Origin of the sequence: Streptomyces sp. NPDC101151, from assembly GCF_044768335.1 — a bacterium.
GTDB lineage: Bacteria > Actinomycetota > Actinomycetes > Streptomycetales > Streptomycetaceae > Streptomyces.
This window is the reverse complement of sequence record NZ_JBIWPP010000044.1, coordinates 1-56,528: the sequence shown is the minus strand read 5'-3', so window position 1 is coordinate 56,528 and position 56,528 is coordinate 1. Positions and strand designations below refer to the sequence as shown.

The 56,528-nt window shown below is 71.9% G+C and carries 50 protein-coding genes (1 of these 50 running past the window's edge); 14 read left to right on the top strand and 36 right to left on the bottom strand.

Annotated elements, in window-relative coordinates:
• On the bottom strand, window positions 1-447 hold the 5' portion of the coding sequence (locus tag ACIRU3_RS41430) for a hypothetical protein (protein ID WP_404068338.1). It extends 966 nt beyond the left edge of the window; only the first 447 of its 1,413 coding nucleotides appear in the window; the start codon lies at window positions 445-447; the stop codon falls past the left edge of the window.
• 721 nt (window positions 448-1,168) lie between these two features.
• The gene (locus ACIRU3_RS41425; protein WP_404068334.1) at window positions 1,169-2,986 is read right to left on the bottom strand and encodes an APC family permease; all 1,818 of its coding nucleotides are present in this window, start codon (window positions 2,984-2,986) and stop codon (window positions 1,169-1,171) included.
• A gap of 276 nt (window positions 2,987-3,262) precedes the next feature.
• Between ACIRU3_RS41425 and ACIRU3_RS41420 the strand changes: the two genes are divergently transcribed.
• A complete protein-coding gene (locus ACIRU3_RS41420; protein ID WP_404068331.1) occupies window positions 3,263-4,075 on the top strand; it encodes a hypothetical protein in 813 nt (270 codons plus the stop codon).
• A gap of 18 nt (window positions 4,076-4,093) precedes the next feature.
• Here the strand turns inward: ACIRU3_RS41420 and ACIRU3_RS41415 are convergent, their stop codons facing one another.
• Together ACIRU3_RS41415 and ACIRU3_RS41410 are read right to left on the bottom strand one after the other, a co-directional pair.
• Window positions 4,094-4,846: a TIGR03943 family putative permease subunit gene (locus ACIRU3_RS41415; RefSeq protein ID WP_404068328.1), complete on the bottom strand. Its 753-nt coding sequence runs from the start codon at window positions 4,844-4,846 to the stop codon at window positions 4,094-4,096.
• Window positions 4,843-5,883 (bottom strand): permease, encoded by a 1,041-nt coding sequence (locus tag ACIRU3_RS41410; protein ID WP_404068325.1) that lies wholly within the window; start codon window positions 5,881-5,883, stop codon window positions 4,843-4,845. The genes ACIRU3_RS41415 and ACIRU3_RS41410 overlap by 4 nt, the downstream gene beginning before the upstream one ends.
• Before the next feature lie 163 nt (window positions 5,884-6,046).
• On the opposite strand from ACIRU3_RS41410, the gene ACIRU3_RS41405 reads away from it, so the two are divergent.
• Complete coding sequence (locus ACIRU3_RS41405) at window positions 6,047-7,894, top strand: NAD-binding protein (RefSeq protein ID WP_404068348.1); 1,848 nt, start codon at window positions 6,047-6,049, stop codon at window positions 7,892-7,894.
• 58 nt (window positions 7,895-7,952) lie between these two features.
• On the opposite strand, the gene ACIRU3_RS41400 is transcribed toward ACIRU3_RS41405, so the two are convergent.
• Window positions 7,953-9,761 carry a S9 family peptidase gene (locus ACIRU3_RS41400; RefSeq protein WP_404068322.1) on the bottom strand — a complete coding sequence of 603 codons (1,809 nt, stop codon included), beginning with the start codon at window positions 9,759-9,761 and terminating at the stop codon, window positions 7,953-7,955.
• 189 nt (window positions 9,762-9,950) lie between these two features.
• On the opposite strand from ACIRU3_RS41400, the gene ACIRU3_RS41395 reads away from it, so the two are divergent.
• The gene (locus ACIRU3_RS41395; protein ID WP_404068319.1) at window positions 9,951-10,742 is read left to right on the top strand and encodes an SURF1 family protein; all 792 of its coding nucleotides are present in this window, start codon (window positions 9,951-9,953) and stop codon (window positions 10,740-10,742) included.
• A 13-nt stretch (window positions 10,743-10,755) separates the two neighbouring features.
• On the opposite strand, the gene ACIRU3_RS41390 is transcribed toward ACIRU3_RS41395, so the two are convergent.
• The 8 genes from ACIRU3_RS41390 to ACIRU3_RS41355 all read right to left on the bottom strand — a co-directional run bounded on the left by ACIRU3_RS41390 (window position 10,756) and on the right by ACIRU3_RS41355 (window position 17,995).
• Window positions 10,756-11,832 carry a hypothetical protein gene (locus tag ACIRU3_RS41390; protein ID WP_404068316.1) on the bottom strand — a complete coding sequence of 359 codons (1,077 nt, stop codon included), beginning with the start codon at window positions 11,830-11,832 and terminating at the stop codon, window positions 10,756-10,758.
• 128 nt (window positions 11,833-11,960) lie between these two features.
• Complete coding sequence (locus ACIRU3_RS41385) at window positions 11,961-12,653, bottom strand: SigE family RNA polymerase sigma factor (protein ID WP_404068314.1); 693 nt, start codon at window positions 12,651-12,653, stop codon at window positions 11,961-11,963.
• A 323-nt stretch (window positions 12,654-12,976) separates the two neighbouring features.
• On the bottom strand, window positions 12,977-14,056 hold the full coding sequence (locus ACIRU3_RS41380; protein ID WP_404068311.1) for an aspartate-semialdehyde dehydrogenase: 1,080 nt from the start codon (window positions 14,054-14,056) through the stop codon (window positions 12,977-12,979).
• Window positions 14,056-15,333: an aspartate kinase gene (locus ACIRU3_RS41375; RefSeq protein WP_404068308.1), complete on the bottom strand. Its 1,278-nt coding sequence runs from the start codon at window positions 15,331-15,333 to the stop codon at window positions 14,056-14,058. The genes ACIRU3_RS41380 and ACIRU3_RS41375 overlap by 1 nt, the downstream gene beginning before the upstream one ends.
• 197 nt (window positions 15,334-15,530) lie before the next feature.
• On the bottom strand, window positions 15,531-16,082 hold the full coding sequence (locus ACIRU3_RS41370; protein ID WP_404068304.1) for a hypothetical protein: 552 nt from the start codon (window positions 16,080-16,082) through the stop codon (window positions 15,531-15,533).
• A 202-nt stretch (window positions 16,083-16,284) separates the two neighbouring features.
• Window positions 16,285-16,947 carry a DUF5063 domain-containing protein gene (locus ACIRU3_RS41365; protein WP_404068301.1) on the bottom strand — a complete coding sequence of 221 codons (663 nt, stop codon included), beginning with the start codon at window positions 16,945-16,947 and terminating at the stop codon, window positions 16,285-16,287.
• Entirely contained in the window at window positions 16,940-17,539 is a 600-nt protein-coding gene (recR, locus tag ACIRU3_RS41360; protein ID WP_404068299.1) for a recombination mediator RecR, read from the bottom strand. Before recR ends, ACIRU3_RS41365 begins: the two co-directional genes overlap by 8 nt.
• 111 nt (window positions 17,540-17,650) lie before the next feature.
• Complete coding sequence (locus ACIRU3_RS41355) at window positions 17,651-17,995, bottom strand: YbaB/EbfC family nucleoid-associated protein (RefSeq protein ID WP_404068296.1); 345 nt, start codon at window positions 17,993-17,995, stop codon at window positions 17,651-17,653.
• A gap of 299 nt (window positions 17,996-18,294) precedes the next feature.
• On the opposite strand from ACIRU3_RS41355, the gene ACIRU3_RS41350 reads away from it, so the two are divergent.
• On the top strand, window positions 18,295-19,044 hold the full coding sequence (locus ACIRU3_RS41350; RefSeq protein ID WP_404068294.1) for an SLATT domain-containing protein: 750 nt from the start codon (window positions 18,295-18,297) through the stop codon (window positions 19,042-19,044).
• 219 nt (window positions 19,045-19,263) lie between these two features.
• Here the strand turns inward: ACIRU3_RS41350 and ACIRU3_RS41345 are convergent, their stop codons facing one another.
• Together ACIRU3_RS41345 and ACIRU3_RS41340 are read right to left on the bottom strand one after the other, a co-directional pair.
• Window positions 19,264-20,793, bottom strand: a complete 1,530-nt coding sequence (locus tag ACIRU3_RS41345; protein WP_404068291.1) for a substrate-binding domain-containing protein — start codon at window positions 20,791-20,793, stop codon at window positions 19,264-19,266.
• Between the two features lie 129 nt (window positions 20,794-20,922).
• Complete coding sequence (locus ACIRU3_RS41340; protein WP_404068289.1) at window positions 20,923-22,905, bottom strand: serine/threonine-protein kinase; 1,983 nt, start codon at window positions 22,903-22,905, stop codon at window positions 20,923-20,925.
• A 208-nt stretch (window positions 22,906-23,113) separates the two neighbouring features.
• Here ACIRU3_RS41340 and ACIRU3_RS41335 point away from each other — a divergent pair, with 208 nt between their 5' ends.
• From ACIRU3_RS41335 to ACIRU3_RS41315, 5 genes are all read left to right on the top strand, one after another.
• Entirely contained in the window at window positions 23,114-24,469 is a 1,356-nt protein-coding gene (locus ACIRU3_RS41335; RefSeq protein WP_404068286.1) for an aspartate aminotransferase family protein, read from the top strand.
• Between the two features lie 111 nt (window positions 24,470-24,580).
• Entirely contained in the window at window positions 24,581-25,273 is a 693-nt protein-coding gene (locus tag ACIRU3_RS41330) for a GntR family transcriptional regulator (protein ID WP_404068284.1), read from the top strand.
• 110 nt (window positions 25,274-25,383) lie between these two features.
• A complete protein-coding gene (locus ACIRU3_RS41325; RefSeq protein ID WP_404068281.1) occupies window positions 25,384-28,080 on the top strand; it encodes a glycosyltransferase in 2,697 nt (898 codons plus the stop codon).
• A 78-nt stretch (window positions 28,081-28,158) separates the two neighbouring features.
• Window positions 28,159-28,809, top strand: a complete 651-nt coding sequence (locus ACIRU3_RS41320; RefSeq protein ID WP_404068278.1) for a hypothetical protein — start codon at window positions 28,159-28,161, stop codon at window positions 28,807-28,809.
• A 103-nt stretch (window positions 28,810-28,912) separates the two neighbouring features.
• Entirely contained in the window at window positions 28,913-29,314 is a 402-nt protein-coding gene (locus ACIRU3_RS41315) for a DUF3592 domain-containing protein (RefSeq protein WP_404068275.1), read from the top strand.
• 97 nt (window positions 29,315-29,411) lie between these two features.
• Here ACIRU3_RS41315 and ACIRU3_RS41310 read toward each other — a convergent pair whose 3' ends face one another.
• The 5 genes from ACIRU3_RS41310 to ACIRU3_RS41290 form a co-directional block, all read right to left on the bottom strand.
• The gene (locus ACIRU3_RS41310) at window positions 29,412-31,235 is read right to left on the bottom strand and encodes a bifunctional metallophosphatase/5'-nucleotidase (protein ID WP_404068272.1); all 1,824 of its coding nucleotides are present in this window, start codon (window positions 31,233-31,235) and stop codon (window positions 29,412-29,414) included.
• A gap of 130 nt (window positions 31,236-31,365) precedes the next feature.
• Entirely contained in the window at window positions 31,366-31,818 is a 453-nt protein-coding gene (locus ACIRU3_RS41305; protein ID WP_404068269.1) for a DUF6114 domain-containing protein, read from the bottom strand.
• Complete coding sequence (locus tag ACIRU3_RS41300; protein WP_404068266.1) at window positions 31,809-32,450, bottom strand: DUF6230 family protein; 642 nt, start codon at window positions 32,448-32,450, stop codon at window positions 31,809-31,811. Before ACIRU3_RS41300 ends, ACIRU3_RS41305 begins: the two co-directional genes overlap by 10 nt.
• Before the next feature lie 171 nt (window positions 32,451-32,621).
• Window positions 32,622-32,834 (bottom strand): hypothetical protein, encoded by a 213-nt coding sequence (locus tag ACIRU3_RS41295; protein ID WP_404068264.1) that lies wholly within the window; start codon window positions 32,832-32,834, stop codon window positions 32,622-32,624.
• Between the two features lie 105 nt (window positions 32,835-32,939).
• The gene (locus ACIRU3_RS41290) at window positions 32,940-34,223 is read right to left on the bottom strand and encodes an adenylosuccinate synthase (protein ID WP_404068261.1); all 1,284 of its coding nucleotides are present in this window, start codon (window positions 34,221-34,223) and stop codon (window positions 32,940-32,942) included.
• Between the two features lie 197 nt (window positions 34,224-34,420).
• Here ACIRU3_RS41290 and ACIRU3_RS41285 point away from each other — a divergent pair, with 197 nt between their 5' ends.
• Together ACIRU3_RS41285 and ACIRU3_RS41280 are read left to right on the top strand one after the other, a co-directional pair.
• Window positions 34,421-35,272, top strand: coding sequence for a diacylglycerol kinase (locus tag ACIRU3_RS41285; RefSeq protein ID WP_404068258.1), 852 nt, complete (start codon window positions 34,421-34,423; stop codon window positions 35,270-35,272).
• 135 nt (window positions 35,273-35,407) lie between these two features.
• On the top strand, window positions 35,408-36,919 hold the full coding sequence (locus ACIRU3_RS41280) for an APC family permease (protein WP_404068256.1): 1,512 nt from the start codon (window positions 35,408-35,410) through the stop codon (window positions 36,917-36,919).
• 55 nt (window positions 36,920-36,974) lie between these two features.
• On the opposite strand, the gene ACIRU3_RS41275 is transcribed toward ACIRU3_RS41280, so the two are convergent.
• On the bottom strand, window positions 36,975-37,466 hold the full coding sequence (locus ACIRU3_RS41275) for a GbsR/MarR family transcriptional regulator (protein ID WP_404068253.1): 492 nt from the start codon (window positions 37,464-37,466) through the stop codon (window positions 36,975-36,977).
• A 74-nt stretch (window positions 37,467-37,540) separates the two neighbouring features.
• On the opposite strand from ACIRU3_RS41275, the gene ACIRU3_RS41270 reads away from it, so the two are divergent.
• Together ACIRU3_RS41270 and ACIRU3_RS41265 are read left to right on the top strand one after the other, a co-directional pair.
• Complete coding sequence (locus ACIRU3_RS41270) at window positions 37,541-38,443, top strand: ATP-binding cassette domain-containing protein (RefSeq protein ID WP_404068250.1); 903 nt, start codon at window positions 37,541-37,543, stop codon at window positions 38,441-38,443.
• Complete coding sequence (locus ACIRU3_RS41265) at window positions 38,440-40,071, top strand: ABC transporter permease (protein ID WP_404068248.1); 1,632 nt, start codon at window positions 38,440-38,442, stop codon at window positions 40,069-40,071. Before ACIRU3_RS41270 ends, ACIRU3_RS41265 begins: the two co-directional genes overlap by 4 nt.
• Before the next feature lie 92 nt (window positions 40,072-40,163).
• Here the strand turns inward: ACIRU3_RS41265 and ACIRU3_RS41260 are convergent, their stop codons facing one another.
• From ACIRU3_RS41260 to ACIRU3_RS41190, 15 genes are all read right to left on the bottom strand, one after another.
• On the bottom strand, window positions 40,164-41,384 hold the full coding sequence (locus ACIRU3_RS41260; protein WP_404068245.1) for a cytochrome P450: 1,221 nt from the start codon (window positions 41,382-41,384) through the stop codon (window positions 40,164-40,166).
• Between the two features lie 19 nt (window positions 41,385-41,403).
• Window positions 41,404-42,069, bottom strand: a complete 666-nt coding sequence (locus tag ACIRU3_RS41255) for a response regulator (RefSeq protein ID WP_404068243.1) — start codon at window positions 42,067-42,069, stop codon at window positions 41,404-41,406.
• Window positions 42,066-43,418 carry a sensor histidine kinase gene (locus ACIRU3_RS41250; protein ID WP_404068240.1) on the bottom strand — a complete coding sequence of 451 codons (1,353 nt, stop codon included), beginning with the start codon at window positions 43,416-43,418 and terminating at the stop codon, window positions 42,066-42,068. Before ACIRU3_RS41250 ends, ACIRU3_RS41255 begins: the two co-directional genes overlap by 4 nt.
• Before the next feature lie 114 nt (window positions 43,419-43,532).
• Complete coding sequence (locus ACIRU3_RS41245; RefSeq protein ID WP_404068237.1) at window positions 43,533-44,213, bottom strand: response regulator; 681 nt, start codon at window positions 44,211-44,213, stop codon at window positions 43,533-43,535.
• Window positions 44,210-45,730, bottom strand: a complete 1,521-nt coding sequence (locus ACIRU3_RS41240; protein WP_404068234.1) for a sensor histidine kinase — start codon at window positions 45,728-45,730, stop codon at window positions 44,210-44,212. Before ACIRU3_RS41240 ends, ACIRU3_RS41245 begins: the two co-directional genes overlap by 4 nt.
• Window positions 45,731-45,740: 10 nt before the next feature.
• Window positions 45,741-46,955, bottom strand: a complete 1,215-nt coding sequence (locus ACIRU3_RS41235; protein WP_404068231.1) for an acyltransferase — start codon at window positions 46,953-46,955, stop codon at window positions 45,741-45,743.
• Window positions 46,948-48,048 carry an alpha/beta hydrolase gene (locus tag ACIRU3_RS41230; protein WP_404068229.1) on the bottom strand — a complete coding sequence of 367 codons (1,101 nt, stop codon included), beginning with the start codon at window positions 48,046-48,048 and terminating at the stop codon, window positions 46,948-46,950. The genes ACIRU3_RS41235 and ACIRU3_RS41230 overlap by 8 nt, the downstream gene beginning before the upstream one ends.
• A 137-nt stretch (window positions 48,049-48,185) precedes the next feature.
• On the bottom strand, window positions 48,186-49,091 hold the full coding sequence (locus ACIRU3_RS41225; RefSeq protein ID WP_404068227.1) for an alpha/beta hydrolase: 906 nt from the start codon (window positions 49,089-49,091) through the stop codon (window positions 48,186-48,188).
• Between the two features lie 237 nt (window positions 49,092-49,328).
• On the bottom strand, window positions 49,329-50,513 hold the full coding sequence (gene kynU / locus ACIRU3_RS41220) for a kynureninase (RefSeq protein WP_404068224.1): 1,185 nt from the start codon (window positions 50,511-50,513) through the stop codon (window positions 49,329-49,331).
• A complete protein-coding gene (locus ACIRU3_RS41215; protein WP_404068221.1) occupies window positions 50,506-51,354 on the bottom strand; it encodes a tryptophan 2,3-dioxygenase family protein in 849 nt (282 codons plus the stop codon). The genes kynU and ACIRU3_RS41215 overlap by 8 nt, the downstream gene beginning before the upstream one ends.
• A 148-nt stretch (window positions 51,355-51,502) precedes the next feature.
• The gene (locus ACIRU3_RS41210) at window positions 51,503-51,916 is read right to left on the bottom strand and encodes a DUF3151 domain-containing protein (protein WP_404068218.1); all 414 of its coding nucleotides are present in this window, start codon (window positions 51,914-51,916) and stop codon (window positions 51,503-51,505) included.
• A gap of 12 nt (window positions 51,917-51,928) precedes the next feature.
• The gene (locus tag ACIRU3_RS41205; RefSeq protein WP_404068215.1) at window positions 51,929-53,401 is read right to left on the bottom strand and encodes an MFS transporter; all 1,473 of its coding nucleotides are present in this window, start codon (window positions 53,399-53,401) and stop codon (window positions 51,929-51,931) included.
• A gap of 68 nt (window positions 53,402-53,469) precedes the next feature.
• Window positions 53,470-54,492: a class II fructose-bisphosphate aldolase gene (gene fbaA / locus ACIRU3_RS41200; protein ID WP_404068213.1), complete on the bottom strand. Its 1,023-nt coding sequence runs from the start codon at window positions 54,490-54,492 to the stop codon at window positions 53,470-53,472.
• 145 nt (window positions 54,493-54,637) lie between these two features.
• The gene (pyrE, locus tag ACIRU3_RS41195) at window positions 54,638-55,186 is read right to left on the bottom strand and encodes an orotate phosphoribosyltransferase (RefSeq protein WP_404068211.1); all 549 of its coding nucleotides are present in this window, start codon (window positions 55,184-55,186) and stop codon (window positions 54,638-54,640) included.
• Between the two features lie 10 nt (window positions 55,187-55,196).
• On the bottom strand, window positions 55,197-56,003 hold the full coding sequence (locus tag ACIRU3_RS41190) for an aldose 1-epimerase (protein WP_404068208.1): 807 nt from the start codon (window positions 56,001-56,003) through the stop codon (window positions 55,197-55,199).
• 63 nt (window positions 56,004-56,066) lie between these two features.
• Between ACIRU3_RS41190 and ACIRU3_RS41185 the strand changes: the two genes are divergently transcribed.
• Window positions 56,067-56,435, top strand: a complete 369-nt coding sequence (locus tag ACIRU3_RS41185) for a YciI family protein (RefSeq protein ID WP_404068205.1) — start codon at window positions 56,067-56,069, stop codon at window positions 56,433-56,435.
• The last annotated feature ends 93 nt before the right edge of the window (window positions 56,436-56,528 follow it).

Here is a 56,528-nt window from a genome sequence, read left to right as displayed (position 1 = left end):
CTCCAGGGCGCGTCCGATCAGCTCCTGGTACTCGGCGAAGTCGTCGGTCAGGCTCTCCACGGTCTTCTCGTCGGACCGGTCCCCCTGGGCCGCGACGGCGAGCGTCCGAAGGTCGTGCCCGATCTCCCGCCGGGCGTCGCCGTAGAAGCCGACGGCCTTCTCGTACGGTGTCCGCAGCCGCCCTTTGCCCGCATCACCGTTGGACAGCAGGATGTTGGCGGCCTGCGCGTCCATGTCGTTCAGGGCGAGGTTGAGGTCGGCGGCGCTGGTGGTGCGCGGTGCGTCCCGTCCGGCCACGCTGTCCCAGGTGCCGTTCGCGGCCGGCCCGGCGACGGTCAGCAGGGCGGCGACGGCGGTGGCGAGCAGGAGCGTGGCCGCGCGCAGAAGACGCAGCCGTGCGGGCACGGTGGCCCGAAAACGGCGGCGCCGAGCGGCCCGCGCGGCCACGGCCTGTCCCCGAGAGCGCGGCTCCGGACTCGGCTCGCCCGTCCGCGAACCCCCGCGTCTCCGCGGTCCGGAACTGCCCTCAGGCGGGTCGGCCCTCCCCTGCCGTGGCGATGCGCCCCCTTCGGTCCGAGGACCCTGCGCTGTTCCGGCCGTGAGAGTCACGGTCCCTCCAACGTCACGCCACGGACGGTCGCCCGTCCCCCGTTGCCGATCAGTCTGCGACCCGATCGAGCCACCGACGGTCGGCATTGACGCGTCCCTGATGGTTGCTCAGCTCGGTTTGACGGCATCTTGACGGCGGCTGCGAGGGCGCCGAACGGGTGCCGCAAATACCGCACGCATACGGCCGGTTGATGCCGCGGGCGGCGTTGGATTCGCTGTCGGCCGTCACTGGGGCCGCGGGCGTCAGCGGCCCCACCCGACCGGTGGAGTCCTCACTCCGCAGTGGCGCGAAGGCGGTCAGGTGCGTGTCCCGGGACAGGCACCCGCGCACGACGTCCTCTTCGTCCCGACGCCGACGTCGGTGCGCCCCCGTGCGGTGCCGGGGCCCCGGCACCGCACGGGCCCACGGCCACAGTCCCTGTCCGCCCTCAAGGCACGAGGGTGTCCATGCTTCCCGCTGCCCCCGAGAAGACTCCGGCTTCCGTCTGGTCCGCGAGTATGTGCACCACGCGGTCGGCGGCCCGGTGGCGAGCCGTCGCCTCAGCGCGTAGCGGGAGGCTCAGACCCGCAGCCGGTAGGGGAGCATGCAGACCACCACGTCGGTGCGGGCCCGCAGTACGGTCGCCAGCAGCAGGCCCCGCTGGTTCTGCAGGATCTCGTAGCGGCGGTGGCGGGGTTCGACCTCGGGGATCAGCACAGCGACCTGCCGTCCGTCCCGGGCCGCGTGCTGCACGTACTCGACCATCGGCTGGGCGAGTGAGCGGTGCGGGCTGTCGATGATGTCGAGACGTACTCCCGGGTTCCAGCGTGCCCACGTCTCCTGCAGGGCGCGGGTCTTGGCCGGGTCGTTGTGGACGGCGACGGCGACCACCTCGTCGCCCAGCGCGAGGGCGGCGCCGAGGGCGTGCCGGGCGAGCTTGCTGACGTCTCCGAGCGGGACGATCACCAGGCTGCCGGGGCGGGGATCGGGCGGGTCGGGGACCCGGCCGAGACCGAGTTCCTCACCGACGGCCGTGTAGTAGCGCTCGATCCGGGAGAACAGCAGCATCAGCAGCGGTACGGCGATGACGACCACCCAGGCGCCCTCCAGGAACTTGGTGAACAGCAGGATGAGCCCGGCCAGGCTGGTGAGCGCCGCCCCGGTGCCGTTGACGAGCGCACGGCGCTTCCAGCCCCGGGGCCGCTGGGTGGCCCAGTGCCGTACGAGGCCGAGCTGGCTGAGGGTGAAGCCGATGAACACGCCGATCGCGAACAGCGGGATCAGCCGGTGGGTGTCGGCGTCGGACGCGATGAGCAGCAGCGCGGCCAGCAGGGCCAGCGCCACCACTCCGTACCGGTAGACGGGCCGTTCGGCGCGCAGCCCGAACAGGTGGGGCAACCGGTGGTCGCGGGCCAGCAGGCTCATCAGCACCGGCAGCCCGCCGAAGCTGGTGTTCGCCGCGAGCAGCAGAACCAGGGTGACGATCAGGTTGGTGGCGTAGTACGCCCAGCCGTCGCCGTAGGCACCCGCGGTGAGCTGGGCCAGGACGGTGACGCCTTCGCGCGGGGCGACGTGGTGGCGCCGGATCAGCACGGCGAGCCCGATCAGCATCAGACCCAGCAGTGCGCCCAGCATGAACTCGGTCCGCTGGGCGCGCCTGACCCTCGGGGTGCGGAAGGTGGGCACCGCGTTGGCGATGGCCTCCACGCCGGTCAGCGCCGAACAGCCGGACGAGAACGCCTTGAGGACGAGCAGCAGGCCCAGGGTCTCGTGCGCCTGGACGGGCTGCGCGGTGCCCACCACGGCCGCCGGATGGGAGCGGAGGAGGCCGAGGGCGATGACACCGAGGACGGCCATGACGAACAGCACGGTGGGGAGCATCAGCACCCGGGCGCTCTCGGCCACACCGCGCAGGTTCACGGCCGTCAGCAGCGCGAGGCCGACCAGACACACCAGCAGCTTGTCCCGGGCCAGGCCGGGGAAGGCGGAGGCCAGGGCGTCGGCCCCGGCGGTGAGGCTGACGGCGACCGTCAGGACGTAGTCGACGACCAGGCTGGCCGCGGCGAGCAGGCTGGAGGTCGCGCCAAGATCCTTCTTGGCCACCGCGTAGGCGCCTCCGCCGTCCGGGTGTACGGCGATGACCTGGGCGTACGACACCACGAGCGCCGCGAGCAGGAAGGTGATCGCCAGCGTGATCGGCAGGGTGGCGGTCAGCGCCCCGGTGCCGGCCGCGACCAGCGCCAGCACGATGGCCTCGGGGCCGTACGCCACCGAGCTGAGCGCGTCGAGCGACAGCGCGGACAGGCCCTCCAGGCTGGTGAGACGGTGCTTCTCCCCCTCGCCCGGGCGCAGCGGGACCCGCGGTTTCACCTCACGACGTGCCAGGCCATACGCCATCGGGACCTCACCCACGGACGGCAGGACGGTCCGGACCAGTCTCCACGCGAGACGGTCGCAGGGCGCCCCGGGATCGGCCGTCCGCGTGTGTCCCCTGTGTCCTGAGGGACACGAGTCACCCCATGAATCCGCTGAGAATGTGTGCAGGAGTGCCACATGGGCCGCACACAGTCTTCCGAAAGGCTCGTTAGCGTTGCTGGCCGCTCTCCCCCACGTGCGGACGTGGCCAGGCCCCCGGCCGAGGTCGCAGGCGCCGTCGACTCAGGAAGACCACACATGGACTACTGCTCCTCGTGCCGTCGGCGTCTGAACGGCGCCCTGGTGTGTCCCGGGTGCGGCGCCTACGCTCCGGACATCGCTCCCCCCACCCTCATACCGGCGGCCGGTACTCCGGCACAGGCGGCCGCGGCACCCGCGCCCTGGTACGACGACGGTCTCCTGGACGACCCGGCGCCGGCCCACCTGGACGAGACCGCGTCCGGCGACGCGGAGGCCGCGCCCGCAGCTCCGCAGGGACGGGCGGCCCGACGCCGCCAGCTGGCCCGCTGGAAGAAGAACAAGCGCCGCGCCGCGGTCGCGTCCGCCGTCGCGCTCGTCGGCGGCGGGCTCACCCTGGCCGCGATGGAGGGGCAGTCCCCCGACCGGGCCCAGGCGGCCTCGGCCCCGGACAACCGGACCATGGGCGCCACGGACGGTCAGACCGACCCGGGTACCCCTCCGGCCTCGGCACCGGCCCGCCACCACCGGTCCCCGCGCACCGCGGCCCCGGCCCACGCCCAGCGGCCCGCGGCCGGCACCCCCCACGGCCAGAACGCCGCCACCGCCCCGCGGACCACCCTGCCGAACACCCACCCGGACGCCGCGGCCGCTCCTGTACCCGCGCAGACGCCGGCCGCGCACCAGCAGACCGCCGCCCCCGCTGCCGGTGGCACCGGCACGGTGGTCCAGCAGCCGTCCGCCCCGGCCGCCACCCCCACCCCCACGCCTTCGGCCGGCGGCGGAACGGGCTCGGGCACGCCCGCGACGAGCCCCTCCCCGGCAGCGACCTCGCCGTCCCAGATCTGCGTGCTCGTGCTCTGTCTCGGCTGACCGGGCGAGGCGGTCGCCTCAGTTGTTCCAGGTCTCGTCGTACGGGTCGTGCGGCGTCGGGACCGGCTTCGCGGCTGTGACCTTCAGGTAAGGGATCGGGCCGTTGTTGACGGGGTCGTGGGTCAGCCCGGGGCGGTAGGTGCCCGTGACCTCCAGCCAGGCGTCCGGTTGCAGGACCGGGGGCAGCTTGCCGGCCAGGGCGATCTTCACCGGCTGGGCGTCCGCCGCACAGCAGTTGAGGGCCATGCGCACCAGGTAGGGCGCGCCTGAGTGGTCCAGGGCCAGGAAGCCGGTGACGCGGACGGGGCGGCCGTGCAGGGAACGGCCGTGGTCGTAGGCCGCGCGGGAGGCGTAGTCGACCACACTGAGCGGCACCGGGTCCCCGGCGGGCAACGTGCCGTAGCCGTACGGCTGTTGCAGTGCGGTGCCGGTGCGCAGGGCGCTGTAGGAGCCCAGGGCCGGCGGGGCGACGAGGATGAGGGAGAGCAGGGGGAGGACCAGGAGCCAGGAGATACGTGGCTCCGGGTGTGCGTGGCCGGCGTGCGCGTGGCCGGGGTCCACGGAGTCGGCGGCGTCGGCCTTGGCCGCCCTGGCGCGCTTGCGCTCGTACCACGCCGTTGCCAGCGCCGCCGCGATCAGGACCGCTCCCGAGGCCAGCAACAGCGGCTGCAGGCCCGCCTTGACGTAGCGCAGATAGAGATCCGTGGCGCCCGCGTGCAGCAGGGCCGCTCCCAGCAGGAACATGACCGCCGCCTGGGCCTGCCGGTTCACAGCAACACCGTCCCGGTCACTACGGCACCCGTGATGGCCAGCGCGAACGTGGCGGGGGCGAAGCGCAGCGCGAACGTACGGCCGAAGGTGCCGGCCTGCATCGCGAAGAGCTTGAGGTCGATCATCGGGCCCACCACCAGGAACACCAGCTTGGCCGTCAGCGAGAACTGGGTGAGGGAGGCCGCGACGAACGCGTCCGCCTCCGAGCAGATGGACAGCAGTACGGCGAGCACGGCGAGGGCGAGGACGGACACCAGGGGGTTGTCGGCCGCCGTGCGCAGCCAGGTCGCCGGGGCCACCGCCTTCAGCGTGGCCGCGGCCATCGCGCCCAGCACCAGGAAGCCGCCCGCGTGCATGGTGTCGTGCCTGACCGAGTTCCAGAACGCCTCGGCCCTGGTCGCGCCCTCGTGCGCGCCGTGGGCCGGCGGGCGCAGCCAGTCCGTGCGGCCCAGGCGCTGCCACAGCCAGCCCATCGCGCAGGCCACGAGGAGGCTGGCGAGGAACCGGGCCAGGACCATCTCCGGGTTGCGGGGGAAGGCGACGGCCGTGGCGGTCAGCACGATCGGGTTGATAGCGGGGGCGGAGAGCAGGAAGGCCAGAGCCGCCGCCGGGGTCACCCCCCTGCGCACCAGCGCGCCGGCCACCGGGACCGAGGCGCACTCGCAGCCCGGCAGTACCGCGCCCGCCAACCCGGCCACCGGTACGGCCAGGGCGGGCCGGCTCGGGAGGGCACGGGCGAAGAAGGAGGGGGGCACGAAGACCGCGATCGCCGCCGACAGCAGGACCCCGAGGACGAGGAACGGCAGCGCCTGGACCGTCACGGCCACGAACACCGTCATCCAACTCTGCATCAGCGGCGTGCCGAGGGCCCCGCGGATCGGGGACTGGGCGAGCACCGCCAGCAGCAGGGTCATGGTGAGGATCAGAGGGGAGCTGAGCTTCCGGCCCTCGTGACCCTCCCGGCCCGGCGGTTCGCCGGGCGGAGGCGTCAAGTCCCGCTCGGTGGCGCCGGACGGGGCGTCTTCGGTGATGGCCACGGGTGGGTACCTCCGGCTAGTGCTCCCTCTCCCTCCCCATCAGTACGCGACCGCGGGTACAGCTGTTCACCACGTCGCTGGAACCACCTGTCTTCTTGGGGCAGTCTTTTCCCTTGTGGCGAGCGTTCCGAATCAAGGTGGGCCAGGCGCCCCGGTGGCGCACATGGTGGTGTGCGGTGACGACGGGCTCGCGCACCGGCTGGCCGCCGAGTTGCGCGGAGTCCACGGCGAGCAGGTCACCCTCGTGGTACCGCCCAATGAGCGCACGGCACGGCCCCCGGTGGTCGGGCGGGCCCGCGCCGCCTCGGCCGCGCTGCTCGACCGGGTGGTCAACGCCGCCGTCGGACTGGGCGGAGGCAACGGCGGCAACGGCACCGCCGCGCACGGCGGTACCGGCGGCACCGCCCACCGTCCCGACGGCGAACGGGTGTTGGAGGCCGCCGACCTCACGGAGGCCGTGCTCGCCGAGGCCGGCGTGGAGCGGGCCGCCGCGCTGGCGCTCGTCCATGACGACGACGAGACCAACATCCGCGCCGCCCTGACCGCCCGTCGGCTCAACCCGCGCCTGAGGCTCGTCCTGCGCCTGTACAACCGGAGGCTGGGTCAGCACATCGAGGAACTCCTGGACCAGACCGCCGCGTTGGCCTCCGGCGAGCGGGCGGACGGCGGTCCGGAGGCGTCGACGACCGTGCTGTCCGACGCCGACACCGCGGCGCCCGCGCTGGCCGCCTCCGCCGTCGCCGGCACCACCAAGGTCGTACAGACCGACAGTCTGCTGCTGCGGGCCGTGGAACGAGTGCCGTCCGGGGACGGCCGGGTCGCCGGTCCGGGCCTGTGCACTCTGGCCCTGCTCTCGGCCACCGGCCCGGATCCCTCCGGGGCGGACGGGCCCGAGGGCAGCGGGGAACAGGGGCCCCGGCTGCTGCCGGACGACGAGGAGGTGCGACAGGCCGCCGGGCGGGCCGCCGTGGTGCTGGAGCAGGTGTCCTCCTCCGGTGGGCCGGCGTCGGCCGCGGCCGGGCGGGGGGTAGGGGTCGTACCGCCGCTCACCTCCCTCTTCTCGCGGCGGCTGCGCTGGTCGCTGGCCGGGATCGTGGGGTGTGTGGTCGCGCTCGCCGTCGCACTGTGGGTGGTCACCGGGATCCATCCGCTCGGGGCCTTCTATCTGACGCTGCTGGACCTGTTCGCGATCGACGATCCGGCGCTCGGGGCGCCTCTGGGGCGGCAGATCCTCCAACTCCTGTCCGGACTGGTCGGGTTGCTGTTGCTGCCGGTGCTGCTGGCGGCGGTGCTGGAGGCGCTGGGCACCTTCCGGAGCGCCTCCGCGCTGCGGAAGCCGCCGCGCGGGCTCGGCGGACATGTGGTGCTGCTCGGGCTGGGGAAGATCGGCACGAGGGTGCTGACCCGGCTGCGGGAGCTGCACATTCCCGTGGTCTGCGTGGAGTCCGACCCGGAGGCACGGGGGCTGGCCACCGCGCGGCGGCTGCGGGTGCCGGTGGTGCTGGGGGATGTCACGCAGGAGGGGGTGCTGGAGGCGGCGAAGATCCACCGGGCGCATGCGCTGCTCGCGGTGACCAGCGCGGACACCACGAATCTGGAGGCGGTGCTGTACGCGCGGTCGGTGCGGCCGGATCTGCGGGTGGTGCTGCGGCTGTACGACGACGACTTCGCCACCGCGGTGTACCGGACGCTGCGGGCCGCTCACCCGCAGGCCTCCACACGGAGCCGGAGCGTGTCGCACCTCGCCGCCCCGGCGTTCGCGGGGGCGATGCTGGGGCGGCAGGTGCTGGGGGCGATCCCCGTGGAGCGGCGGGTGCTGCTGTTCGCCGCGGTCGAGGTGGCCGGGCATCCGGAGCTGGAGGGGCGGAGCGTGGGAGAGGCCTTTCGGGCCGGGGCCTGGCGGGTGCTCGCGGTGGAGGGGCGTGCCGAGGTGCCCGGTGACTATGTGCTGCGCAAGGGGGACCGGGTCGTGGTTGCCGCCACTCGCCGAGGCCTGGCCGAGCTGGGCTGACCCGTCCGGGGGGCTCCGCCCCCCGGACCTCCGTGTCGCACCCGGCCGAGCCGGCGCCTCACACCCCGCCCAGGTGCCGCTCCGCGAACTCCATCTCCAGTCTCACCTGCTTGATCCGCTCGTCCACGACCAGTGAGCCGTGGCCGGCGTCGTAGCGGTACACCTCGTGGGACGCGCCCCGGGCCTCCAGGCGCTTGACGTAGTTGTCGATCTGGCGGATCGGGCAGCGGGGGTCGTTGACACCCGCCGAGATGTACACCGGGGCTTTGACCTGGTCGACGTAGGTCAGCGGGGAGGACGCCTCGAAGCGTTCCGGGACCTCCTCCGGGGTGCCGCCCAGGAGGGTGCGGTCCATGGCCTTCAGGGACTCCATCTCGTCGTGGTACGCGGTGACGTAGTCCGCGACCGGCACGACCGCGACGCCCACCGCCCAGGCCTCCGGCTGGGTGCCGACGCCGAGGAGGGTGAGGTAGCCGCCCCAGGAGCCGCCGGTGAGGACCAGGCGCTCGGGATCGGCGAGGCCGGAGGAGACCGCCCAGTCGCGGACCGCGGCCACGTCCTCCAGCTCGATCAGGCCGACCCGGTGCTTCAGGGCGTCCGTCCAGGCGCGGCCGTACCCGGTGGAGCCGCGGTAGTTGATGCGGATCACCGCGTAGCCGTGGTCCACCCAGGCGGCCGGGCCCGCGGCGAAGGAGTCGCTGTCGTGCCAGGTCGGGCCGCCGTGCAGGTCGAAGACCACCGGAAGCGGGCCGGTGGCGCCGGCGGGCTTCTGGATCAGGGCGTGGACAGGGCCGCCGGGGCCGTCCACCCACACGTCCTCGACCGGCACGGACGGCGGACACTTCATGCCGGGCGGGTCCAGGACCACCTCGCCCGTCGTGGAGCGGACCGCCGGCGGCTCGGCCGCGGAGGACCAGAGGTACTCCACGCTGCCGTCGGGGCGGGCCGTCGCTCCGGAGACCGTGCCGGGCGGGGTGGGGATGCGGGTCAGCTCGTGCCCGGCCAGGTCGTAGCGGAACAGTTCGCTGCGGGCCTTGTGGCTGTGGGCGACGAGCAGGGCGCTGCCGTCGGGGAACCACTCGGCGCTGACGTCACCCGGCAGGTCGAGGGCCAGGTCCGTCTCCTCGCCCGTCGCCACGTCCCACACCAGGGGCTCCCAGCGGCCGCGGCGCTGGTGGCCGATGAGCAGGCGGGTGTCGCCGTCGACGGGCGCGAACCCGAGGACCTCCAGACCCAGCTCCTCGGTGCCGCCCTTGGTGTCGTCCAGCTCGGCGACCGCCGTGCCGTCCGGGCGCAGCACGCGCAGAGCCCCGTGCATGGCGTCGCCGTGCTCGGTGTGCTCGATCGCGATCAGGGAGCCGTCGTAGGAGAGGTCGCCGACGCCCGCCGACTCGCGGTGCCGGTAGATCTCGACCGGGTCCTCGCCCTGGCGCGCGAGGTGGATGGTGCTGCCCTCGTCGTCCGTCGAGCGGCCGACCACCGCCATGCGGCCGTCGCGGGCCAGGCCCAGGCCGGCCGGGTAGGAGGGTTCGAGGCCGGGCACGGCGGTCTCGTCCGCACCGCCGCCGAAGGGCTGGCGGCGCCAGACGCCGAACTCGTCGCCGTCCTTGTCGTCGAACCACCAGATCCACGCGCCGTCCGGGGAGACCACACCGTCCGTCGTGCCGTTCGGCCGGTCCGTCGCCTGCCGCTGCTCGCCCGTCGCCCGGTCCCAGGCGTACAGCTCGTACGTGCCCGTCGCGTTCGATACGAACAGGGAGCGGTCCGGCGCGTCCTCCGCCCAGTCGGGCAGCGAGACGCGCGGCGCCCGAAAACGCTTCTCCCAGTCCGGCATGTCCGGTGTGTCCGGCGTCCTGCTGTCACTCATGGCCCCAGTCATGCGCCCATACTGCCTGGTCCCACCCACAATTCGCTGGCCGGTGCACCCAGCCTGTGGACAACTTCCCGATCACGACCACCGAGTCCGCACACACGTGCGTGAAACAGCGGAGCCGATCTCGCCCCCGGACCGGCACCCGGCAACCGGGACCCGGCACCGGCGCCGTACCGTGGGGGCGTGTACCGGTTTCTGCTGACACCCCGCTGGTGGGGCATCAACGTCTTCGTGCTGCTCGCCATCCCGTTCTGCGTCTTCATGGGGACGTGGCAGCTGAGCCGGTTCGAGGGGCGGGTGCAGGACCACCGCGCTGCGACCGAGCAGGCCGCCTCCGACCGGCACGAGACAGCCCGGCCGCTGGCCGGGATGCTGCCCGTCGACAAGAACACCTCGGGCCGCCGGGTCACCGCCGGCGGACGCTACAGCACGCAGCTCCTCGTACCGGACCGGGAACTGGACGGCAGGCGCGGCTTCTACGTGCTGACGCTGCTGCGCACCGACTCCGGCAGGGCCCTGCCCGTGGTGCGGGGCTGGCTGCCCGGCAACGCGGACCCGGCCAAGGTGCCCGCAGCACCGGCCGGCGAGGTCACGGTCACGGGCGCACTGCAGGCCTCCGAGACCCCGGGGGACAACGGGGTCAGCGCGGAGGGCGGGCTGCCGACCGGGCAGACGGCGGCGATCAGCTCGGCCTCGCTGGTGAACCTGGTGCCGTACAAGCTGTACGACGCCTGGGTCACCCTCGACAAGGCCGACGCGGGGATGACGGCCGTGCCCGCGACCGCGCCGGCCGGCAGCGGTCTCGACCTGAAGGCCTTCCAGAACCTCGGCTACACCGGGGAGTGGTTCGTCTTCGCGGGCTTCGTGGTCTTCATGTGGTTCCGGCTGCTGCGCCGCGAGGTGGAGTTCCAGCGGGACGCGGCGCTCGGTCTGGTGCCGGAGCAGGAGAACGCCTCCACCCCGACCACCGTCTGATCCGGTCGGAGGGCTACGCCCCCGCAAGCACTCCGGTGTAGTACACCGTCCCCGCGCAGGCGTTCGGGACCGTCGCCGACACCGCGGGCGAGCCCCCCTCGGCGGAGTGGGTGACCAGGACGCTGCCGTCGGCCGTCCCGCCGTCCTCGGTGACGAGCTGGGTGGTGGTGCCCGACGAGGTGCCGGTGTCCGTTCCCCCGTTCGCGCTCGCGTCCTGGGTCGGCGTCGGGTCCGGCGACGGGTCGGTGCCGCCGTCCGAGCCGCCGGTGGGGGTGCCGCCCCCGGTGGGAGGACAGGTCTCGGAGGGAACGAAGGCGAACTTCTCCTCGTAGGCCGCACCCGGCTGCAGGGTCAGCGCCACGACCTCCAGGGAGGGGTCGGGCAGGGCGGCCGCCGCGTCTCCGGACACATGCCGGGCGCCGAGGACCTTGGCGGGATCCGCGGCCCCCTGGGCCGCGACGACGACCGTGCCCGCGCCGCCGACGGTGCAGCTGGCGGTGGAGGTGTTGGTGACGCGGAAGGTGCCGTAGACGACACCCGCGATGTCGGGCGCGTCGACGGTCTGCGTGGCGGAGCCCAGCTGGGCCGCCGTGCACACCGGGGCGCCCGCGGCCACGGTGGCGGACGGGTCGGCGCCGCCGGACGAGCCGGTGCCGTTGCCCTCGGTCTTGCCGTGCTCACCGCCTTTGCTGCTGTCCTTGCCGTGCCCGGGGGTCTTGCCCTGGGAGCCGCCGACGCTGCTGGAGCCGCCGTCCGGGCCCTTCCCCTGGGTGGCGCCGCCCTGTGCCTGGGACGTCTGCCCGGCCATGGCGGTGTTGGGGTCGGTGCCGCCGGAGTTCGAGACGTGGATGAGGGCCGGGACCGCGGTGCCGATGAACAGGGCGGCGGCCGCCATGCCGACGGCGGCCTGGCGCTTGCGCGCCCGCCGTGCCGGCACCGCGCGGCGCAGACGGTCCAGCGTGCCGGTGCGCGGTTCGATGTCGTCGACCGCCGAGTGCAGTATCCGGCGCAGGGCCAGCTCGTCCGTGTCGAGCCCGTCGAGGCCCGGGCCGAGCCCCTCGGGGCCCTTTTCATCGGGGCCGTGGTTCACAGTTCCGTTCCCAGCGTGCGATTGCGTGTGCTCTTGCTCGTGCTGATGTGTCGGTTCGTGCCAGGCGTAGGGCTCATGGCGTTCATGGGAGTGGCGTTCATGGGAATCGCCCCCTTCGGCTTGCTCGCTCATGCCGATGCCTCCATGGCCACCCGCAGCGCGGCGATGCCCCGAGAGCCGTACGCCTTCACCGAGCCCAGCGAGACACCGAGCGTCTCGGCGACCTGGGCCTCGGTCATGTCGGCGAAGTAGCGCAGGACCAGGACCTCGCGCTGGCGGCGCTGCAGGCCCTTCATCGCCTTGATGAGGTCGCGCCGCTCCAGCTGGTCGTAGGCACCCTCCTCCGCGCTCGCCATGTCGGGCATGGGCTTGGAGAGGAGCTTCAGGCCGAGGATGCGGCGGCGCAGGGCGGAGCGGGACAGGTTGACGACCGTCTGCCGCAGGTAGGCGAGGGTCTTCTCGGGGTCACGGACGCGCTTGCGGGCCGAGTGGACCCGGATGAAGGCCTCCTGGACGACGTCCTCGCAGGAGGCGGTGTCGTCGAGGAGGAGCGCGGCGAGACCGAGGAGCGAACGGTAGTGCGCCCGGTAGGTCTCGGTGAGGTGGTCGACGGTCGTGCCGACGACAGCGGCGGCCGTATCGTCCGCGGTGGCCGCGATGTCTTCGGAGCCGTCACGCTGGCTGGGTATGCGGGCGGGCCGCGCTGCGGGCATGGGCGCGATCACCGGCATGCCGCCGGGCATGCGGGGCCGGAGCGCCGCACGGGGCGGGCGGAGCGCCGCGGTGCCGCGGGCCGCACTGAGTTCGAGTACCTCTGCCACGCCTGTTGGACACGTCTACCCCCGCCAGGGTTGTACGTGCCGGGCGTCACATGTGCGACAACCGACGGTGCCTCAAGTGCCGTCATGCGTCCCGCTCTTCCCCTATATCCCATTTTGAACAGGCGTCCCCACGCCCCGATCGCGGCGTCCCCACGCCAGGATCCCCACGTCCCACGCCCCGCAAGGGTGACCGCAAAGACGCTCCCCGCCCCCCGCGTGGTTGCGGGGGGCGGGGAGCAAAATCCTCTGCTGCCGAGGTTCAAGGTTCAAGTGGTTTGGACCATGGTTCCGGCCACATTTCTTGCATGGATTCTACAAACGTCCTACACGCGGGAGCCGGGGTCTCCCCTCATCTCAGCCGCCACCAGCTCCGCGATCTGCGCGGTGTTGAGCGCGGCGCCCTTGCGCAGGTTGTCTCCGCAGACGAAGAGTTCCAGCGCGGTCGGGTCGTCCAGAGCCCGCCGCAGCCGCCCGACCCAGGTGGGATCGGTGCCCACCACGTCGGCGGGCGTCGGGAACTCACCGGCGGCGGGGTCGTCGCAGAGCACCACCCCGGGCGCGGTGGCGAGGATCTCGCGGGCGCCGTCGACGGTCACCTCGCCCTGGAAGCGGGCGTGGACGGTGAGCGAGTGCGTGGTGATCACGGGCACCCGCACACAGGTCACGGCGACCGGCAGGTTCGGCAGCCCGAGGATCTTGCGGGACTCGTCCCGCACCTTCATCTCCTCCGACGACCAGCCGTCCTCCCTGAGCGACCCCGCCCACGGGACGACGTTCAGCACGACCGGCTCCGGGAAGGGCCCGGTGTCGTCCCCGACGGCCCGCCGTACGTCACCGGGCTTGGTCCCCAGTTCGGTCCCGGCGACCATGGACAGCTGGGCCCGAAGCGTCTCCACGCCGGCCCGGCCCGCCCCGCTCACCGCCTGGTACGACGACACCACCAGTTCGCGCAGCCCGAACTCGGCGTGCAGCGCGCCGAGGGCGACGATCATCGACAGGGTCGTGCAGTTGGGGTTGGCGACGATCCCGCGCGGCCGGCGCCGCACCGTGTGCGGATTGACCTCGGGTACGACGAGCGGCACCTCCGGGTCCATCCGGAAGGCGCCCGAGTTGTCCACGACGACGGCACCGCGCTCGGCGGCGATCGGCGCCCACTGCGCGGCGACCTCGTCGGGCACGTCGAACATCGCGATGTCGACCCCGGTGAAGGCGTCCTCCGTCAGGGCCACGACCTCGACCTCCTCCCCGCGCACGGCCAGCTTGCGGCCGGCCGAGCGCGGGGAGGCGATCAGACGGATCTCTCCCCAGATGTCCGCGCGCTGGGACAGGATCTGGAGCATGACCGCGCCGACGGCCCCGGTCGCTCCCACGACCGCGAGCGTCGGCTTTCCGGTCGGTGCCATCAGCGGCCCGTGCCTCCGTAGACGACGGCCTCGTCGGTGTCGGAGTCGAGCCCGAAAGCGGTGTGCACGGCGCGTACGGCCTCCGGCACGTCGTCGGCGCGGGTGACCACCGAGATACGGATCTCGGAAGTTGAGATCAGCTCGATGTTCACGCTCGCGTTGCTCAGCGCCTCGAAGAAGGAGGCGGTGACGCCCGGGTTGGTCTTCATGCCGGCGCCGACGAGCGAGATCTTGCCGATCTGGTCGTCGTAGCGCAGCGAGTCGAAGCCGATGCCGGGCTTGTTCCTCTCCAGCGCGTCGATGGCCTTGCGGCCCTCGGTCTTCGGCAGCGTGAAGGAGATGTCGGTCAGCCCGGTGGAGGCCGCCGACACGTTCTGCACGACCATGTCGATGTTGATCGCGGCATCGGCGATGGTCCGGAAGATCGCGGCGGCCTCGCCCGGCTTGTCCGGCACACCGACGACCGTGATCTTGGCCTCGGAGGTGTCGTGCGCGACACCGGAGATGATGGCCTGCTCCACCTTCTTGTCCCCTTGCTCGATCGGCTCGCTGCTGACCCACGTGCCCTGCAGCCCACTGAAGGACGAGCGGACGTGGATCGGGATGTTGTAACGGCGGGCGTACTCCACACAGCGGTGGAGCAGCACCTTGGAACCGGAGGCCGCCAGCTCCAGCATGTCCTCGAAAGAGATCCAGTCGATCTTCCGGGCCTTCTTCACCACACGCGGGTCGGCGGTGAACACGCCGTCGACGTCGGTGTAGATCTCGCAGACCTCGGCGTCGAGCGCGGCGGCCAGCGCCACGGCGGTGGTGTCGGACCCACCGCGTCCCAGCGTGGTGATGTCCTTCTTGTCCTGGCTGACGCCCTGGAACCCGGCGACGATCGCGATGTTGCCCTCGTCGAGCGCCGTCCGGATCCGGCCCGGCGTGACGTCGATGATCCGGGCTTTGTTGTGGACCGAGTCGGTGATGACGCCTGCCTGGCTACCGGTGAACGACTGCGCCTCGTGGCCCAGGTTTTTGATCGCCATGGCCAGCAGAGCCATGGAGATACGCTCTCCGGCGGTCAGCAGCATGTCGAACTCCCGGCCGGCAGGCATCGGCGAAACCTGCTCGGCGAGATCGATCAGCTCGTCCGTCGTGTCGCCCATCGCGGAAACGACGACAACCACCTGGTTGCCGTTCTTCTTCGCTTCCACGATCCGCTTGGCGACGCGCTTGATGCCCTCGGCATCGGCTACGGAGGAACCTCCGTACTTCTGCACGACAAGGCCCACGTGCGCTCCTCGCTCGGTTCGTTTGTGTCGGCTCAGTCTAACGAGCGTCCGAAATCCACCCTCCTGCTCCCGGATGGTGAGACGTCGGGTCGCTCGCTTCCGAACCTGCCCAGCGCGTGCCACGCCACGCGGAAAGTGCCCCGGCTCACAGTGACCACGGTGAGTCAGGTTTCATGCACGGATTTCGTGCACGGGTTTCATGCACGGGCGACGAAGTACGGAGAGCGCCGCCACTCCTCACGGCCCACGGCGGACAGCGGCGGCTTCCACAGCCGGACCCCGTTCCGGCGCTCCCACCCCAGGGCGGTCCACCTGGTGTGAACGACACCGAGAGCCAGGATCAGCTGCCAGCCAAGACCGAAGAGAGGCCAGTGAAGGAGGTAGGCACCCCCGAGTGTCGCGATCAGAACGAACGCCGCCACGCGTACCCGCCCCCGCCGCAGATGCCGGCGCTGCTCCGCGCCCTGCCGCAGGATCGCAGGATCGTCGACCGGCACGGCGGCCCGGAAAGCACGGAGCAGTCGCGGCCTGGCGACCAGCAGATTGACGGTCCACAGCAGGACGAGAACTGCAGTGCCCACGACCTGCAGGCGCCCTGTGAACCCGGAGAGCCCGAGATCATCGACGGTGGCGAGGACCAGCACGTCCGCGGCCACCCCCGCCACGATCCCCGTCAGGCACTCCCCCAGCTCGGCGTCGACCACCCGCACGAGCACGGCACGGCTCATCGACGCCTTCGCCTCCCTCATGCCAACGGGGCTCCATGGAACCAGGAGTCGGAGCCTCGCGCGCGCAAGTTCCCAGGAGAGCCCCGGTCATCGCCCGGCGGACGGCTCCCGCCCAGGCAGGGCGGCCGCGGCGGACGCTCCGTCAACTGCCCGAGTCCGCACCGCTGTCGGGCACGGACGGCCCGGTCGGGGTGGCGAGGCCGCCCGTCTCCCGCTGCGCGGTCTACTTGGCCGGCCGCATCCCCAGCGGCCCGCCGATCTCCTCGGCCATGACCTTGCCCGCCTCGAACTCCAGGGTCTCGTCGCCCATGGCGTCCTGGTCGGTGTCGAGGCCGTCGAGTTCTTCCAGGGGCTGGTTGAGGCGGACGTGCGCGACCAGGGACTGGAGGGCGCGGAGGGTGGCGGAGGCGGTGCCGCCCCAGTTGGAGAAGTAGGAGAACTGCCACCACCACAGGGCCTCGGTGGTGCGGCCCGCACGGTAGTGGGCCATGCCGTGGCGCAGGTCGGTGATGACGTCGGCGAGGTCGTCGGAGATACGGGCCGGGACCGGGGCCTTGCGGGGCTCGTAGGGGTCGAAGACCTCGGAGTAGATGTCGATGGGCTCGAGCATGCGCGCGAGGTTCTCGCGCAGTTCGTCGACGTCCGCCTCGGGGCCGAGGTCGGGCTCGTAGCGCTCGTCGGGGACGATGTCCTCGTGGGCGCCCAGGCGGCCGCCGGCCAGCAGGAGCTGGGAGACCTCCAGGAGAAGGAAGGGGACGGCCGAGTCGGGTTCGTCGCCCTTCGCCACCTCCATGACGGCCACCAGGAAGCTCTCGATCTGATCCGCGATCTGAACCGCGAAGTCGTCCGGGTCGTGACCGGTCGCGTGCAGCGTGGCGTCAGACATCTAGGAGTCGTCTCCCCTCGAAGGCGCGGCCGAGGGTGACCTCGTCCGCGTATTCCAGGTCGCCGCCCACCGGGAGGCCGCTGGCCAGGCGGGTGACCTTCAGGCCCATGGGTTTGATCATGCGGGCGAGGTACGTGGCCGTCGCCTCGCCTTCGAGATTGGGGTCCGTGGCCAGGATCAGTTCGGTGACCGTGCCGTCCGCGAGGCGGGTCAGGAGTTCCCTTATGCGGAGGTCGTCCGGGCCCACGCCGTCGATCGGGCTGATCGCGCCGCCCAGGACGTGGTAGCGGCCGCGGAACTCACGGGTCCGCTCGATCGCCACGACGTCCTTCGGCTCCTCGACCACGCAGATGACCGTGGCGTCCCGGCGCGGGTCGCGGCAGATGTTGCACAGCTCTTCCTGTGCCACGTTGCCGCAGGTCGCGCAGAAGCGGACCTTCGCCTTCACTTCCAGGAGCGCCTGCGCGAGCCGCTTCACGTCCGTGGGCTCCGCCTGCAGGATGTGGAAGGCGATCCGCTGCGCGCTCTTGGGACCGACGCCGGGCAGCCGCCCCAGCTCGTCGATGAGGTCCTGGACCACGCCTTCGTACAACGGACTGCCCTTCCTGGAGACCTTTCGGTACGTACGGTAGTTGGCTGCCGCCTGTCCTTGGAAGGCGGCGGGGGTGTCGTGCAGGTGGCGAACACCAAAACGGTCAGAAGATCAGAACGGCAGGCCGGGGATGCCGCTGCCGCCGCCCAGGCCCTGTGCAAGCGGGCCCAGCTTCTGCTGCTGGAGGGTCTGCGCGTTCTCGTTGGCCGCGTGTACGGCCGCCACGATCAGATCGGCGAGGGTCTCGGTGTCCTCCGGGTCCACCGCGGCCGGGTCGATCTTCAGGGCGCGCAGCTCACCGGCGCCGGTGACCGTGGCCCGCACCAGGCCGCCGCCTGCCTGCCCGTCGACCTCCGTGTTCGCCAGTTCCTCCTGCGCCTGCTGCAGGTCCTGCTGCATCTTCTGGGCCTGCTGGAGCAACTGCTGCATGTTGGGCTGGCCACCACCGGGGATCACGATCAGCTCCTGGTTCTTCGTCCGCTCCGCTGCTTTCCGTTGTGCATGAGCCTACGTGGTCTACGCGGCCATCGCCCCGCCACTCTTTCGAGTGAGAACAGTGACTGCCCTATACCTGATCAAGACCCTCTTCCGGGCGGAAAAGCCGGGAAAGCTACGTCTGGGCCACCCATTGGGCGGTAGGAAGGTTGCCGCGCGTCGGCATGGAATATCACGCAGTGTGACCGGTCGTCTTCAGTGCCGTGTTCAGTGCCGTGTTCGGTGTCGTGTTCGGTGTCGTGTTCAGTAGGGAGTGCCGGGTGGGTCAGCCGGAGATGCAGCCCGAGGGTCCGCCTCAGGACGGGCGGGGCGAGGGTGCGGCCGGGCTGCGGCCGGGCGATCTGACCGGGCGGGCGTTTCCGCTCGGGGACTGGGGGGAGCCCGCCGAGCGGCTCGACGAGCTGTACCGGTGGGTGGAGCGGGGAGCACTGGAGACCGCGGCCTGGTATCTCGCGGACCGGATGTGGAAGCGCCGGGGGGCGCGGGCGCTGCGGGCCGGGGCGGCGACGGGAGCGGTCTGCGGGGCCGCGCTGCCGTTGCTGGATCTGACCGGGGTGGTCGGCGGGGTGGCGCCCTGGGGGTATCTGGCGCTGATGCTCGCGGTCGCGTGCATCGCGGTCGACCGGTTCTTCGGGGTCACGTCCGGATGGATAAGGGATGTGGCGACCGCGCAGGCCGTGCAGCGGCGGTTGCAGGCGTTGCAGTTCGACTGGGCGTCGGAGAGCGTGCGGGAGGTGCTGGGGCCGGCGGAAGGGACGGCCAGCGAGGCCGCCGAGCGGTGTCTGGGGGTGCTGCGGCGGTTCTCGGAGGACGTGATGGAGCTGGTGCGCACGGAGACGACCGACTGGATGGTGGAGTTCCGGACCGGGTCGGCACCACTCGGCATTCAGGCGGCGGTGGCTTCCGGGGCCCGGGCGGAGTCCGGTGGGCCCGTGGGAAGGTTCCCGCTGCCGCCGGCGAACGGCACCCGCCCGAACATGCCTCGCCAGCGTCCGCCGGAGCCACGCTAGTGCCGCGGCAGGCAGCGTTCGCCCGTCGAGGAGCGGCGTCCGGTGCGTGCTCCGGGGGCCCCGGCCGGAGGCCGAGGGAGTGCCGGCCGGAAGTCCTCGTACCGGACGTACTCGGGCTTTCGCCCGGTGCGGCGAGTGGGGGTACCCCCGCTGGGGGAACGTGCCGGGCGTCGCGACGGGGCGAACGCCGCCTGCCGCGGCACTAGGACCTGTCCGGGGTTACGCGCACAGCTTCATGCCCTCCGGGGTCCAGCAAGGGACATGGCCGTGCGTGCGGATGATGTCCTGGCCGTTCCCCCGGGACAGGTAGGTGAGGAAGCTCGAGGCCAGGGAGTCCGCGGGGGGTCGGCCGTAGGTGTAGGCGTACTCGATCTCGCGGTACGGGTAGGCGCTGTGGCCGTGTTCGATGGCGTCCACCGACGGGGCCTCGGTGTCCAGGGTCAGGACGTGGAGGCCTTTGGCCCGGGTGGCCAGGTTGAGTTCGCTGTAGCCGATCGCGCCGGGAAGCCGGGCCACCTGGGTCAGCACCTGGTCGGTGGAGTCGAGTTCGCAGCGTGTCACCGGTGCCGTCGCGTCGTCCTTGTGGACGCAGTCGACGGAGGAGTTCGCCATCTCGCCCCGGCCCAGCACCCGCCGCTGGAAGACCTGCCGGGTACCGGAGTTGGCGTCCCGGCTCACCAGATGCACGGGGAGTGAACGGCCGCCCAGCCGGCGCCAGTCGGTGATCTCACCCTGGTACAGGCGTCGTACGTCCGCGGTCGAGAGGTTCTTCACGCCCACGTCGTCGTTCACGACCAGCGCGAAGACCGACAACGCGATCCGGTTCTCGCGGAGTTCGGGCAGATCGGCCGGCTTGGGGCCGTCGGACAGGGCGATCAGCGACGGTGCGCCCTTTCCCTTCGCCCGGGCGCCGCTTGCCGCCAACTCCCTTATGCCTGCGGTCGATCCATGCGGGTCGACCGTGATGGCGGAGCCCGCGCAGTCCGCCTCGTACTTCCGGGCCACCTCCCGCATCACCGGCTCGAACGCCGTCGACCCCGTGACGGTGAGCGTGCCCGTCTCACAGCCGATCGGCGGCGGCGTGTCGTCGCGGGCCACGACGATCGCCGCCAGGGTCACCACGCACACCGTGAGCATGATGGTGATGAGCCGGGACGCGCGGCTGAACAGCGGCGGCTTGTCGTCGGGCGTGGCGCTGCGGTTGGGATGGACCTCGCCCTCCCTGATCCCGCCGACGATCCGGATCTCCCGGCCAACGTCCCCGCCGGACAGCAGCACCAGCAGCTTGAAGTGGTCTCCCCTGTTCAGCGGGACGCGCGGGATGCGCAGGGCGTTGCCCACGTAGCCGAAGCCGCGCGCCGCGGTGAAGTGGTCCATCAGGTGGTCGGTCTCGGTCGGCTGGGTGACCGAGACGCCGCGGACGGTGCGGTCGGTGAACACCGCGGTCAGGCCGTGGAGTTCGGGGCTGGTGTAGTCGTCGCGGTCGATGCCCTGCGAGCCGTCGTTCTCGATGCGGAGCAGGACGAGGGTGGCGTCGGACATGTCCGGCGCCTCGTCGAACAGCCCGAGCCGGCGGTTGGCCCGGCCCGAGCGGACGTCGTCGCCTATGGGGTTGTCCATCTGCACGCGGTAGCCGACGCGCTTGCGGCGCGGCACCCGGCGCTCGTACCAGACCATGCCCGCGGACGCGACGATGCCCAGCACCGCCGTGCCGACGGCCACGATGTTCTCCGTACTCAGCCACTCCATGTGGGTGCCCCCGCCACTCCCCGGAGTCGGATGGTGGGGTCACCGTACGCGCGAAGAAGGGGATGGAAGGGACGCGTTCACCGAAGTTCGCCGAACGTTCAACGACCCCAGGGGGAACGGGAGTTCATCTCACTGCTTGGTGTACGTCAGGCTCTCCCCGCCGCTCTTCTTCGCTCGCTTCAGCCGGCCGTCGGACAGCAGTGTGATCTCGGTGGCCTCGCCCGGCGAGCAGGAGGAGAGCGGCTCACCCGAGGTCACCGTGGACGGCCCGATCTGCAACGGCCCGTTGCTGCCCGGCTGTTCGCTCAGGGTCGCCGCGAAGACGCAGTGGTACGTGCCGCCGCCGTCGGTGGGACCGTCCGCGACGAGCGTGAGGACGGTGTCGCCGACCTTGCCCTGCTGGACGGTCAGTCGGCGGGTGTTCGATCCGCTCGCGTTGTCGATCGTGGTCTCCCAGGTGCCGAGGTAGGCGTCCGGGATCGCGCCGTCCGTGGCTGCGGAGGAGCTCGGTGCCGACGTCGTCGGCGTGGACGGCTGGGAGGCGCCGCCGCCCGGTGAGGTCGTGGCGCTGGTCGGCGCGGGGCTGACCGTGCCGTCGGCGGTGTCGTCGCCGCCGCGCTTCATCAGCGCGTAGACCGAGCCGCCGGCGCCCAGCGCGACGACCAGCGCGATCACGACGAGCAGGGCGGTGGAGCGGCCGTTTCTGCGCTCGGGTTGCGGAGCGCCGACCGGTGGTGGGCCGTAGGGCGGGGTGGAGCCGAATGCGCCGCCGTAGGGGTTGTACGGCTGCTGGGGGTAGGGGTGCTGCTGGGGGTAGCCGTAGGGGTGGGGTGCCGCGGGGTGGGGTGCCGCGGGGTGGGGTGCCGCGTAGGGGGGCGGGGCGGGCGGTGGGGTCTGCCCGGCGACGACGGTCGGGAGGTGATTGACCGGCGGCGCGGGAATGTCGTCGGCGGCGGACGCGTGCTCCGCCCCGGGGCGCTGCTGATGGATCCAGGCGGGCGGCTGTGCCGGGGGTGCGGGTGTGCTCTCGGGTGCGGGCGTCCGGGCGGGGACCCGGCCCTCGGCCGGGTTCGGGTTCGGATTCGGGTTCCCGACCGCACCGGCCGCGCCGCTTTCGTGGCCCGGTACGGGTGTCCCCTGCGGGGCGGAGTCGCCGTCGGCGGCTGCCGGCCGAGGTGTACCCGGTGTCGACTCCGGGTCCTCCGCCTCCAGCAGCTGCACGGCGTGCCGGCCCAGCTGGGCCACCAACGCCCCCGGCAGCCACGGATCCCGGGACCGGCCCCCGGAGACCGTGTCCTCGGCCCCCGTCCGCTCCAGTATCCGTTCCAGCGAAGGCCGCGCGGCGGGATCCTTCTTCAGGCAGTCCCGGACCAGGTCCGCGATGCCCTCCGGCACCCCCTCCAGGTCCGGCTCCTCCTGGGCGATCCGGAACATCAGGGCGTGCACCCCGCTGTTCGCGCCCCCGAAGGGCAGCACACCGGTCGCCGCGTAGGCGAGCACGGACCCGAGGCAGAAGACGTCGCACGCGGGCGTGATCCGGTCTCCCCGCACCTGCTCCGGCGCCATGAACCCGGGCGACCCCACCAACGACCCGGTGCGGGTCAGCCCGTCCCCGGCCAGCGTCTCCATCGCCCGCGCGATCCCGAAGTCGATCACCCGCGGCCCGTCGATGGTCACCAGCACATTGGACGGCTTCAGATCCCGGTGCACGATCCCGGCCGCGTGGATGTCCTTCAGCGCGTGCGCGAGCCCCGCCGCGAGGATCCGTACCGACCGCTCGGGCAGCGCCCCGTGATCACGTCCGACGACCTGCTGCAGGCTGGGCCCGGCGACGTACCCGGTGGCCACCCAGGGCACCGCGGCCTCGGTGTCCGCGTCCAGCACGGGTGCGGTCCAGTACCCGCCGACCCGCTGCGCGGCCTGCACCTCCTGCCGGAACCGCGCCCGGAACTCCTCCTGCTCGGCCAGCTCCTCGCGGACCAGCTTCACGGCGACGGTACGGCCCCGGTCCGACCGGGCCAGGAACACCTGCCCCATACCGCCCGCGCCGAGCCGCGCCAGCAGCCGGTACGCGCCGATCCTCTGCGGATCCCCCGGCCCCAGCTTCTCCATCCCGCGCCGCCTTCCCCCCATAGGTCTGCAACGGACCGAGAATAGTGCGGTCGTACGGGGAGCCGCGCGGACCGGGGTCTACGGTTCCGTAACAGCGTGCCGGGTACCGGAAGGCCACCCCCCTTCGACAACCTGTCGCGGAATCCCCCCGCCCAGGGAACAAGACGCCGATGTCGCGTCCGCATCCCGGACATTTACGCTCGCCCGCATGACCCCTCAGCCCAACCCCGAAGCCGGCGCCGCAGTGAAGGCCGCGGACCGTGCGCACGTCTTCCACTCCTGGTCGGCCCAGGACCTCATCGACCCGCTCGCCGTCGCCGGCGCCGAGGGGTCCTACTTCTGGGACTACGACGGCAACCGGTACCTGGACTTCACCAGCGGGCTCGTCTTCACCAACATCGGCTACCAGCACCCCAAGGTCGTCGCCGCGATCCAGGAGCAGGCCGCGACGATGACGACGTTCGCGCCCGCGTTCGCCGTACAGGCGCGCTCGGAGGCGGCCCGGCTGATCGCCGAGCGGACCCCCGGCGACCTCGACAAGATCTTCTTCACCAACGGCGGCGCGGACGCCGTCGAGCACGCGGTGCGCATGGCCCGGCTGCACACGGGCCGCCCGAAGGTGCTCTCGGCGTACCGCTCGTACCACGGCGGCACCCAGCAGGCGGTGAACATCACCGGTGACCCGCGCCGCTGGGCCTCCGACAGCGGCAGCGCCGGTGTCGTCCGCTTCTGGGCACCGTTCCTCTACCGCTCCCGCTTCTACGCCGAGACCGAGGAGCAGGAGAGCGCGCGAGCCCTGGAGCACCTGGAGACGACGATCGCCTTCGAGGGGCCGGGAACGGTCGCGGCGATCATCCTGGAGACCGTCCCCGGCACCGCCGGGATCATGCTCCCGCCGCCGGGCTATCTGGCCGGGGTCCGGGAGATCTGCGACAAGTACGGGATCGTGTTCATCCTGGACGAGGTCATGGCCGGGTTCGGGCGGACCGGTGAGTGGTTCGCGGCCGACCTGTTCGGCGTCGTCCCGGACCTGATGACCTTCGCCAAGGGCGTGAACTCCGGATACGTGCCGCTCGGTGGTGTCGCCATCTCGGAGAAGATCGCCGAGACCTTCGGCAAGCGGCCCTACCCGGGCGGGCTCACCTACTCCGGGCATCCACTGGCCTGCGCCGCCGCCGTCGCCACGATCAACGTGATGGAGGAGGAGGGTGTCGTCCAGAACGCCAAGCGGCTCGGCGAGAGCGTCGTCGGCCCCGGCCTCGCCGAGCTGGCCGAGCGGCACCCGAGCGTCGGCGAGGTCCGCGGCACCGGCATGTTCTGGGCGCTGGAACTGGTGAAGAGCCGGGAGACCCGGGAGCCGCTGGTGCCGTACAACGCGGCCGGCGAGGCGAACGCCCCGATGGCCGCGTTCGCGGCCGCCGCCAAGCAGCACGGTCTGTGGCCCTTCGTGAACATGAACCGCACCCATGTGGTGCCGCCGTGCAACGCGACGGAGGCCGAGCTGAAGGAGGGCCTCGCGGCACTGGACGCGGCCCTGAGCGTGGCCGACGAACACACGGTGTAGCCGAACGGCAGCTGCCGCCGGGGGAACCCGAACGCGTAAGGTGGCGTGCTCGTAAGTGATGGCGAGTACGTGCGAGTACGTCACCCATACGTGTGAGGAGAGGCCCGGACGATGCCCGGCAACGGCACCGTGACGCGCAGCACCCTGCGCCAGCAGATCGCGGACGCGCTGCGTGACGAGGTGCTGGCAGGGCGCCTCATGCCGGGCCGGTCGTTCACGGTCAAGGAGATCGCCGACCAGTACGGCGTCTCGGCGACCCCGGTCCGCGAGGCGCTGGTCGACCTGTCCGCGCAGGGCATCCTGGAGGCCGACCAGCACCGCGGCTTCCGTGTCCCCGACTACTCCCTGGCCGACTACCGGGGCATGATCGAGGCCCGCAGCCTGGTCACCGACGGCATGTTCCAGGCCCTCACCGCCGGCCATCCGGCCTTCACCAACGCCGAGGACCCCCGGACGGCGGCGGCCCTGGCGGCGGTACGCCGGCGCGGCGAGGAGGCGCAGCGGGCCGCGGCGGCCGGTGACCTCACCGTACTGATCGGCTACGACCTCAGGTTCTGGCGCGAGCTGAGCGGCCTGTTCGGCAACCCCTACCTGGCGGACTTCCTGCACCGGCTGCGGGTGCAGTCCTGGGTGTGCGCGGTCCAGCACCTGCGCCACCTGCCCGACGTACGCGGCCGCCTGTGGGCCGGGCACACCGACCTGGTCGACGCCCTGGCCCGCCGCGAGGCGGACACCGCCCGCGCGATCGTCGCCGCCGCCAACGCCCACTCCCTGGCCCTGGTCGAACGTCTGGCAGCGGAATGACCGACCCCACACGGACAAACCACCCGGCCCCCACCCCGACGGAACCGCCCCACCCGGCGGAGTCCCACACCGGCCACCCCACGGAACCGCCCCACCCGGCGGAGGCCCGCATGGGCCACCCCACCGAGCGGCCCCTCCCACCACAGGCCCGCACCGGCCACCCCACCGAGCGGCCCCACCCGGCGGAGGCCCGCACGGGCCGCCCCACCGAGCGGCCCCACCCGGCGGAGGCCCGCACCGGCCACCCCACCGAGCCGTCCCGCTCGGCGCACGGCGCCCCCGGTGTCTCCGTCCCCCGCCCGCCGGCCGCCGACGGCGGGTCCGCCCCACAGGGGCCACCCGCACCCGGCCGCGAAAGCCGCACGGGTGGTGCGGGTGGGACCGGAATCCCCGCCGAAGGCGAAGCCGGGACGGTCGACCTCTCCGTCGTCGTCCCCGCCTACAACGAAGAGGACCGCCTGGGCCCCACCCTGGAGGCCATCACCGGCTACCTCACGGAGCACGAGGGCACCTGGGAGGTGATCGTCGCCGACGACGGCTCTACCGACGGCACCCGCGAGGTCCCCGCACTGAGCCACCCGCACGTACGCCTGGTCACCAGCCCGAGGAACCGCGGCAAGGGCCACGCCCTGCGCCTCGGAGTCGCCCTCTCCCGCGGGCGCCGGCTGCTGATCACCGACGCCGACCTCTCCGCCCCCATCGAGGAACTGCAACGGCTGGACAAGGCGCTCAGCGAGGGGCACGCCGCCGCGATCGCCTCCCGCTCGGTACCCGGCGCCGAGATAGCCGACCGGCAGCACCGCGCCCGCGAGCTGCTGGGCCGCGCCGGGAACTTCCTGATACGCCGGACCGCCGTCCCCGGGATCCGGGACACCCAGTGCGGCTTCAAGCTGTTCGAGGGCGACCGCGCCCGCGAGGCCTTCGGCGCCGCCCGCCTGGACGGCTGGGGCATCGACGTGGAGGTGCTGCACCACTTCCACCGCGCGGGCTGGCCGGTCGCCGAGGTCCCGGTCCGCTGGAGCCACCGGCCCGGCTCCAAGGTCGGCCCGCTCGACTACGTCCGCGTCCTGGCCGACCTCGCCCGCATCAGGGCCCGCACCCTGCGCCCCGCCGACCTGCTCGCCACCGTCCTCTTCCTCGTCATGTCGGTGGCCGTGTACTCGGGCCGCTTCTTCGACCCCTCCCACCGCTATCTGACCGACTCCATGCAGGACCAGAACCAGTGGGAGTGGTTCTTCGCGGTCACCGCCGACAACGTCGCCCATCTGCGCAACCCGCTCTTCACCGACCTCCAGGGCTTCCCCGACGGCGTCAATCTGATGGCCAACACGGTCATGCTGGGCCTGTCGGTGCCCTTCACCCCGGTCACGCTGCTGTTCGGGCCGGCCGTCGCCCTCAGCCTGTGCATGACGCTGGGCCTCGCCGCGACCGCGGCCGCCTGGTACCGGCTGATCGTGAGACGGGTCGCGGGGCGAAGGACCGCGGCCTTCGTCGGGGCGTCCCTCGCGGCCTTCGCGCCGCCGATGGTCAGCCATGCCAACGCGCACCCCAACTTCGTGATCCTCTTCATGATCCCGCTGATCATCGACCGTGCCCTGCGGCTGACCACGGGCACCCGGGTGGTCCGGGACGGGGTCGCGCTCGGCCTGATGGCGGCCTACCAGGTCTTCCTCGGCGAGGAGCCGCTGCTGCTCGCGTCGATCGGGATGCTCCTGTTCGCCGCCGCCTACGGGGCCGTGCGCCGGGATGTGGCGCGGGCGGCCTGGCGGCCGCTGGTGACGGGCCTGTCGACCGGCGCGGCGGTCTGCCTGCCCCTGGTGGGGTTCGCGCTGTACTGGCAGTTCGCCGGCCCGCAGAGCTACCAGGGCATTCTGCACGGCGACAACGCGGGCAACAGCCCCCTGTCCCTGCTCGCCTTCGCCGAACGCTCCCTGATCGCGGGCGACGCGCAGATCGCCGGCCCGCTGTCCCTGAACCCGACCGAGCAGAACGCCTTCTACGGCTGGCCGCTGGTCGCCGTCGCCTTCGCGATCGTCGTACGGCTGTGGGAACACGCCCTGGTGAAGGCGCTGGCGTTCACCGCGGTGGCCGCCGCGGTCCTCTCCCTCGGCCCGAAGATCCGCGTCCCGCTCACCGACCTCGTCTACCCCGGGCCGTGGGCCCTGCTCGCCCACAAGCCCCTGTTCGAGTCGGTCATCGAGGGCCGTGTGGCGATGATCTGCGCGCCCGCGCTCGGCATGCTCCTCGCGCTCGCCGTCGACCGCGCGATGGCCTCGCGCAGCCCGGTCACCGCATACCTGGGCCTGCTGGGCGTGGCCCTCGCGCTGCTCCCGCTGATCCCGGCCCCGCTGAAGTCCACGGACCGGGTCGCGGTGCCGGCGTTCATCACGGACGGGACGTGGAAGTCCTACGTCCACGACGGCGAGACCCTGGTCCCGGTGCCGCTGCCCGACCCGGGCGCCGCCGAGGCCCTGCACTGGCAGACGGCGGCCCACCTGGGCTTCAAGCTGCCCGGCGGCTACTTCAACGGCCCCTGGGGCGACGACCGCATCGGCATCTACGGCGCCGCCCCGCGCTACACCTCCAACATGCTCCGGGACGTCCGCTACACCGGCGTCGTCCCGGTGATCGGCAAGCAGTGGCGGGCACAGGCCAGGTCCGATTTCGCCTACTGGAAGGCGGGCGTCCTGGTGCTGGTCCCGCAGCCCAACGACGGCGCCCTGCGCACCACCCTGAAGAAGCTGACCGGGCAGGACGGGAAGTGGACCGGCGGGGTCTGGGTATGGGACCTGCACAGGGGGAGCTGAGCCTGCGCCGCACCGACTACCCTTCCCTGACCACCTGCTGCTGTGCGTGAACGCGCCTGCCGATGCGAGGAGCTCTCTTTGGCCTGTGACCTGTGGCTGGTACCGCTCGTCGACGTCTTGTGCCACACCCCGGACAACCCGTTCGCCGAGGAACTCGCGCACTACAACAACGCGCTGGCCGCGGCCGGGCTCCCACCGGTGCCGGTGTACCAGTACATGCCGGGCCTGTCCGGCGACGTCGCCCCGGTGGCCGGCTTCGACTACGACGCGCTGCACTTCCTGCGCCGGGCCTACGTGCTCCAGGTGTGCGGGCTGCCGGTGACACCCGTGGACGAACTCGGCGGCGACTACGAGCAACTGCTGGAGATGTTCGAGTCGACGGCCCAGCAGTCCCATCTGGTCTGGCACTACGACCACGCGGGCGCGTATGTCCCCGTCGATTTCCCGCACCCGCTGTCCAATGACGAACTCCTCGCGGGCGGCGGCCCGTTGGGATCCTCTCAGGCCCTGCTCAGGGAACTGGAATTCGTGGCACCGACGATCGGCATCGACCCGGCCAACCCCCCGGCGGCGCCGGCACCGCCGTCGGCCCCCACCGAACTGGAGGAGCCCGCGGTACCGGCGCCGTACGACCCCAGCCCCTTCGCCCGCGAGCGCCATGTGTGGCTCGGCCTGCATGCGGCGGCGACGCGGTCCCTGGCGCAGGGATCGATGATCGTGTTCAGCTGAGAGCGCGGTGTATCCGCCCGCGTGAACCATCGGGCCCGGTGCCACGTCGTTCCGGTGCGGGGCCCGCACCCGGTGGCGCTGTGCGAGGGGGAGCAGCGGACCGATGACGGGTGAAGTGATCGGTGTCGGGCTTTGCGTGTGTGCGGGCCTGCTGTGTCTGTGGGGCGGTGTGCGGGAGGTGCGGCTGCAGGCGCGGCTGCGTCGGTACGGCGTTCACGCCGAGGGGGTGGTGGTGGACCAGGAGCAGGCGCCGTCGGACGATTTCCTGACGCCTGTGATCGAGTTCACCGACCGGCAGGGCCGGCCCGTCGGGTTCCGGCCCGTGGCGACGGGGACGGGCCTGGGGCTGGACCTCGGGGCCCATGTGCCGGTCGTCCATCTGCCCGAACAACCGGAGAGCGCAAGGGTGTTCATCCGGAGGCACCGCCGATCCCGGATCGTCGGCCCGCTTACCGGAGGCGTGCTCTTCCTCGGTACCGCGGTGCCGGCCACGCTCGCCCGATGATCTCGTTCTTGTTCCTCGTTCATCACGCAAGCCGACACCTCCGACGGGCGACTCCTGCCGGCCGGCCGACGCCGCCCCTGCCCCCCTTCCCGCCGGCTCAGAACACCGGCGTCCCGTCCTGCGTCAGCTTCCAGTCGGTGGACCCGAAGTCCGCCGGGTCGAGGCTCTTCTTCGCGGTCACGTAGTCGATCATCAGCTGCCGGATCTCGTTGGTCGAGCTGTAGGCGATCTCCGCGGAGGCGATGTGCGGGTACCCCGAGCCGCCGTTCGCCCGGTAGTTGTTGACCGCCACGACGAAGACCTGGCCGGCGGCGACCGGGGCGCCGTTGTAGGTGAGGTTCTTGATCCGGGAGCCCTCGGCCTGCGCGATGTCGATCTCGTAGGAGACGCCCGCCGCCGTGTCGTACATGTAGTCCCAGAAGTTGTTGGCGTTGGTGAGGGTCGCGGTGTCGACCTTCGTGCCGGCCGGGACCTGGTGGTAGTACTTCGCCCCGTACTCCAGGTAGTCCTTGAGCTGGGCGCCGGTCAGCTTCTTGCCGTACAGGGTGTTGTCGTAGATGTAGAGCCCGGCGATGTCCTTGATGGTCACGCTGCCCTTGGGGATGTCTGCCGTGCGGCTGAAGGGAGCCGCCACCGAGATCAGCGGGAGTGCCGCGTCCGCCGTCGACAGGCCCGCCTTCACCGTGTCCGTCTGGACCTTGTGGATGAAGTCCATGATCGGCACGTCCTTCCAGCAGGACTCCGCCGCCGAGAGGTCCTCGGTGCAGGTGCCGACCGCGGTGTTGACGTACTTCACGACCAGCTCGTGGTCGGCCTGCAGGAGCTTCTTGATCTCCGGGTCCTCGTCCACCGTGTTGGGGTTGAGGGTCTGTGCCGTCTTGCCCGTGACCTTCCACCGGCCGTGGTGCAGTTCCAGCTCGAAGTCGAAGACGCTCAGCCGGAAACCCCAGCAGTACGGCTCGGAGAGCAGGACCTCTTCGCCGGTCTCCGCGTTCTTCACCGTGTACGACGGGACTTCGACATGGGTGTGGCCGACGAGGATCGCGTCGATGCCGGGCACCTGCTCGGCGACGAGGTTGGAGGCGTTCTCCACGTACGGCAGCGCGTCGCCGTAGGAGGAGGAGCCGTCCAGGCCGGAGTGGTCGGTCAGGAAGACGACGTCACAGCCGAGCGCGCGCAGCCGGGGCACGTACTTCTTCGCCTGCTCGACCAGCCCGGGGAAGACCATCTTCCCGCTGACGTTGTCCTTGTCCCACAGCGCGATACCGGGGTTGGTCAGGCCCAGGATGCCGACCTTGATGTCCGGGGCGCCCGGCACACAGATCCGCTTCACGGTGTACGGGTGGAAGGCCGGGCGCAGGGTCTTCGCGTCGAGTGCGTTCGCGCCGAGCAGCGGGAAGCGGCACTGGCTCTCGAACTTCCGCAGGACCTCGATGCCGTAGTTGAACTCGTGGTTGCCGAGGGCCGCGGCGTCGTAGCGCATGTGGTTCATGGCGACGGCCATCGGGTGCTTGGGGCCGCGCTTGCCGTCGGTGCCCGTGATCGGGTCGACGCGGGCGAAGTAGTAGGCCAGGGAGGTGCCCTGGATGATGTCGCCGGCGTCGACAAGCAGGACGTGGTCCTCGCCCTTCGCCGCGCGCTGCTGCTTGATGAGGGTGGCCACCCGGGCCACGCCCGCGGAGTTGCCCGCCTTGTCGGTGTAGGGGGCGTCCAGGTAGTAGTCCCAGTCGAAGACGTGGCTGTGCAGGTCGGTGGTGCCCAGGATGGAGAACGACCAGGTGCGCGGCGTCTTTTCGGTCCGGTGAGCGGCTTCCGCGGCCTCCGCGGTGCCGGTGCCGACCGCTCCCGCGGCGGCGACGGCGGCACCGGTGACGGCCGACTTCTGCAGGAAGGTACGGCGGTTGAGCGGCTGGGCGGGCATGACTGGCTCCCGAGAGGCTGGAGTTGACGCGAGCAGGGGGGCGTACCGTGCGGGGGCTACCCGCGTAGATCGTGCTCGCGCCCGCCGGTGGCGGGAACCAGGAACAGGCCATGTCCCGGTCAAAGATGGGTCAGCCCGCCGCCGGCGGTTCGTCGGCGACGGGCGGAATCCAGGAACAGGCCAGGGAGCCGCCGATCAGGCCGGCGAACACTCCGAGGAACAGGCCGCCGAGGTTCGCGACCGGGAGGGAGGCGAGGGCGAGCAGGAGGGTGGTGATCCCGGCGAACAGGCGGAGGTGGGGCTGGTACCAGAGGGTGAGCCCCAGGGTGATGAGCAGGACTCCGATGATCAGGGACCCGGCACCGGGGGTGGTCGACATGGCCAGCGGAACGGCGCCCATGTCCAGGTTCACATACGGCCAGTACAGGATGGGCAGCCCCGCCGCCGAGGTGAAGAGCCCGGCCCAGAAGGGGCGTTCACCACGCCAGGCGCGGAACCTGCGGCGGACGTGCGCCGCTGTGCGGCGGATGCGGGGGCGTTCGGCAGGTTCGGCGGGTCCGTCCGGCCCCGGGGTCAGAAGCATTCGTGGTGGCCCTGCTCGATCCGCACGCGCAGGCCGGGGACGTTGAACGTACCGGCAGTGAGCGCGACCGCGGTCAGGCGCACGTCGGTCAGGCTGACCGACGTGGCCTGCTGCCCGAAGCCGCTGGGGTCGAAGAAGCGCGAGTCCCTGTCGCCCGGATTGATCGGCCCCTTGGTGATCTCCCCCTGCGCGATACCCATGTCGAAGTTCCTGAAGTCCGCCTCCCCGGCCGACTGGAACGTCGTGTCGAGGAACAGGTTCGACGCCTCGACCGGGCGTTCGTCTCCGCCGGTGATCCTCAGTGTCTGCGGGCCCAGCACCGGGACGTCGACCAGTACGGACTGGCACAGCCCGCTGATCGTCGAATGCCGGGATCCGACGACCTGGACGGGCACGAGCTTGCCGTCTTTGGTCACGTCCACCATGCCGTAGCTGCTGAGGCCGCGAGAGGTCAGGGTGTCCGCGGTGACCTGGAATCTCTTGCCGGAGATGAGGAACGACGCTGCCAGTGCTCCCTGCCCCATGCCGATGCCGAGGGCTGTGCAGGCCACGACAGCGGGGACCAGAACCACCGCGAAGCGTCGCCAGCGGGTCCTGCCGACGCGGCGCGCCATCCCGGCTCCTTCGGTCATGGAGGGGATCTACCCATAACCCGTCAAGGCTGGCATTTCCCCTCGTCCAGTGACGGATCCTAGGCTTCCGGCCGCGGCTACCGGCTGCACGCCGGGCCCGCCGTACGGGTGACGCCACTGCTGCTGGGCACTTCGGGGGACAGGCTGCGTCGAGGCGGCCGGTGAACCGGCTCAGGGCCGGCCGATGAGTCTTATCTCCGGCGGCCACAGCACCCCGCTCGCCATCAGCAGCGAAGGCCCCAGATGGACCGGGCACACCCGCAGCGGCGGCTTGTTGTGCCGGGCGATCTCGAAGACGGCGGGGTCGGAGCAGTCCGTGCCGTCGGCCTGGGCTCCTTCCCCGCCGTACGGTCCCCGGCACCACGCGCTCCGGTGGACGGTCATACTCCGATTGTGCACCTCGCGCAACGGGAGACCGCCCGCCGGTCACACCCCGGAGGGCGGACCGGCGGGCGGCCGGAAGGACGCGGCGGGAGCGGTGCCCGCGGCCTACAGGAACGAGTTGATCTCGATCGTCTCGTCCCGGCCCGGGCCCACGCCGATCGCGGAGATCGGGGCACCGGACATCTCCTCCAGCGCCTTGACGTAGTTCTGGGCGTTCTTGGGGAGGTCGGAGAAGGACTTCGCCTTGGTGATGTCCTCGGACCAGCCCGGCAGGGTCTCGTAGACCGGCTTCGCGTGGTGGAAGTCGGTCTGCGAGTACGGCAGCTCCTCGACGCGCTTGCCGTCGATCTCGTACGCCACACAGACCGGGATCTCCTCCCAGCCGGTGAGCACGTCCAGCTTGGTGAGGAAGAAGTCGGTCAGGCCGTTCACGCGGGTCGCGTAGCGGGCGATGACCGCGTCGAACCAGCCGCAGCGGCGGTCACGGCCGGTGGTGACGCCCCGCTCGCCGCCGATGCGGCGCAGCGCCTCGCCGTCCTCGTCGAACAGCTCGGTCGGGAACGGACCCGCGCCGACCCGGGTCGTGTAGGCCTTGAGGATGCCGATGACCCGGCTGATCTTCGTCGGGCCCACGCCGGCCCCGGTGCAGGCACCGCCCGCGGTCGGGTTCGAGGAGGTGACGAAGGGGTACGTGCCGTGGTCGATGTCGAGGAGGGTGCCCTGACCGCCCTCGAACAGGACGACCTTGTCGTCCTCCAGCGCCTGGTTGAGGATCAGCACGGTGTCGGCGACGAACGGCTTGATCTGCTCGGCGTAGCCCAGCAGCTCCTCGACCACCTGGTCGGCGGTGATCGCGCGCCGGTTGTACAGCTTGGTGAGGACCTGGTTCTTGACGTCGAGGGCCGCTTCGACCTTCTGCAGCAGGATCGACTCGTCGTACAGGTCCTGCACACGGATGCCCACGCGGTTGATCTTGTCCGCGTAGGTCGGGCCGATGCCGCGGCCGGTGGTGCCGATCTTGCGCTTGCCGAGGAAGCGTTCCGTCACCTTGTCGACGGTCACGTTGTACGGCGTGATGATGTGCGCGTTGCCGCTGATCAGGAGCTTGGACGTGTCTACGCCACGCTCGTTCAGACCGCTCAGCTCGGAGAGCAGGACCGACGGGTCGACGACGACACCGTTGCCGATGACCGGCGTACAGCCGGGCGAGAGGATTCCGGAAGGGAGAAGGTGGAGTGCGTACTTCTGGTCGCCGACGACCACCGTGTGGCCGGCGTTGTTGCCGCCCTGGTAGCGAACGACATAGTCCACCGAGCCACCGAGCAGGTCGGTCGCCTTCCCCTTGCCTTCGTCACCCCACTGAGCACCGAGCAGCACAAGTGCGGGCACGCGCGTACACCCCTTCCGGGCGGGGCATGTCCAAGGTCGGGGGCTTGGGCGTAAGGTTCACCGCCGCGTACCACCGCGACCGCCTTTGGTCGCACAACCGTCGGACCGGATGCCCCGGAATAGACGAAGCCCCTGGCGCAATAGCGCAAGGGGCTCTTGCACAAAGATGCTACCCGAGGAAGCGAGGCAGGACCGAGGTGGCGACCTTCGCGACGTCCGATCAGCTGCTTGTGATCATCGATCCGGCGGCACGGCTGGCGGACGGGGAGTCCGTACGAATCGCGAAAGACGTGCTCAGCGCGGGTGCGACCACCAAAGTGTGTCTGCCGGACGGGCCCGAGGAATTTGCTCGGGCACTCGGCCGGCGAGGGTCCCGGCGCCCGGTCGTGGTCGGCGACGACCGGGCGCTGGTCCGCGCGGTGACCCTGCTGCACCGGCACCGGGAGCTGGCCGGATGCGGCCTGTCGGTGGTGCCGGTCGGCGGCGCGGCCCTGGCGGAGTCCCTCGGCGTGCCGGCCGGTGCGGTGGCGGCGGCCCGGGCCGTGCTCGACGGGGCGGAGCGGCGCCTTGACCTGCTGGTGGACGACAGCGACGGGGTGGTCCTCGGCGCACTGGGCATCCCGCCGGCGCCGGTGCGGGGGGCCATCGCCGAACCGGTGAGCGTCCCCGCGGGGCGCCCCTGGCTGCGCACGACGTACCGCTCCCTGGTCCGCACGCTGGCCCCCCGTCCCACCCGCCTGCCGGCCGTACCGGCCCCCGGGCCCTCCCGGCTGCGGGTGGAGATCGACGGCGAGACGCTCGTGGACCTGGACCAGCCGGTGGAGGCGGTGTCGGTGACGCCGGGTTCTCGCGGGGTGGCCGAGGTCGAGGTGCGGCCGCTGTCGGTGGGCGCCGAGGCGACCCCCCTGCGGGCCTCCGGCCACTCCGTGACAGTGGTCGGGGCGGACTTCCGGTACCGGGCGGACGCCCTGGTCTCGGGGCCCGTACGGCGCCGGACATGGACCGTGCGCGAGGCCGCCTGGGCGCTGACGTTGCCCGTGCACGCGTGACCGCACCGAGCCCCTAAAGGTCTGGTGACAAATATTTAACCGTGCCGACCCCTTGAGGGACCGGTTCTTCCTCCACCATCCTGCTCCATCAAGGCGCGGTGCGTCCGCGCGTGACGGTCAGGAAGGGGCCACCCGATGGCAGTGGACGAGGGCGTCGCCCCGGCGGCGGAGACGGATGGCGACGGGGCGGTTCATCGGCTGAAACCCAACGCCGTCGGCCTGCTCGGTGTGGTGTTCATGGCCGTCGCCACGGCTGCGCCGATCACCGCGATGACCGGCAACGTGCCCTTCATGGTGTCCTCCGGCAATGGCATCGGGGCACCTGCGAGCTATCTCGTCGCAATGGTCGTACTGGCAATCTTTTCCGTGGGTTTCACGTCCATGGCGAAGCACATCACGTCCACCGGCGCCTTCTACGGCTTCATCTCCTACGGCCTCGGCCGCACCGTCGGCCTCGCCTCGGGACTGCTCGCGACCTTCGCGTACGTCGTCTTCGAGCCCGCGCTGATCGGGATCTTCTCCACCTTCGCCACGAACACCCTCAAGGACCAGACGGGCCTGCACATCCCGTGGTGGGCCTTCGCGGTCCTGATGCTCGTCATCAATGCGACCGGCACCTGGTTCGGGGTGAGCGTCGCCGAGAAGCTGCTGGTGGTACTGCTGGCGACGGAGGTGACGGTGCTGGCCGCGATGGCCGTCTCGGTCGCCTTCCACGGCGGTGGGCCGCACGGGTTCACCTTCGCGCCGGTCAACCCCGTCAACGCCTTCAAGGGCACGTCCGCCGGGCTCGGGCTCTTCTTCGCCTTCTGGTCGTGGGTCGGCTTCGAGTCGACCGCGATGTACGGCGAGGAGTCGCGCGACCCGAAGAAGATCATCCCCAAGGCGACGATGATCAGCGTCCTGGGCGTCGGCGTCTTCTACGTCTTCGTCTCCTGGATGGCCGTCACCGGCAACGGCGAGGCCGCGGCCGTGCATGCGGCCTCCTCCGCCGATCCGCTCGCCCTGTTCTTCGACCCGACCGAGCGCTACGTCGGCCACTGGGCGGTCGTCGTCATGCAGTGGCTGATGATCACGGGCTCACTGGCCTGCGGCATGGCCTTCCACAACTGCGCGGCCCGCTATCTGTACGCGCTGGGCCGGGAGGGCGTGCTGCCGTCGCTGAAGAACACCATCGGCCGCACCCATGTCCGGCACGGCTCCCCGCACATCGCGGGTCTGGTGCAGACGATCGTCAGCGCGGTGCTGATCGGCGCCTTCTGGGCCGCCGGCAAGGACCCGTACACCGGCACGTACGTCCTGCTCGCCATCCTCGGCACCATGGCGATCCTGGTCGTCCAGGCCGTGTGCTCCTTCGCGGTGCTGGTGTACTTCCGCTCCCACCACCCCGAGAGCCGCCACTGGTTCCGCACCTTCGCCGCACCGCTCGCCGGGGGCGTCGCGATGCTCGCCGTGGTCGTGCTGCTGGTGTCCAACATGGGCGCGGCGGCCGGCCCGGAGTCCGGGTCACTGGTGCTGAAGGCGACGCCGTGGCTGGTGGCCCTGGTCGCGGGGACCGGCATCGGCTGCGCGCAGTACCTCAAGCGGCGCTCGCCCGAGCGGTACGCGCTGCTGGGGCGGACGGTGCTGGAGGAGACGAAGGAACGCTAGGTCCTGTCCGGCGGCTCAGCCCCTCGGGCCCGACCCGGCGGACATGCCCCGGACGTCAGCGGGCGTACTTCTGCTCCCGGTACGCCCGCCAGCGCTCCATGATCTCGGCCACGTCCCGCTCGATGAACTCGAAGAAGTCCAGGGTCTCGGCCAGCCTGCGCCCGGCCGGTGTGTCGGCGCCCAGGCCGGCCACGCCGTCGCGCAGGGCGTCCTCCCAGCGCTTGATGATCGCCTCACGGCTGGTGAGCGCCTCGTACCACTGGTCGCTGTGCACCCGGTAGCGCTCCCGGCGCGAGCCGGGCTCCCGCTCCCGCGACACCAGGTGGACCTGCGCGAGATAGCGCACGGCGCCGGAGACGGCCGCGGGGCTGATCTGCAGCTGCCCGCCCAGGTCGGCCGAGGTCAGGGTGCCGGTGTCGGAGGCGAGCAGCGCGGCGAAGACCCGGGCCGGCATCCGCGGCACACCTGCCTCGACGAGCTGTGCCGCGAAGTGCTCCACGAATCGCGAGACCGACTCCGGGTCCCTCTCAGTACTCGACTCCGTCATGTCCCTCACCCTATCCGGGATTCATGCACTTCCTTAACTTCACAAATTTCTGAAAGAAGCGTACGTTCAGAACCATGACCAAGGCAATCACGGTCTCCGGACTCCACAAGTCCTTCGGCCGTACGCACGCGCTGGACGGTCTCGACCTGGACGTCGAAGCCGGTGAGGTACACGGCTTCCTCGGGCCCAACGGCGCCGGCAAGTCGACCACCATTCGCATCCTGCTCGGCCTGCTGCGGGCCGACGCGGGCGCCGCACAGGTCCTGGGCCGCGACCCGTGGACGGACGCCGTGGAGGTGCACCGCCGGATCGCCTACGTCCCCGGCGACGTGACCCTGTGGCGCAACCTCTCCGGCGGCGAGGTCATCGACCTCTACGGCCGGCTGCGCGGAGGCCTCGACGCCGGGCGCCGGGCGGAGCTGACCGAGCGCTTCGAGCTGGACCCCACCAAGAAGGGCCGCACCTACTCCAAGGGCAACCGGCAGAAGGTCGCCCTGGTCGCCGCCTTCGCCTCCGACGTGGACCTGCTCATCCTGGACGAGCCGACCTCGGGCCTGGACCCGCTGATGGAGGAGGTCTTCCAGCGCTGTGTCGAGGAGGAGCGGGACCGGGGCCGTACGGTCCTGCTCTCCTCGCACATCCTGAGCGAGGTCGAGGAGCTCTGCGACCGGGTGAGCATCATCCGGGCCGGCCGCACGGTCGAGAGCGGTTCGCTGGCCGAGCTGCGCCATCTCACCCGCACCAGTGTCACCGCCGAACTCGCGGGACCGCCCAACGGGCTGGCCCGGCTCCCCGGCGTCCACGACCTGGACATCCAGGGGCGTCGCGTCCGCCTCCAGGTCGACACCGACCGGCTGGACGGCGTCCTGCGGCAACTGAGCGAGTCGGGCGTACGGTCCCTGACCTCGACACCGCCCACGCTGGAGGAACTGTTCCTGCGGCACTACCAGGACGAGAACGCCGAGGTGTCGCGATGACCACGCCGGCGCTCCGCACGCCGGGCGGCTCCCGCCAACTGGCCGGCACCCTCACCCTGTTGCGTTTCGCCCTGCGCCGCGACCGGGTCATGATCCCGGTCTTCGTCGCGGTGAACGCCCTCATGATCCTCTCCATGCCGAACACGTTGAAGAACCTGTACGGCACCACGGCCGAACGCGCCGACCTGGTCCACCAGTTGGAGACCAACGCCTCGTTCCGGGCCCTGATCGGACCGGTCTTCGACACCTCCATCGGCGCGCTGACCGCCTGGCGCGTGGGGGTCTACGCCGCCGCGCTCGCGGCCGCGATGAGCCTGCTCGTCGTCGTACGGCACACCCGGGACGAGGAGGAGAGCGGCCGGCAGGAGCTGGTGGCGTCGGGGATGGTGGGCCGCCGGGCCTCCCTCACGGCGGCGCTGCTGGCGGCGGCCGTCGCCAACGCCCTGCTGGCGCTGCTGGTCACGGCCGGTCTGGCCGGGCAGGGAGCGTCGGGTGCGCTGGCCTTCGGCCTCGGCCTCGCGGGCGTCGGCATGGTCTTCGCCACGATGGCGGCGATCGTCGCCCAGCTGACGGAGAGCGCCCGGCTCGCCCGGGGCCTGACGGCCGCGGTCCTCGGGGCCGCGTTCGTACTGCGCGCGGCGGGCGACGCGGCCACGGACGGGGGCACCTCCCAGGCTTCCGGCACCGGGGCAGCCTCGTCGGTACTGACCTGGCTGTCGCCGCTGGGCTGGCTGGAGAACCTGCGGTCCTTCGCGGACGAACGCTGGTGGGTGCTGGTCCTGTTCGCGGCGGCGGTACTGATCCAGGGCGCGGTGGCCTACCGGCTGGCCGGGCGCCGGGACATCGGCATGAGCTTCCTGCCCACCCGCCCCGGCCCGGCCGCCGGCCGCCTCGCCACGGCGGGCGCACTGGCCTGGCGGCTGCAACGCGGCAGCGTCCTCGGCTGGTCGATCGGCTTCTTCCTCGCCGGGGTCGTCTACGGCGGGCTCGCGGACGGCGCGGCCGGCCTGGTCGGCGACAACGACAACGCGCGGAAGATCGTCGAGCGGATGGGCGGGCAGAGCGGCCTCACGGACGCGTTCCTGGCGTCGATGGTCGGCATGCTGGGCCTGATCGCGGCCCTGTACGTCGTGGCCTCGGTGCTGCGCCTGCACGGGGAGGAGACCTCCGGCCGCGCCGAACCGGTGCTGGCCTGCGCGGTCGGCCGCCTCCGCTGGGCCGCGAGCCATCTGACGATCGCCTTCGGCGGCTCGGCCCTGATCATGCTCCTGGCAGGCCTGGGCTTCGCCGTCGGCTACGGCAAGGAGGTCGCGCCGATCCTGGGCGCCTGCCTGGTGCAGCTCCCGGCGGTGTGGGTGATCGGCGGCCTGACGGTCCTGTTGTACGGGCCGGCCCCCCGCCTGGCTCCGGCCGCCTGGGGCATCGCCGTGGCGGTCCTGCTGATCGGCTGGGTCGGCCCGGCCCTGGACGCACCGCAACTCGTCCTGGACCTCTCCCCGTTCGGCCACCTGCCGAAGCTGCCGGGCGGGCGGATGGAACGGGCGCCGGTGCTGGTCCTCGCGGGGCTGGCGGCGCTGCTGACGGCTGTCGGCCTGGCGGGGCTGCGGAGGCGGGACCTGACCACCTGATTGCGACCGCCATCAGCACGCCGTCGGGGTCCGCCCGGCCGGCCGCCGGTGGCAACCACCCGGAATCATCCGGTGATCGCCCGAGCGGCTGATCACCCCACCTCGACGCTCAACCCCTCCAACCCCCGGATCACGAAGTTCGGCTTCCGTTCCGGGGCCGCCGCCAGGGCCAGGGCCGGGGCCTGTTCCAGGAGGGCCGTCATCGAGGCCGCCAGTTCGATGCGGGCCAGCGGCGCCCCGATGCAGTAGTGGATGCCCGCGCTGAAGGAGATGTGCGGGTTGTCCTCGCGGGTGAGGTCGAGTTCCCCGGGGGCCCGGAAGACCTCCGGGTCGTGGTTGGCGGAGCCGAAGAGCATGGCGATCTCCGCGCCCCTCGGGATCGTCGTGCCGTCGATCTCGATGTCGTCCAGGACCCAGCGCTCGAAGAGCTGGAGCGGGGTGTCGTAGCGCATCAGCTCCTCGATCGCCGAGGGGACCAGGGAGTGGTCGGCGCGGAGAGCCGCCAGCTGGGCCGGGTTGCGGAACAGGGCCCACCAGCCGTTCACCGTGGCGTTGACCGTGGCCTCGTGACCGGCGTTGAGCAGCAGCACCGCCGTGGAGATCATCTCCTGCTCGGTCAGCCGGTCGCCCTCGTCGTGGGCCGCGATCAGGCCGGAGATCAGGTCCTCCCCCGGCTCCTTGCGGCGGGCCGCGATCAGCTCCAGCAGGTACTCCGAGAACTCGACCGACGCCCGGACCGCCCGTGCCGCCGTGTCCTGCGACGGGTTCAGCTCGTACATCCCGCAGATGTCCGCCGACCACGGACGGAGCTGGGCGCGGTCCGGCTCCGGGATGCCGAGCATCTCGGCGATCACCGCCACCGGCAGCGGTTCCGCCACCTCCGCGAGCAGATCACCGCCGCCCGCCCCGACCAGCTTCGCCACCAGCTCGTTCGCCAGGCCGTGCACATACGGCTTCAGCCGTTCCACCGTGCGCGGGGTGAACGCCTTCGACACCAGCCGCCGGATCCGGGTGTGGTCCGGTGGCTCCAGGTCGAGCATGCCGTGGTCGTTGAGCACATGGAACGGCTCGTGCTCCGGCGGGGGCGCCGTCCGGCCGAAGTCGTCGTGCGTGAACCGGTGCTGGTAGGTCCGGCCGAGACGGCGGTCCCGCAGCAGCGCCGAGACATCCGCATGGTGCGGGACCAGCCACTGGTCGGTCGGCTCGTACCGGATCACCCGGCCGCGTGCCCGCAGCTCGGCGTAGGCCGGGTACGGGTCGGCGAGGAACGCGGGGTCCCAGGGGTCGAAAGCGAGGTCCGAAGCAGCTGCCATGCACGGACGCTAGCCCGGCTCACCCCGGTGTGACCAGCCTCGCCTCGTACGCGAACACCGCCGCCTGCGTACGGTCCCTGAGCCCCAGCTTCACCAGGATCCGGCTCACATGGGTCTTGATCGTCGACTCCGCCACCACCAGCCGCTCGGCGATCTCGGAGTTCGACAGGCCCTGCGCGATCAGGACCAGCACCTCCGTCTCCCGCTCCGTCAGCTCCCCGTACGCCGCCTGTGCCGCCGGCATCATGCGCGGTGACTCCGACAGCCGCGAGAACTCCGTGATCAGCCGCTTGGTCACCGACGGGGCGAGCAACGCCTCCCCGGACGCCACCACCCGCACCCCGTCCGCCAGCTGCCGCGCCGAGGCGTCCTTCAGCAGGAACCCGGAAGCCCCCGCACGCAGCGCCTGGTACACGTACTCGTCCAGGTCGAACGTGGTCAGCACCAGCACCTTCGCCGCCCCGTCCGCCGCGACGATCTCCCGCGTGGCCTCGATGCCGTTCAGCTCCGGCATGCGGATGTCCATCAGCACCACGTCCGGGGCGAGTTCCCGCACCCGCTCGACCGCCTGGCGGCCGTTGACGGCCTCGCCGACGACCTCGATGTCCGGCATCGCGTTCAGCAGGACCGAGAAGCCCTCGCGCACCATCATCTGGTCGTCCGCGATCAGTACGCGGATCGTCATGCCTCACCCTCGATCGCGATGTCCACGGGCACCGGCAGGAACACCGTCACCTCATAGCCTCCGTCGGCCGCCGGGCCCGCCGTCATCTCTCCGCTCAGCATCGCGACGCGCTCCCGCATCCCCGTGATGCCGTGCCCCGCGCCCGGGGAGGGCTTCAGCAGGGCCGACGCGGGCGGCGCGCCGTTGACTATGCGCAGGCCCAGGCCACCGAGAACGTACCCGATCTCGACCCGTGCGCCCGCCCCCGGAGCGTGCCGCAGCGTGTTGCTCAGCGCCTCCTGCACGATCCGGTACGCCGACAGCTCCACCCCCTGCGGCAGTTCGCGCACCGCGCCGGTCACCGTCTTCTCCACCTCCAGACCGGTCTCCCGCACATTGGCGAGCAGTCCGTCCAGGTCGGCGAGGGTGGGCTGCGGGGCGTCCGGCGCCTCGTAGTCCTCCGCGCGGACCACTCCCAGCACCCGGCGCAGCTCGGTCAGGGCCGCCACCGCGTTCTCCCGGATGGTGGCGAAGGCCTTCTCCAGCTCCGGCGGCGGGTTCTCCACCCGGTAGGGCGCGGCCTCCGCCTGGATGGCGACCACCGACATGTGATGGGCGACCACGTCGTGCAGCTCGCGGGCGATGGTCGTGCGCTCCTCCAGCAGGGTGCGCCGCGAACGCTCCACCGCCGTCACCGTCTGCTGCGCGGACACCTCCTGCGCGGCCTCGCGGCGGATGTGCCGGACGGTGACGATCAGCAGGAGCAGCGCGGAGACCACGAGCATCGGGCCGACGTTGGTGTTGTAGTGGCCCGAGCCGAGGACGTTCTCGGCGAGGAAGCCGTAGACCGCGGTCAGCGCCCACATCCAGGCCGCCGCGCGCGGGCGGGTGCGCAGCGCGACGACCGTGAGCACCACCAGATGGGACAGGAAGCTGCCCGGCAGCCACGGCCAGTCGCTCCAGCCGTCCGCCCCGCCGATGACCGCGCAGGCCGTGGACGCGGCGAGCGAGAACCAGAACGCCCCCACCGGACGCGCCAGGGTCAGCAGCACCGGGACGAGCGCCAGCAGCGCGCACAGCGCGGCCGGCAGTCCGGGGTACCCGCTCGCCAGGGCGAACAGCATCGCCACCAGGCCGAGGGCGGCCACCGTCGCGTGCGGTGTCCACGCCGCGTAGTCCTTGATGCGACCGGACCGACGGGCGAGCCTGCCGTCGGCGTCCCTGCGGGGCAGCGGACGGTAGGCGAAGGCGTCGTGGAACAGGTCCTGCCGCAGCCCGCGCAAGGCGTCAGCGGCGAGCCGGAACTCGGGGCTGCGCGGCCTCGCGGCTCCGCCCGGCGGTGTCGTCTGCGTGTGCGTCGTCTCGGTCACAGGCAAAACGGTAGGCCCCGCCGGGGCCGCGGTCGTCCCCTCGTAGAAGGGTCCTCGGGAATCCCCCTCAGGTACTACGGGTACGGGAAGGGCCGGGTACGGGAAAGGTCGGGGTCAACGGCCGCCGGGGCGTACCAGGCCGGACTCGTAGGCGAAGATCGCCGCCTGGGTGCGGTCGCGCAGGCCCAGCTTCACCAGGATCCGGCCCACATGCGTCTTCACCGTCTGCTCGGCCACCACCAGCCGCTCGGCGATCTCCGCGTTCGACAGGCCCTGCGCGATCAGCGCCAGCACCTCCGTCTCCCGCTCCGTCAGATCGCCCACGCGCTGCTTGAGCGGGGCCCGCGGAGAGCCGTCCATACGGGAGAACTCGGCGATCAGACGGCGGGTGATGCCCGGGGCGAGCAGCGCGTCCCCGGCCGCCACCACCCGCACCGCCTCGGCGAGCTGGTCCGCCGAGGCGTCCTTGAGCAGGAACCCGGAGGCCCCCGCGCGCAGCGCGTCGTACACGTACTCGTCCAGGTCGAAGGTGGTGAGGACCAGGACCTTGATGCCCGGGTGGTCGACAGTGATGCGGCCGGTCGCCTCGATGCCGCCGAGTTCGGGCATCCGGATGTCCATCAGGACCACGTCCGGGGTCAGCTCGGCGACCTTGGCGATCGCGTCCAGGCCGTCCACCGCCTGCCCGATCACGTCGATGTCGGGCTTGGTGTTGAGCAGCACGGTGAAGCCCTGTCGGACCATCTGCTGGTCGTCGGCGATGAGTACGCGGATGGTGCCGGCGCCGCTCGTCATGGGGTCGGTTCTCCTGTCGGGGACTCAGGGTGGTCCGGGTCGTCGGGCAGGGGCGGGAAGATGAACTCGGGGCGGGGCAGGTGCGGGGGCTCGGGCCGGGGCGGAAGGGGTGTGCCCGTCTTCGGGAGGAAGGCCCTCACCATGAAGCCGCCGCGCAGGGTCGGGGCCGCCGTGACCTTCCCGCCGAGCATCGCCGCGCGCTCCCGCATGCCCAGCAGGCCGTGACCCGTGCCCGGGGAGGGCTGGACCGGTTGGCGGGGCCGGGAGTTGACCACGCACAGGACTATGCCGTCGGAGAGGTGATCGACTTCCACCCGGACCGTCGAACCCGGGGCGTGCCGCAGGGCGTTGCTCAGCCCCTCCTGGACGATCCTGTACGCCGACAGCTCCACGCCGGGCGGATAGCCGCGGGGCTCTCCGCGCAAGGCGGTGCTCACGTCCAGACCGGCCGCCCGGGTGTTCTCGATCAGGGCGTCCAGTCGGGCGAGGTTCGGCTGCGGGGCGTCGGGGGCGGGGCCCGCCCCGGGGGCGGCCAGCCGGTACGGGTCCTCGGCGGCCTCCGGGTCGTCGGGGAACTCGGAGCGCAGCACGCCGAGGACGCGGCGCAGCTCGGTCAGGGCCTCCAGCGCGTTGCCGCGGATCCCCGCGAGGTTCTCCTTCAGTTCCTCCGAGGGGTTCTCCACCAGGTGGGGGGCCACCTGGGCCTGGATGGAGATCACCGACATGTGGTGGGCGACCACGTCGTGCAGCTCGCGGGCGATACGGCTGCGCTCCTCCAGGAGGGTGCGGCGGGCTCGCTCCTCGGCGGTGATCGTCGTCTGCTGGATCAGCTGGCTGCGGGCCTCGCTGCGGCCGCGCAGGGCCGAGCCGATGAGGACCGCTACGGAGAACAGGGCGACGGCCATGACGCCCGTCGAGGAGTAGCGCTGCGCGCCGATGGGGCCCTGCAGGACGTAGGTCGCCAGGGTCGTGACGAGCAGTGCGGTCAGGGCGCCGCCGAGGCGGACGCGCAGGGCGAGGAGCAGGAGGACCACCATGTGCGGGAGCAGAGTGGGGGTGGTCCAGGGCCAGTTGGGGCCGGCGGAATGGACCGACTCCAGGTGCGGGCGGGCCAGCAGCGCGGTGAGGACCGCGGCGGACAGGGAGACGGCCAGGGCGGGCAGCGGGCGCCACAGCGCCAGGACCATGGCGCCGGCCTGGAGGAAGGCGGCGAGGAAGGCCACGGATGTGGTGAGGCCGTAGCTCTCGGACAGTTCCGTTCCCCCGCCGAGGGCCACGGCGAGGCCCGCGTAGCCGGTGAACAGATAGGTGAAGAGGCGGAGCCAGCGGTACTTGGAGAAGGGGGGTGACTGGGGGGAGGGGTTTTCGCCGAGCCAGCTGCGGACGCGTGACCTACGGGGTGCGGGGACGGGTGCGGGTGCTTCTTTGCCGGGTACGTCCCTGCCGAGTACGGGTACGGGTATCGGTGCGGGTGGCCCCTGTGGGGCGAATTCGCCGTCGGCGGCCGCGGGTGTCACCTGGTCAACTTTAGGCATGGTGCTCGGCCTTTGCTCGGGGCGAGTGGCCGCGGACCAGCCGGGACGGGCGGTTACGAGGGCGGCGGGGGCCCTGTTCGTGGTGCCGGAAGGCCGTCCAGAACAGGACCAGCGCCAGGGCGAAGAGGGGGAGCCAGGACAGCCGGGCCGCCACCCAGTCCAGGGAGTCGGGCCGGGTGTGCAGGCCCGGCAGGTGGCCGGCCGGGAGGGCGGTCGCCGTCGTCACCATCAGGGCCGTCTGGTGCCAGAGGAAGATCGTCATCGCCGAGAGGTTCGTCAGGGTGATGACCGACCAGACCAGAGGGCGGGTCGTCGCCCGCTGCAGGCGGCCGCGGAGGAGCAGCGCCAGACCGCACTGGGCCAGGCCGAAGGTGACGGCCGCCAGCGTCGGGGGGTTCAGGTTGGAGACGGCCGTGCCCGGGACGCCGACCATGGATGCCGGGTAGCCGGCGCAAAGGACGAGGGCCGCCGTGGCCGCCGTACCGGCTGTGAGCAGGACCCAGGCCGCTCGGCGGCTCTCCAGCTCGCCTCGGGTCCAGGCCGCACCCAGGGTGTAGGGGACCATCCAGCCCGCCGCCAGGTTCACCCAGCCGAGCCAGGAGGGGCCCATGTGCAGGCCGAAGCGCAGGACGTCCACGTGCAGCACGACCGCCAGCGGCCAGAGGGGGTTGAGGCGGGTGAGCACCGGGGTGGCCGCCGTCAGGGCGGCGAAGACCAGCAGGAACCACAGGGGCGACAGCGCGAGTTTGAGGAGGGTGTGGACGGTGGCCAGGGGGGCGCCGGTGAGGAGCAGGGACACTGCGGCCACGGCCCACAGGATCAGCAGGGCAACCACCGGTCGCAGGAGGCGGGAGAGGCGGGTGCGCAGCCATTGCGGGTACGACAGACCGCGGTCGCGTGCCGAGGCCAGGCCGCGGGTCGCCACATGTCCGCCCACCAGGAAGAACACCGCCAGGGTCTGGAAGACCCAGGAGATCGGGGCCAGCCAGGGCAAATGCTGCAGCGGGCTCGCCGTGTGCAGGCCGCCGTCCTGGGCGACCAGGGCAGTGACCAGCCAGTGGCCCAGGACCACACCGAGGATCGCGAGGGCCCGCAGGGCGTCGACCGCGCGGTCCCGGGAGGCGGGGGTGGCGGCGTCCACGCGGTGGGCGCCCTGACGGATCGTGTGCAGCGCGCGGCGCGGAGCGCTCAGGGACGGCTCAGCCACGGGTCACCTCCGAGGTCTCGCCGAGGGTGATCCGGGACAGGTTGGCGAGGGAGACCGAGCCCGGGGTGAAGTAGCCGCTGTGGTCGGCGCCGGCCGCCTCGAAGACGCTGGCGCCGAAGGCGCGGGAAACCGGGTCGGTGCCGAAGCCGACGGTGGTGATCAGGAGGTCGGCGCGGATGTGGGGCACGTGGGCCACCCAGTCCCTGCTGCCGCGCGCCGCCCAGACACGGGCACGGGTGTGCAGGCCGGCCACGGTGTCCGCACCCGTGCCGGGGCTGCCGAGCAGCACCATGCCGTCGACGTCCAGGCCGGGGGCGGCCCGGCCGCAGACCACCGAGCCGTAGGAGTGGCAGAGGACGGAGATACGGGCGCGGGTGGGGGCGAGTGTGCGCAACTCCCGTACGAGGGAACGCAGACGGGGAGCGGCCCGGTCGGCTCGGGTCGCGGTCGTGACCGTGGTGCTGACCGTGCCCGGGGTCGGGTAGCCGAGCCAGGCGACGACCGCCGTGCGGGTGCCGTTCCTCGTGCGGTGGCCCAGGTCCTTGTACAGGGCCGCCGCGGTCCTGTGGAAGCGGGTGTACGTGTCCAGGGAGGTGTCGGAGCCGGGGACCAGGACGGCTATGCGGTCGGCGTGGAGCAGGTCGCCGAGGACCTCGGTGGCCCGGCCTGCGCCCCGGCCGTCGAAGCCGAGGAGGTTGGCGGCGGCCAGGGTCCGGTCGGCCGCGGCGCGGTGGGTGTCGCCGTGGGCGGCTGCCATGCGGGCGGCCTGTCCGGCGTTGGCCCGGTTGGCTTCGTAGGTCGAGGCGAGGGTGGCGGCGGTGGGCGGGGACAGCGTGGCAGGGGCGGGCGCGGGGATCTCGGGGTGCGCCGCGGCGGTCAGGGCGGCGACCGTGGCGGCGGCGAGGAGGATCTGACGCCACCAGGCCTTCGGCCGGGACTGCTGTCCCGCTCGCCCCGCCCGTACGGCTTTCGTGGTCGGGCGCGGGTGGCCCACGTGGGGCGGACGCGCTGTCGGCAGATGCGGGCTGTCGGTCCGTGGCGAAGGCGCCGTCGGCGGGCGCGAGGTGGTGTCGGTCCGCGGCGCTTGCCCCATGGGTGGCTTCCTTTCGGAGAGCCCGGCCATCGGGCTTGTCCTACAAGGAAGTTAGAAATCGCGGGGTGTCGTTCGCGTCCCGCCAGGGAGCTGTTCCGGTTCGTAGCTCTCAAGTACTACGGGTATGACCGGGTCGGTCACCACGCCAGCTGTGCGATCTCCTCCGCCACCACCGCGCACGCGTCCGCCGCCGGGTCGATCAGCGGGAAATGGCCGGCGTCCTCCAGCAGCGTCAGGCCGACCACCTCGCCCGCCTTCGCCGCCGCGTCCGCGTACGCCTCGGCCACCGCATACGGCACCACCACGTCCGTACGGCCCTGGACCACCGTCGTCGCGATGCCCGTCGGAAGGAGGAGCACGGGGTCGGCGTACGGCTGCCGTCCGGCGAACTTGTCCTGGCCGCCGAGGAATTGCAGGGCCGCGTTGCCGCAGACGTCCAGTTTCTCCGCCACTGCGAAATCCGCGATCGGGGCCAGCGCGACCACACCGCGCAAGGGGGCCGGGCGGTCCGTGCGCCAGGGCGCGTCGGCGGGCAGGACGTGGCGGGCCGCGCCCCACAGAGCGAGGTGACCGCCCGCCGAGTGACCGGTGAGGACCGTGCGGCCGGGATCGGCCTGCGGGAGCGCTTCGCGCAGGAAGGCGGGGAGTGCGTCGAGGGCGGCGGCCACGTCGTCCAGGGTGTCGGGCCAGCGGCCGGCCGGCGGGGTCGGGGCTCCGCCGCCGGTGTCGGACCCCGAGTTCTGGGCGGGGATCTGGGGCTCTCCCCCTCGCCGGTACTCCACGTTGGCCACGGCGAAGCCCCTGCGGGCCAGGTAGTCCGCGAAGGGGGTGATGTGACGGCGGTCGTAGCGGGCGCGCCAGGCTCCGCCGTGCAGGACGACGACCAGGGGGGCGAGGGCGGTGTCGGTCCGGGGGGCGTAGAAGTCGATCACCTGGTCGGGGTGGTCGCCGTAGGCGGCGGTGACATCGGGGTCGACCGGCGGGTGCGAGAAGGCCGACTCCTCTTCGGCGGCGGCGCGGGCTGCTGCGGCGTCGTCCGGCATGCTCCAACCTCTCAGCGACAGAACGGGTTTGGCGGACCGGGCGGGAATTCTTCGTCGGCCGTTGGCGGGGACGGTATCAGGCCGGTCATGTGCCGGGACATGGGGATGTCACGCAGGGTGAGGTCAAAAGGTTCTGTGCGGCGTTCGTGCTCGGCCGCAGGGACACCGAGGCACACCGAGGGACACCGAGGGGCGGGGCACCGTCGTACCCCGCCCCCTTTTTCTGTCTCTGTCGGGCTACCCGAGCACCTCCCCCAGCACCCGAGCCGCCCGCTCCGTGTCGGCGAAGCCGACGTACAGCGGGGTGAAGCCGAAGCGGAGGACGTCGGGGTGGCGGAAGTCGCCCACCACACCCCGGTCGATGAGCCGTTTCATCACGGTGCCCGCGTCGGCGCAGCGCAGGGCGATCTGGCTGCCCCGCTGTTCGTGGGGCCCGGGAGTCACGGACTCGACCCGGCCAGGCTCGGTGTACGCGGCGACGCACTCCAGGAAGAAGTCCGTCAGAGCCAGGGACTTGCTGCGGACCGCACCGACGGACACGCCGTCCCAGACCTCCAGGGCGGCCTCCAGGGCCAGCATGGAGAGGATGTCCGGGGTGCCGACGCGACCGCGCAGGGCGCCCGGTGCCGGGGCGTAGGACGGGCTCATGCCGAAGGGTTCGGCGTGGGAGTTCCAGCCGGGCAGGGGCGAGTCGAAGCGATCCTGCAGCGTGCTGCGCACATAGAGGTACGCCGGTGCGCCCGGGCCGCCGTTCAGGTACTTGTAGGTGCAGCCGACCGCCAGGTCGACCCCGTGCTCGTCCAGGCCCACGGGCAGCGCGCCCGCGCTGTGGCACAGGTCCCAGACCGCGAGGGCGCCCGAGGCGTGGATCGCGGCCGTCAGCGACGGCAGGTCGTGCAGCCGGCCGGTGCGGTAGTCGACGTGGTTCAGCAGCACCGCCGCGGTGCGGTCGCTCAGCGCCGCGGGCACCTGCGCGGGAGTGACCGCCCGCAGGGTGCGGCCGGTCAGGCGGGCCGCCGACTCGGCGATGTAACCGTCCGTGGGGAACGTCGTGGCGTCGACCAGGAGTTCGTCGCGGTGCTCGTCGGCCATCCGGATCGCGGCCACCAGTGCCTTGAAAACGTTGACGCTTGTCGAGTCGCCGACGACGATCTGCCCCGGTGCCGCGCCGACCAGCGGGGCGATGCGGTCGCCGATCCGCTCGGGCGCCGTCCACCAGCCGCTCTCGTCCCAGGAGCGGATGCGGAGCTCGCCCCACTGCCGGCGGACGACGTCCTCGACGCGGCCCGGCACGTTCGCCGGCAGGGCGCCGAGGGAGTTTCCGTCCAGATAGACGACGTCATCGAGGACGAAGCGGGAGCGCAGCGGGGCCAGTTCGTCCGCCGCGTCCAGCTTCTCCGCGCGCAGGGCCGGCTCAGACATGCGACCTCGCCGTCCACAGCTCGGGGAACACGTTCTTGCGGGCGCGCTTCTCCAGCCAGGCCACGCCCGCGGAGCCGCCCGTGCCGGACTTGGCGCCCATCGCGCGGCGGGTGGCGACCAGGTGGTCGTTGCGCCAGCGCCAGACCAGTTCCGCCACGTCGGACAGCGCCTCGCCGAGGCGGGCGAGTTCGGCGTTCTGATCGCCGGAGTAGATCTCCGCCCAGGCCGCCTCGACGGCGTCGGAGGTCTCGTAACGCTGGGCGACGTCCCGGTTCAGGACGGAGCCGGGGATCGCGTGACCGCGGCGCGCGAGGAGCCGTACGACCTCGTCGTACAGGCTCGGCTCGTGCAGGGCCTTCTCCAGTTCCGCGTGGACACGGGGGGCGCCGCGGTGCGGGACGAGCATGGACGCGGACTTCTCGCCGAGCAGGAACTCCATGCGGCGGTACATCGCCGACTGGAAGCCGGAGCCCTCGCCGAGAGCGCTGCGGTACGAGTTGAACTGTGCCGGGGTCAGCTGGCCGAGCGGCTTCCAGGAGGCGTTGAGGGCCTCCAGTTCCCGTACGGACCGCTTCAGGGCGGCGACGGCGACCGGGACGTCGTCCGAGCGGAGCGCCTTCGCGGCGGTCTCCCACTCGTGCACGACGACCGTGAACCACAGCTCCATGACCTGGGTCGTGACCAGGAAGACCATCTCTCCGGGATCGTCGGAGAGGGTGTGCTGGAGGTGGGTGAGCACATCCGCCTTGACGTAGTCCTCGTACGGCGTCGTACCGGCGAAGTCGAGATGCGGGGTCTCGGGCTCAGCGGCCTCGTGAGGGGGATGAGCCTGTTGGGACATCGCTGTCTCCTGTTTGTTACTCCGGGTAGCGGTCCGCCCCTGCCGATGCCGGCACGGGGGCCCCGGTCCCCAAGCGGAATCCTCCGCAATCCCATGGGATACGGCAAGGCCCGTCCGCTGCCAGACGGGCCACACCACCCCCGGGGGGTCAGCCCAGGGTCTGGGCCGCCGTCGGGGAGGAGTCCTTCAGGAACTGCGCGCAGCGCTCGTACTCCTCCTGCTCGCCGATCGACTGCGCGGCGCGGGCCAGGGCGTGCAGGGCGCGCAGGAAACCGCGGTTGGGCTCGTGCTCCCAGGGGACCGGGCCGTGGCCCTTCCAGCCGTTGCGGCGCAGGGCGTCCAGGCCGCGGTGGTAGCCCGTACGGGCGTAGGCGTACGACTCCACGACCGCACCCCGCTCGAACGCGTCGTCGGCCAGCTGGGCCCAGGCGAGGGAGGAGGTCGGGTACCTGGCGGCGACGTCCGCGGGGGCGGTGCCCTGGGCGAGCAGCTCGCGGGGCTCCGGGTCGTCGGGGAGGTGGGTGGGAGGCGGGCCGCCGAGGAGGTTCTCGTGAATCGTCATGAGTTCAGTCTGTCACTGGGGGGTTCGGCCGTCCGTCCCACGGCCCTCCAGCGGCGGAGCCGTCACACAGCCGTGGGTCCTGCACTCCGGGTGGCGGCAGTCCGGGGCCGGACGGCGCACCAGGGTGAAGGCGAGGACGGACCCGGCGACCAGGACCCCCGCGCAGATCGGCATCGCCCGGTCGAACGCCGCGTCGAAGGCGACCGCGGAGCGGTACGCCTCCGGTCCCATGCCCGCCAGCAGCGGAAGCGCGGCCACGGCGACCAGGCCCGCCGCTCGGGCCGCCGCGTTGTTGATGCCGCTGGCCAGGCCCGCCCGGGCGGTGTCGACGGAGGCGAGGACCGTGGCCGTCAGCGGGGCGACCAGGGTGACCATGCCGGTGCCCATCACGAGGACGGCCGGGAGGACGTCCGTCAGGTAGTCCGCGTCCTCGCCCACCCGGAGCATCAGCAGCATCGCCGCCGCGCACAGCAGGGGGCCGGCGGTCAGCGGCAGCCGGGGGCCCGTGTGGTCGGCCAGTGCGCCGGAGCGGGCCGAGAACAGCAGCATCAGGGCCGTCGAGGGGAGCAGGGCCGTACCGGCCTGCAGGGCGGAGTAGCCCGCCACCACCTGCAGCTGGAGCGCGGTGAGGAAGAAGTAGCCGCCGAAGGCCGCGTACACGCACAGCGTGACCAGGTTGACCGCCGTGAACTGGCGCGAGGCGAAGATGTCCGGCGGGAGCATCGGATCCGGGCGGTGCCTCTCGACCTGGACGAAGGCGACGGCCGCGGCCAGACCCGCGACCGCGCTCAGCGCCACGGTCAGGGAGCCGCTGCGGGCCTCGATCAGCGCATACGTCAGCAGGGCCAGCGCCAGGGCGCCCAGCGCCGCGCCGAGCACGTCGAAGCGGCCCCGGGCGCCGCTTCCCCCACTCGACTCGGGAACATGGCGCAGGGCGACGGGGACGCACATGAGGGCCAGCGGCACGTTGAGCAGGAACACCCAGCGCCAGCCCGGGCCGTCCACCAGCCAGCCGCCCAGGAACGGGCCGACGGCCGCGCCGATTCCGCCGAAGCCGGACCAGAGACCGACCGCCCGGCTCCGGTCGTCCGAGTGGAAGGAGGCCTGGATGAGGGCGAGGGAGCCGGGGGTGAGCAGCGCGCCGCCGACACCCTGGAGGGCACGGGCGGCGATGAGGATGCCGGGGGTGGGGGCGAGGCCGCAGAGCAGGGACGCGGCCGCGAACCAGACGACCCCCAGCACGAAGGTCCTGCGGCGGCCGTAGCGGTCCCCCAGCGAACCGCCCAGCAGGATCAGCCCGGCCAGCGTGACCATGTACGCGTTGACCGTCCACTGCAGGGCGGCGAGGCTCCCGCCGAGATCGCGGCCGATCGTCGGGAGCGCCACGTTCACGACGGTCGAGTCCAGCAGGACCATGCTGGAGCCGAGGACCGTGGTGAACAGGATCCACTTGCCCTGGGACGAGGCGATCCGGACATCGGGCATGGTCCCAGGTATACAGCGAGCCCGGCGCCAAAGGCAGGCGTCGGGCTCACCGGAGGTACCGCAGCGGGTTACTTGATCTTGTTGCCCGCCGAGCGCAGGTTCTGCGTGGCCTCCACGACGCGCTTGGCCATGGACGCCTCGGCCAGCTTGCCCCAGGTGCGCGGGTCGTAGGTCTTCTTGTCGCCGACCTCGCCGTCGACCTTCAGGACGCCGTCGTAGTTCCTGAACATGTGGTCGGCGACCGGACGGGTGAATGCGTACTGGGTGTCCGTGTCGAGGTTCATCTTCACGACGCCGTTCTCCAGCGCGGTCAGGATCTCCTGCTCGGTGGAGCCGGAGCCGCCGTGGAAGACGAAGTCGAACGGGGACTGCTTGCCGAACTTGGCGGCCACGCCGTCGTTCAGCTCCTTCAGCAGGTCGGGGCGGAGCACGACGTTGCCCGGCTTGTACACGCCGTGCACGTTGCCGAAGGAGGCGGCCAGCAGGTAGCGGCCCTTCTCGCCCAGGCCGAGGGCCTCGGCGGTGCGGATCGCGTCGTCGACCGTGGTGTACAGGGAGTCGTTGATCTCGTGGGAGACGCCGTCCTCCTCGCCACCGGTCGGGGTGATCTCGACCTCGAGGATGATGTTCGCCCGGCGGGCCTGCTCCAGCAGCTCCTGCGCGATGGCCAGGTTGTCGGCCAGGGTCTCGGCGGAGCCGTCCCACATGTGGGACTGGAACAGCGGGTTGCGGCCGGCCTTGACGCGCTCCTCGGAGATCGCGAGCAGCGGGCGTACGTACCCGTCGAGCTTGTCCTTCGGGCAGTGGTCCGTGTGCAGCGCGACGTTGACCGGGTACTTCTCGGCGACGATGTGCGCGAACTCGGCGAGCGCGACCGCGCCGCTCACCATGTCCTTGCTGTACTGGCCGCCGAGGAACTCGGCACCACCCGTCGAGATCTGGACGATGCCGTCGCTCTCCGCCTCCGCGAAGCCGCGCAGCGCCGCGTGCAGGGTCTGGGTCGAGGTGACGTTGATGGCCGGGTAGGCGAACTTGCCTGCCTTCGCCCGGTCGAGCATCTCGTTGTAGACCTCGGGGGTTGCGATGGGCATCTGTCCGCTCCTTGGGTGTGCGGGTTGGCGATCTGCGTACTACGGCCCTGACCTAGACCTTGGGGGCGACGTCATCGTCGTCCCCATCTTTCCAGACATGACGTGATGGTCGGCGCCCCGGCCAAGTCCAGGTCAAACCGGCGCGTCAGTCCAGACCCAGTTCATCCTTCGAGAAGGCGAACCGATACGGAACGCCCGCGCCGGCCTCGATCTTCTCGGCGGCGCCGGTCGCCCGGTCCACGATGGTCGCCACGGCGACGACCTCGGCGCCCGCCTCGCGCACGGCCTCGACGGCGGTGAGCGGCGAACCGCCGGTGGTGGAGGTGTCCTCGACGACGAGCACGCGCCGGCCCGCGATCTCCGGTCCCTCCACCCGCCGCTGCAGACCGTGCGCCTTCGCCGCCTTGCGTACGACGAAGGCGTCGAGCCTCCTGCCGCGCGCGGCGGCCGCGTGCAGCATGGCGGCCGCGACCGGGTCGGCGCCCATGGTCAGGCCGCCCACCGCGTCGAAGTCCAGATCCGCGGTCAGGTCCAGGAGCACCTGGCCGACCAGCGGGGCGGCCTCGCCGTCGAGGGTGATGCGGCGCAGGTCGACGTAGTAGTCGGCCTCCAGACCCGACGACAGGGTCACCTTGCCGTGCACCACGGCCTTGTCCTTGATCTGCTGCAGCAGCGCGCCTCGTACGTCCGTCATGCCGACCAGCCTAGGGCCTGCGCCAGCTCCAGGTGGTCGTGGCCTCCAGCGGCTCCAGCGGTGTGACCAGGCGAGGGAGGGTGTTCAGGCCGTTGGGCGGACCCGTCTGCGGCTCCACGCAGACCGCCTCCGCCTGCTCGTCGTAGACGACGACCCACTCCTCGCGGCTGGTCACCTTCAGCTCCAGCTGCCCGGGCCAGGTGAGGGTGACGTCGACGCCGCCGGGCATGCCGAAGCAGTCGTCCCAGGGGCCGGGCCGGGGGTCGACACGGTTGCCGGTGGGCAGGTGGTCGGCGCCGCGCTCCTCCTGCCAGGCGGGGGTGAAGTCCAGTCGGACGCCCTCGCCGGCCGCACCGTCCGCGCCCGTGAGGGTTCGGTGGAACCAGGGGTGCCAGCCGATCTGCGCCGGGAAGGAGTCGTCGTACGCCTCCACGGACATCGTCAGCGTCAGGCTGTCCTCGGCCAGCGTGACGACATGGGTGACGCGGCCACGGTACGGCCAGGGGTCGGCCAGGTCGTGCGTGATGACGGCCTCGCCGCCGGCCACCCGGGCGGTGCGCCAGGCGCCGTCGCGCGCGGTGCCGTGGATGGCGTGCGGCGGGGAGTTGAGGGGCATCTGACGCACGGTGGCGCCGTCCAGGAAGCGGCCCTCCCGGATCCGGCCGCACCAGGGCACCATCGGGAAGCAGCCGTAGCGCTCGCCCTGCCGCAGCAGCTCCACGCCGCCGATCCGGAGCCCACCGATGCGGCCGCCGTTGCCGGGTTGCACCGTCACTTCCGCGTCGCCCGCGGTCAGCGTGATGTCTTCGTTACTCACGGGACGACCCTACTGGGGCGATCAAGGGGGCGTGCGCCGTACGAGCGGTGCCAGGGTGGGGACATGAAGTACATGGTGCTGATGTACGCCGATCCCGCGGCGACCGAGGCCATGACCGCCGAGCAGCGCGCGGAGGTGTTCCGCAGGCACGAAGCGCTCCACCAGGACCTGGCGGACACCGGCGAGATGCTGAACGGCGCCGGGCTGGCCTTTCCGCGGGACACGGCCACCCTCCGGTGGGCCGGGGAGGGGTCGGTCGCGGCGGACGGGCCGCTGACGGACGCGACCGAGCAGCTGACCGCCTACTACGTGATCGAGTGCGCGAGCCCGGAGCGGGCGCGCGCCGTCGCCGAGCAAGTCCTCGACTTCCATGTCGTGGCGGTCGAGGTACGGCCGATCCACGACTGGTTCGGCATGGGCGATACGCCTTAGAACCCCTAACGAAATGATCTTCGAGGTGGTTGGATCACTCCGAGCTCGATGATTTGGGGGTGCGGGGTGGCTCGGCCGAAGCCGTGGGAAGTC

Excerpts from the sequence above, each read along its gene's own strand:
- ACIRU3_RS41425 (WP_404068334.1), bottom strand. The coding sequence starts at position 2,986 with ATGGCGTATGGCCTGGCACGTCGTGAGGTGAAACCGCGGGTCCCGCTG.
- ACIRU3_RS41420 (WP_404068331.1), top strand. The coding sequence starts at position 3,263 with ATGGACTACTGCTCCTCGTGCCGTCGGCGTCTGAACGGCGCCCTGGTG.
- ACIRU3_RS41405 (WP_404068348.1), top strand. The coding sequence starts at position 6,047 with ATGGTGGTGTGCGGTGACGACGGGCTCGCGCACCGGCTGGCCGCCGAG.
- ACIRU3_RS41400 (WP_404068322.1), bottom strand. The coding sequence starts at position 9,761 with ATGAGTGACAGCAGGACGCCGGACACACCGGACATGCCGGACTGGGAG.
- ACIRU3_RS41380 (WP_404068311.1), bottom strand. The coding sequence starts at position 14,056 with ATGGCACCGACCGGAAAGCCGACGCTCGCGGTCGTGGGAGCGACCGGG.
- ACIRU3_RS41370 (WP_404068304.1), bottom strand. The coding sequence starts at position 16,082 with ATGAGGGAGGCGAAGGCGTCGATGAGCCGTGCCGTGCTCGTGCGGGTG.
- ACIRU3_RS41365 (WP_404068301.1), bottom strand. The coding sequence starts at position 16,947 with ATGTCTGACGCCACGCTGCACGCGACCGGTCACGACCCGGACGACTTC.
- ACIRU3_RS41345 (WP_404068291.1), bottom strand. The coding sequence starts at position 20,793 with ATGGAGTGGCTGAGTACGGAGAACATCGTGGCCGTCGGCACGGCGGTG.
- ACIRU3_RS41340 (WP_404068289.1), bottom strand. The coding sequence starts at position 22,905 with ATGGAGAAGCTGGGGCCGGGGGATCCGCAGAGGATCGGCGCGTACCGG.
- ACIRU3_RS41335 (WP_404068286.1), top strand. The coding sequence starts at position 23,114 with ATGACCCCTCAGCCCAACCCCGAAGCCGGCGCCGCAGTGAAGGCCGCG.
- ACIRU3_RS41330 (WP_404068284.1), top strand. The coding sequence starts at position 24,581 with ATGCCCGGCAACGGCACCGTGACGCGCAGCACCCTGCGCCAGCAGATC.
- ACIRU3_RS41325 (WP_404068281.1), top strand. The coding sequence starts at position 25,384 with ATGGGCCACCCCACCGAGCGGCCCCTCCCACCACAGGCCCGCACCGGC.
- ACIRU3_RS41315 (WP_404068275.1), top strand. The coding sequence starts at position 28,913 with ATGACGGGTGAAGTGATCGGTGTCGGGCTTTGCGTGTGTGCGGGCCTG.
- ACIRU3_RS41310 (WP_404068272.1), bottom strand. The coding sequence starts at position 31,235 with ATGCCCGCCCAGCCGCTCAACCGCCGTACCTTCCTGCAGAAGTCGGCC.
- ACIRU3_RS41305 (WP_404068269.1), bottom strand. The coding sequence starts at position 31,818 with ATGCTTCTGACCCCGGGGCCGGACGGACCCGCCGAACCTGCCGAACGC.
- ACIRU3_RS41300 (WP_404068266.1), bottom strand. The coding sequence starts at position 32,450 with ATGACCGAAGGAGCCGGGATGGCGCGCCGCGTCGGCAGGACCCGCTGG.
- ACIRU3_RS41295 (WP_404068264.1), bottom strand. The coding sequence starts at position 32,834 with ATGACCGTCCACCGGAGCGCGTGGTGCCGGGGACCGTACGGCGGGGAA.
- ACIRU3_RS41280 (WP_404068256.1), top strand. The coding sequence starts at position 35,408 with ATGGCAGTGGACGAGGGCGTCGCCCCGGCGGCGGAGACGGATGGCGAC.
- ACIRU3_RS41275 (WP_404068253.1), bottom strand. The coding sequence starts at position 37,466 with ATGACGGAGTCGAGTACTGAGAGGGACCCGGAGTCGGTCTCGCGATTC.
- ACIRU3_RS41270 (WP_404068250.1), top strand. The coding sequence starts at position 37,541 with ATGACCAAGGCAATCACGGTCTCCGGACTCCACAAGTCCTTCGGCCGT.
- ACIRU3_RS41265 (WP_404068248.1), top strand. The coding sequence starts at position 38,440 with ATGACCACGCCGGCGCTCCGCACGCCGGGCGGCTCCCGCCAACTGGCC.
- ACIRU3_RS41260 (WP_404068245.1), bottom strand. The coding sequence starts at position 41,384 with ATGGCAGCTGCTTCGGACCTCGCTTTCGACCCCTGGGACCCCGCGTTC.
- ACIRU3_RS41255 (WP_404068243.1), bottom strand. The coding sequence starts at position 42,069 with ATGACGATCCGCGTACTGATCGCGGACGACCAGATGATGGTGCGCGAG.
- ACIRU3_RS41245 (WP_404068237.1), bottom strand. The coding sequence starts at position 44,213 with ATGACGAGCGGCGCCGGCACCATCCGCGTACTCATCGCCGACGACCAG.
- ACIRU3_RS41230 (WP_404068229.1), bottom strand. The coding sequence starts at position 48,048 with ATGGGGCAAGCGCCGCGGACCGACACCACCTCGCGCCCGCCGACGGCG.
- ACIRU3_RS41225 (WP_404068227.1), bottom strand. The coding sequence starts at position 49,091 with ATGCCGGACGACGCCGCAGCAGCCCGCGCCGCCGCCGAAGAGGAGTCG.
- kynU (WP_404068224.1), bottom strand. The coding sequence starts at position 50,513 with ATGTCTGAGCCGGCCCTGCGCGCGGAGAAGCTGGACGCGGCGGACGAA.
- ACIRU3_RS41215 (WP_404068221.1), bottom strand. The coding sequence starts at position 51,354 with ATGTCCCAACAGGCTCATCCCCCTCACGAGGCCGCTGAGCCCGAGACC.
- ACIRU3_RS41210 (WP_404068218.1), bottom strand. The coding sequence starts at position 51,916 with ATGACGATTCACGAGAACCTCCTCGGCGGCCCGCCTCCCACCCACCTC.
- ACIRU3_RS41205 (WP_404068215.1), bottom strand. The coding sequence starts at position 53,401 with ATGCCCGATGTCCGGATCGCCTCGTCCCAGGGCAAGTGGATCCTGTTC.
- fbaA (WP_404068213.1), bottom strand. The coding sequence starts at position 54,492 with ATGCCCATCGCAACCCCCGAGGTCTACAACGAGATGCTCGACCGGGCG.
- pyrE (WP_404068211.1), bottom strand. The coding sequence starts at position 55,186 with ATGACGGACGTACGAGGCGCGCTGCTGCAGCAGATCAAGGACAAGGCC.
- ACIRU3_RS41185 (WP_404068205.1), top strand. The coding sequence starts at position 56,067 with ATGAAGTACATGGTGCTGATGTACGCCGATCCCGCGGCGACCGAGGCC.